This window comes from Haloarcula sp. H-hyl6 (genome assembly GCF_056934455.1).
Window position 1 is genome coordinate 399633 of record NZ_JBRIIK010000003.1, and the last position, 55897, is coordinate 455529.

Annotated in this window: 55 protein-coding genes (2 of these 55 only partly in view); 22 read left to right on the plus strand and 33 right to left on the minus strand. The window is 63.7% G+C overall.

Annotated features, from left to right (window positions below; translation table 11 throughout):
- From Hhyl6_RS20345 to Hhyl6_RS20365, 5 genes are all read right to left on the minus strand, one after another.
- Positions 1-614, minus strand: partial view of a carbohydrate ABC transporter permease gene (locus Hhyl6_RS20345; RefSeq protein ID WP_483741081.1) — the 5' portion only. 232 nt of this gene lie to the left of the window's left edge; the window shows 614 of its 846 coding nt (coding positions 1-614); it begins with the start codon at positions 612-614; the stop codon falls past the left edge of the window.
- A complete protein-coding gene (locus tag Hhyl6_RS20350; protein WP_483741082.1) occupies positions 611-1549 on the minus strand; it encodes a carbohydrate ABC transporter permease in 939 nt (312 codons plus the stop codon). Before Hhyl6_RS20350 ends, Hhyl6_RS20345 begins: the two co-directional genes overlap by 4 nt.
- Before the next feature lie 9 nt (positions 1550-1558).
- Positions 1559-2911 (minus strand): ABC transporter substrate-binding protein, encoded by a 1353-nt coding sequence (locus Hhyl6_RS20355; protein ID WP_483741083.1) that lies wholly within the window; start codon positions 2909-2911, stop codon positions 1559-1561.
- A 61-nt stretch (positions 2912-2972) separates the two neighbouring features.
- Positions 2973-3773 (minus strand): creatininase family protein, encoded by an 801-nt coding sequence (locus Hhyl6_RS20360; protein ID WP_483741084.1) that lies wholly within the window; start codon positions 3771-3773, stop codon positions 2973-2975.
- Entirely contained in the window at positions 3774-4871 is a 1098-nt protein-coding gene (locus Hhyl6_RS20365; RefSeq protein ID WP_483741085.1) for an ABC transporter ATP-binding protein, read from the minus strand.
- Positions 4872-5413: 542 nt separating this feature from the next.
- Between Hhyl6_RS20365 and Hhyl6_RS20370 the strand changes: the two genes are divergently transcribed.
- Entirely contained in the window at positions 5414-6196 is a 783-nt protein-coding gene (locus Hhyl6_RS20370; protein ID WP_483741086.1) for an IclR family transcriptional regulator, read from the plus strand.
- A gap of 574 nt (positions 6197-6770) precedes the next feature.
- Positions 6771-7373: a NosD domain-containing protein gene (locus tag Hhyl6_RS20375; RefSeq protein WP_483741087.1), complete on the plus strand. Its 603-nt coding sequence runs from the start codon at positions 6771-6773 to the stop codon at positions 7371-7373.
- On the opposite strand, the gene Hhyl6_RS20380 is transcribed toward Hhyl6_RS20375, so the two are convergent.
- The gene (locus Hhyl6_RS20380) at positions 7370-8575 is read right to left on the minus strand and encodes a glycoside hydrolase 5 family protein (protein ID WP_483741088.1); all 1206 of its coding nucleotides are present in this window, start codon (positions 8573-8575) and stop codon (positions 7370-7372) included. The genes Hhyl6_RS20375 and Hhyl6_RS20380 overlap by 4 nt on opposite strands.
- Positions 8576-8812: 237 nt before the next feature.
- Between Hhyl6_RS20380 and Hhyl6_RS20385 the strand changes: the two genes are divergently transcribed.
- The 4 genes from Hhyl6_RS20385 (at position 8813) to Hhyl6_RS20400 (ending at position 12704) form a co-directional block, all read left to right on the plus strand.
- Entirely contained in the window at positions 8813-9910 is a 1098-nt protein-coding gene (locus Hhyl6_RS20385) for an AI-2E family transporter (RefSeq protein WP_483741089.1), read from the plus strand.
- A gap of 241 nt (positions 9911-10151) precedes the next feature.
- On the plus strand, positions 10152-11543 hold the full coding sequence (locus tag Hhyl6_RS20390) for a selenium-binding protein SBP56-related protein (RefSeq protein WP_483741090.1): 1392 nt from the start codon (positions 10152-10154) through the stop codon (positions 11541-11543).
- Between the two features lie 15 nt (positions 11544-11558).
- Complete coding sequence (locus tag Hhyl6_RS20395) at positions 11559-11876, plus strand: 2Fe-2S iron-sulfur cluster-binding protein (protein WP_483741091.1); 318 nt, start codon at positions 11559-11561, stop codon at positions 11874-11876.
- A gap of 27 nt (positions 11877-11903) precedes the next feature.
- Positions 11904-12704, plus strand: a complete 801-nt coding sequence (locus tag Hhyl6_RS20400) for a copper chaperone (RefSeq protein ID WP_483741092.1) — start codon at positions 11904-11906, stop codon at positions 12702-12704.
- A gap of 55 nt (positions 12705-12759) precedes the next feature.
- Here Hhyl6_RS20400 and Hhyl6_RS20405 read toward each other — a convergent pair whose 3' ends face one another.
- Entirely contained in the window at positions 12760-13488 is a 729-nt protein-coding gene (locus Hhyl6_RS20405) for a S16 family serine protease (protein ID WP_483741093.1), read from the minus strand.
- Between the two features lie 84 nt (positions 13489-13572).
- Between Hhyl6_RS20405 and Hhyl6_RS20410 the strand changes: the two genes are divergently transcribed.
- On the plus strand, positions 13573-14109 hold the full coding sequence (locus tag Hhyl6_RS20410) for a hypothetical protein (protein ID WP_483741094.1): 537 nt from the start codon (positions 13573-13575) through the stop codon (positions 14107-14109).
- Between the two features lie 47 nt (positions 14110-14156).
- Here Hhyl6_RS20410 and Hhyl6_RS20415 read toward each other — a convergent pair whose 3' ends face one another.
- Complete coding sequence (locus tag Hhyl6_RS20415) at positions 14157-14837, minus strand: cupredoxin domain-containing protein (protein ID WP_483741095.1); 681 nt, start codon at positions 14835-14837, stop codon at positions 14157-14159.
- A 130-nt stretch (positions 14838-14967) separates the two neighbouring features.
- On the opposite strand from Hhyl6_RS20415, the gene Hhyl6_RS20420 reads away from it, so the two are divergent.
- Together Hhyl6_RS20420 and Hhyl6_RS20425 are read left to right on the plus strand one after the other, a co-directional pair.
- Complete coding sequence (locus Hhyl6_RS20420) at positions 14968-15318, plus strand: ArsR/SmtB family transcription factor (RefSeq protein ID WP_483741096.1); 351 nt, start codon at positions 14968-14970, stop codon at positions 15316-15318.
- A 3-nt stretch (positions 15319-15321) separates the two neighbouring features.
- Positions 15322-15612, plus strand: a complete 291-nt coding sequence (locus tag Hhyl6_RS20425; protein WP_483741097.1) for a DUF7521 family protein — start codon at positions 15322-15324, stop codon at positions 15610-15612.
- Positions 15613-15794: 182 nt separating this feature from the next.
- On the opposite strand, the gene Hhyl6_RS20430 is transcribed toward Hhyl6_RS20425, so the two are convergent.
- Positions 15795-16427, minus strand: coding sequence for a hypothetical protein (locus Hhyl6_RS20430; protein ID WP_483741098.1), 633 nt, complete (start codon positions 16425-16427; stop codon positions 15795-15797).
- A 122-nt stretch (positions 16428-16549) separates the two neighbouring features.
- Positions 16550-19156 (minus strand): heavy metal translocating P-type ATPase, encoded by a 2607-nt coding sequence (locus Hhyl6_RS20435; protein WP_483741099.1) that lies wholly within the window; start codon positions 19154-19156, stop codon positions 16550-16552.
- Positions 19157-19619: 463 nt separating this feature from the next.
- Between Hhyl6_RS20435 and Hhyl6_RS20440 the strand changes: the two genes are divergently transcribed.
- The 4 genes from Hhyl6_RS20440 to phaC all read left to right on the plus strand — a co-directional run bounded on the left by Hhyl6_RS20440 (position 19620) and on the right by phaC (position 24533).
- Entirely contained in the window at positions 19620-19817 is a 198-nt protein-coding gene (locus Hhyl6_RS20440; RefSeq protein ID WP_483741100.1) for a heavy-metal-associated domain-containing protein, read from the plus strand.
- A 490-nt stretch (positions 19818-20307) separates the two neighbouring features.
- Positions 20308-22257 (plus strand): heavy metal translocating P-type ATPase, encoded by a 1950-nt coding sequence (locus tag Hhyl6_RS20445; protein WP_483741159.1) that lies wholly within the window; start codon positions 20308-20310, stop codon positions 22255-22257.
- Positions 22258-22541: 284 nt separating this feature from the next.
- A complete protein-coding gene (locus tag Hhyl6_RS20450) occupies positions 22542-23180 on the plus strand; it encodes a MaoC/PaaZ C-terminal domain-containing protein (protein WP_483741101.1) in 639 nt (212 codons plus the stop codon).
- Positions 23181-23210: 30 nt separating this feature from the next.
- The gene (gene phaC / locus Hhyl6_RS20455) at positions 23211-24533 is read left to right on the plus strand and encodes a class III poly(R)-hydroxyalkanoic acid synthase subunit PhaC (protein WP_483741102.1); all 1323 of its coding nucleotides are present in this window, start codon (positions 23211-23213) and stop codon (positions 24531-24533) included.
- A 221-nt stretch (positions 24534-24754) separates the two neighbouring features.
- Here the strand turns inward: phaC and Hhyl6_RS20460 are convergent, their stop codons facing one another.
- The 5 genes from Hhyl6_RS20460 to Hhyl6_RS20480 form a co-directional block, all read right to left on the minus strand.
- Positions 24755-25507, minus strand: coding sequence for a plastocyanin/azurin family copper-binding protein (locus Hhyl6_RS20460; RefSeq protein WP_483741103.1), 753 nt, complete (start codon positions 25505-25507; stop codon positions 24755-24757).
- Positions 25494-25880, minus strand: coding sequence for a thioredoxin family protein (locus Hhyl6_RS20465; protein WP_483741104.1), 387 nt, complete (start codon positions 25878-25880; stop codon positions 25494-25496). The genes Hhyl6_RS20460 and Hhyl6_RS20465 overlap by 14 nt, the downstream gene beginning before the upstream one ends.
- A gap of 203 nt (positions 25881-26083) precedes the next feature.
- Positions 26084-26482 (minus strand): DUF302 domain-containing protein, encoded by a 399-nt coding sequence (locus Hhyl6_RS20470; RefSeq protein WP_483741105.1) that lies wholly within the window; start codon positions 26480-26482, stop codon positions 26084-26086.
- A gap of 92 nt (positions 26483-26574) precedes the next feature.
- Positions 26575-26925: an SHOCT domain-containing protein gene (locus Hhyl6_RS20475; RefSeq protein ID WP_483741106.1), complete on the minus strand. Its 351-nt coding sequence runs from the start codon at positions 26923-26925 to the stop codon at positions 26575-26577.
- Positions 26926-26987: 62 nt separating this feature from the next.
- The gene (locus Hhyl6_RS20480) at positions 26988-27284 is read right to left on the minus strand and encodes a hypothetical protein (protein WP_483741107.1); all 297 of its coding nucleotides are present in this window, start codon (positions 27282-27284) and stop codon (positions 26988-26990) included.
- Positions 27285-27673: 389 nt separating this feature from the next.
- On the opposite strand from Hhyl6_RS20480, the gene Hhyl6_RS20485 reads away from it, so the two are divergent.
- Complete coding sequence (locus Hhyl6_RS20485; protein WP_483741108.1) at positions 27674-28417, plus strand: DUF4396 domain-containing protein; 744 nt, start codon at positions 27674-27676, stop codon at positions 28415-28417.
- A gap of 326 nt (positions 28418-28743) precedes the next feature.
- Here the strand turns inward: Hhyl6_RS20485 and Hhyl6_RS20490 are convergent, their stop codons facing one another.
- A complete protein-coding gene (locus tag Hhyl6_RS20490) occupies positions 28744-29100 on the minus strand; it encodes a four-helix bundle copper-binding protein (protein ID WP_483741160.1) in 357 nt (118 codons plus the stop codon).
- Between the two features lie 200 nt (positions 29101-29300).
- On the minus strand, positions 29301-29894 hold the full coding sequence (locus tag Hhyl6_RS20495) for a helix-turn-helix transcriptional regulator (RefSeq protein ID WP_483741109.1): 594 nt from the start codon (positions 29892-29894) through the stop codon (positions 29301-29303).
- Positions 29895-30278: 384 nt separating this feature from the next.
- On the opposite strand from Hhyl6_RS20495, the gene Hhyl6_RS20500 reads away from it, so the two are divergent.
- Entirely contained in the window at positions 30279-30758 is a 480-nt protein-coding gene (locus Hhyl6_RS20500) for a hypothetical protein (protein ID WP_483741110.1), read from the plus strand.
- A 151-nt stretch (positions 30759-30909) separates the two neighbouring features.
- On the opposite strand, the gene Hhyl6_RS20505 is transcribed toward Hhyl6_RS20500, so the two are convergent.
- The 9 genes from Hhyl6_RS20505 to Hhyl6_RS20545 all read right to left on the minus strand — a co-directional run bounded on the left by Hhyl6_RS20505 (position 30910) and on the right by Hhyl6_RS20545 (position 39920).
- Positions 30910-32412: a molybdopterin-dependent oxidoreductase gene (locus Hhyl6_RS20505; RefSeq protein ID WP_483741111.1), complete on the minus strand. Its 1503-nt coding sequence runs from the start codon at positions 32410-32412 to the stop codon at positions 30910-30912.
- A complete protein-coding gene (locus Hhyl6_RS20510; protein WP_483741112.1) occupies positions 32409-33083 on the minus strand; it encodes a DUF7546 family protein in 675 nt (224 codons plus the stop codon). Before Hhyl6_RS20510 ends, Hhyl6_RS20505 begins: the two co-directional genes overlap by 4 nt.
- A complete protein-coding gene (locus tag Hhyl6_RS20515; RefSeq protein ID WP_483741113.1) occupies positions 33080-34537 on the minus strand; it encodes a heme o synthase in 1458 nt (485 codons plus the stop codon). The genes Hhyl6_RS20510 and Hhyl6_RS20515 overlap by 4 nt, the downstream gene beginning before the upstream one ends.
- 7 nt (positions 34538-34544) lie before the next feature.
- Entirely contained in the window at positions 34545-35351 is an 807-nt protein-coding gene (locus Hhyl6_RS20520; protein ID WP_483741114.1) for a cytochrome c oxidase subunit 3, read from the minus strand.
- A gap of 5 nt (positions 35352-35356) precedes the next feature.
- Positions 35357-36334, minus strand: a complete 978-nt coding sequence (locus Hhyl6_RS20525; RefSeq protein WP_483741115.1) for a cytochrome c oxidase subunit II — start codon at positions 36332-36334, stop codon at positions 35357-35359.
- Complete coding sequence (locus tag Hhyl6_RS20530; protein ID WP_483741116.1) at positions 36334-38049, minus strand: cytochrome c oxidase subunit I; 1716 nt, start codon at positions 38047-38049, stop codon at positions 36334-36336. The genes Hhyl6_RS20525 and Hhyl6_RS20530 overlap by 1 nt, the downstream gene beginning before the upstream one ends.
- Positions 38050-38091: 42 nt before the next feature.
- On the minus strand, positions 38092-38913 hold the full coding sequence (locus tag Hhyl6_RS20535) for a cupredoxin domain-containing protein (protein ID WP_483741117.1): 822 nt from the start codon (positions 38911-38913) through the stop codon (positions 38092-38094).
- 114 nt (positions 38914-39027) lie between these two features.
- Positions 39028-39609 (minus strand): ArsR family transcriptional regulator, encoded by a 582-nt coding sequence (locus Hhyl6_RS20540; RefSeq protein ID WP_483741118.1) that lies wholly within the window; start codon positions 39607-39609, stop codon positions 39028-39030.
- Positions 39606-39920 (minus strand): hypothetical protein, encoded by a 315-nt coding sequence (locus tag Hhyl6_RS20545; RefSeq protein WP_483741119.1) that lies wholly within the window; start codon positions 39918-39920, stop codon positions 39606-39608. Before Hhyl6_RS20545 ends, Hhyl6_RS20540 begins: the two co-directional genes overlap by 4 nt.
- Before the next feature lie 187 nt (positions 39921-40107).
- Here Hhyl6_RS20545 and Hhyl6_RS20550 point away from each other — a divergent pair, with 187 nt between their 5' ends.
- Positions 40108-40326, plus strand: coding sequence for a hypothetical protein (locus tag Hhyl6_RS20550; protein ID WP_483741120.1), 219 nt, complete (start codon positions 40108-40110; stop codon positions 40324-40326).
- A gap of 77 nt (positions 40327-40403) precedes the next feature.
- On the opposite strand, the gene Hhyl6_RS20555 is transcribed toward Hhyl6_RS20550, so the two are convergent.
- The gene (locus Hhyl6_RS20555) at positions 40404-40637 is read right to left on the minus strand and encodes a helix-turn-helix domain-containing protein (protein ID WP_483741121.1); all 234 of its coding nucleotides are present in this window, start codon (positions 40635-40637) and stop codon (positions 40404-40406) included.
- Between the two features lie 12 nt (positions 40638-40649).
- Between Hhyl6_RS20555 and Hhyl6_RS20560 the strand changes: the two genes are divergently transcribed.
- Entirely contained in the window at positions 40650-40931 is a 282-nt protein-coding gene (locus tag Hhyl6_RS20560; RefSeq protein ID WP_483741122.1) for a winged helix-turn-helix transcriptional regulator, read from the plus strand.
- A gap of 21 nt (positions 40932-40952) precedes the next feature.
- Here the strand turns inward: Hhyl6_RS20560 and Hhyl6_RS20565 are convergent, their stop codons facing one another.
- On the minus strand, positions 40953-41450 hold the full coding sequence (locus Hhyl6_RS20565) for a hypothetical protein (protein WP_483741123.1): 498 nt from the start codon (positions 41448-41450) through the stop codon (positions 40953-40955).
- A 245-nt stretch (positions 41451-41695) separates the two neighbouring features.
- Here Hhyl6_RS20565 and Hhyl6_RS20570 point away from each other — a divergent pair, with 245 nt between their 5' ends.
- The 3 genes from Hhyl6_RS20570 (at position 41696) to Hhyl6_RS20580 (ending at position 44315) form a co-directional block, all read left to right on the plus strand.
- Positions 41696-42910, plus strand: a complete 1215-nt coding sequence (locus Hhyl6_RS20570) for an aminotransferase class V-fold PLP-dependent enzyme (RefSeq protein ID WP_483741124.1) — start codon at positions 41696-41698, stop codon at positions 42908-42910.
- A gap of 127 nt (positions 42911-43037) precedes the next feature.
- Entirely contained in the window at positions 43038-43697 is a 660-nt protein-coding gene (locus tag Hhyl6_RS20575; protein WP_483741125.1) for a helix-turn-helix domain-containing protein, read from the plus strand.
- Positions 43698-43895: 198 nt separating this feature from the next.
- Positions 43896-44315, plus strand: coding sequence for a helix-turn-helix transcriptional regulator (locus Hhyl6_RS20580; RefSeq protein WP_483741126.1), 420 nt, complete (start codon positions 43896-43898; stop codon positions 44313-44315).
- Positions 44316-44438: 123 nt separating this feature from the next.
- Here Hhyl6_RS20580 and Hhyl6_RS20585 read toward each other — a convergent pair whose 3' ends face one another.
- Complete coding sequence (locus Hhyl6_RS20585) at positions 44439-46133, minus strand: PQQ-binding-like beta-propeller repeat protein (RefSeq protein WP_483741127.1); 1695 nt, start codon at positions 46131-46133, stop codon at positions 44439-44441.
- A gap of 381 nt (positions 46134-46514) precedes the next feature.
- Between Hhyl6_RS20585 and Hhyl6_RS20590 the strand changes: the two genes are divergently transcribed.
- Entirely contained in the window at positions 46515-47183 is a 669-nt protein-coding gene (locus tag Hhyl6_RS20590; protein ID WP_483741128.1) for an AIM24 family protein, read from the plus strand.
- A gap of 102 nt (positions 47184-47285) precedes the next feature.
- Here the strand turns inward: Hhyl6_RS20590 and Hhyl6_RS20595 are convergent, their stop codons facing one another.
- Both Hhyl6_RS20595 and Hhyl6_RS20600 read right to left on the minus strand, forming a co-directional pair.
- Positions 47286-50342, minus strand: a complete 3057-nt coding sequence (locus Hhyl6_RS20595; RefSeq protein ID WP_483741129.1) for a PAS domain-containing protein — start codon at positions 50340-50342, stop codon at positions 47286-47288.
- 175 nt (positions 50343-50517) lie between these two features.
- Entirely contained in the window at positions 50518-51915 is a 1398-nt protein-coding gene (locus tag Hhyl6_RS20600) for a response regulator (protein ID WP_483741130.1), read from the minus strand.
- A 300-nt stretch (positions 51916-52215) separates the two neighbouring features.
- Here Hhyl6_RS20600 and Hhyl6_RS20605 point away from each other — a divergent pair, with 300 nt between their 5' ends.
- Positions 52216-53547 carry a permease gene (locus Hhyl6_RS20605; RefSeq protein WP_483741131.1) on the plus strand — a complete coding sequence of 444 codons (1332 nt, stop codon included), beginning with the start codon at positions 52216-52218 and terminating at the stop codon, positions 53545-53547.
- Between the two features lie 40 nt (positions 53548-53587).
- Here Hhyl6_RS20605 and Hhyl6_RS20610 read toward each other — a convergent pair whose 3' ends face one another.
- Together Hhyl6_RS20610 and Hhyl6_RS20615 are read right to left on the minus strand one after the other, a co-directional pair.
- On the minus strand, positions 53588-54577 hold the full coding sequence (locus tag Hhyl6_RS20610; protein ID WP_483741132.1) for a ring-cleaving dioxygenase: 990 nt from the start codon (positions 54575-54577) through the stop codon (positions 53588-53590).
- A gap of 152 nt (positions 54578-54729) precedes the next feature.
- Positions 54730-55897, minus strand: partial view of a cytochrome P450 gene (locus Hhyl6_RS20615; protein ID WP_483741133.1) — the 3' portion only. Its footprint extends 140 nt past the window's final position; 1168 of the gene's 1308 nt are visible here — the last part of the coding sequence; its start codon lies beyond the right edge, outside the window; the stop codon is at positions 54730-54732.

A 55897-nucleotide genomic window follows, 5' to 3' on the forward strand; every position in this document is an offset into this window, starting at 1 on the left:
GTGATGCTGGCGACCAGTGCCGGTTTGGTCAGCGGCAACACTATCTTCGTGAGAATCTGGAGTTGGCTGGCGCCGTCGATACGCGCCGACTCTTCGAGCGCGACGGGTATCGTCTTGAAGTACCCGTACAGCATCCAGACGTTGAACGGCAGGGTGAACGCCGCCGCCGGGATGATGACGGCCAGATAGGTGTTGAACAGGCCGAGCTGGGTGATGACGTCGAACAGGCCGACGATGAGCACGACCGGTGCGAACATCTGGACGACCAACACCGAGAGGAGGAAGGTCCGCTTGCCGACGAAGTCGTTCCGGGCACACGAGTACGCGGCCGGAATCGCCAGCAGGAGCGTGAGGACGACCGTCCCGAGCGAGATGAGGAAGCTGTTCCCTATCCAGAGGAGCACGTCGGTCTGGGACCAGACGTCTATGTAGGCTTGGACGCTGGGGTCGCTCGGGACCAAGGTCGCGGGCGCGGAGAATATCTCGGACTCGGGCTTGAACGTGCTCGAGAACATAGCGTAGAACGGGAGCATCATGACCCCGAGCAACGCTATCAGCACGCCGTAGAGACGGACTTTCCGGAGGCCGCTTCGGTCGTGGCCCGCCATCGTCATAGCTCGTCACCTCCGCGCGTGTAGATGCGCAGGTAGATGATGGCGAAGACGAGCAGGAACAGGAACCCGATGACGCTGTAGGCCGCGCCCTGTCCCAGGTTCCCGTTCTGGAGCCCGACTTGGTAGATGTGGATGACGAGCGTCGCCGTCGAACTGATGGGACCGCCGCCGGTCATCGTCCAGATGACGTCGAAACTGACGAAGGTCCAGATGGTCGACAGCAGCGTGGCGATGAGGATGACGCTCTTGAGCTGGGGGAGCGTGATGTAGCGGAACTGGTGCCACTTCTCGGCACCGTCGATGGCAGCCGCCTCGTAGAGCTCCTGCGGAATCGACTGGAGACCGGCGAGGAAGATGATGGCCATGAACGGCGTCCCTATCCAGATGTCGGCGACGACTACACCGAGCCACGCTATCTTGGGGTTCCCGAGGATACCGATGCCCTGCTCGATGACGCCGAGTTTCAGCAGGATGGCGTTGAGGTAGCCGAACTGCGGGTGCTCTATCCAGCGGAACACGACCGCAGAGATGGCGTAGGGGATGCCCCACGGGATGAGGAACGCGGTGCGGAAGAACTTGCGGCCGCGGATGTCCCCTTTGAGGTGGACGGCGATGAGCAGTCCGAGAATCGTCTTTCCGGCGACGCCGGCGACGACCCAGCGACCCGTCTGCCAGAGCAGTCGGTAGAAGATGTCGCTGTTGAAGATTTCGACGTAGTGCTGGAGTCCCACGAACGTCTCGATAGTGGAGTCGGCCGGCGACCGGTACAGCGACAACCGGAACGTCTCCACGATGGGGTAGCCGACGACTGCCAGCAGGAACAGCGCCGCCGGTGCGATGAGGAGGTACGAACGGCTGTTGCGCTGGAGGTAAGCTAACCCTCGTTCGAGACGGGAGTCCTCCGCCGTCTCGGTGTATTCCTCGGCCAGACTCATTCCTGTCTGTCACCCCATCGCATCTTCGAGATCACTCTGTGCCGCGTCTAGTGCCTCCTGTGGCGTCTTTCGCTCTGCCAGTGCCTCCTGAATCGCCTGGACCATGCGGTCGTTGAACTGACTGAAGTTACTCAGCTTCGGCCGAGCGCGGGCGTACTGACCGGCCTCGACGAACGGCCCCCAGTTCTTCGACTCGGAGAAGTACGACCGCTCGCCGACGGCTTCGACGACCGGGAGGAACCCCTTCTGCTTTGAGTACTGGAACCGCCGCTCCTCGTCGAAGTAGAACCGAATCAGGTCACGGGCGATGTCCTTGTGCTCGCTCTGGCTCAGAATTGCGAGCGTGTCGATGGTAAAGAGGCTGTACCGCCCCTCGGGCCCGCTGGGCACCTGCACGATGCCGTACTCGAAGTCGACCTCGCCGTTCTCCTGCGCGGAGGTGATGTTGAGGCCCGTGTAGACGTGCCCGATGACCATCCCGAGGTCGCCGTTCTCGAACAGTTGGCGGATGTCCTGCCGGGTCGAGGAGAGCGGCGAGGACTGGGTGACGTCGTGTTCGAGGTGCAGGTCCGTGTAGAACGACAGGGCGTCGGCGGCGCCGCCCTCGTTCACGACCGGCATCCCCTCGTCGTTCACGAGGTCGGCACCGTGGGACCAGTGGTAGTGGTAGTACTGGGACCCCGTCTCGATGGCGTCGGCGCCGGCGAGGCCGAGGGCCGGGACGCTGGCGTCACTGTCGCGAATCTGCTTCGCGGCGTTGAGCATGTCCTGCCACGTGTCCAGCGACGGGTTCTCGGGGTCGAGACCGGCCGTCTCGAAGACGTCCTTGTTGTAGTAGAGACACTTGTTCGAGGCGGCCCACGGCACGCCGTAGTGCGACCCCTCGTACATCGTCCCCTCGGCGACGCCGTCGTAGAACTGTTCGCCGAAGTCGCCGTCCATCATGTCGTCGAGCGGTTCCAGCGCGTCCTTGCCGACGAGTTGGGGAATCCAGCGCGCGGGCCACCGACTGACGTCGGGTGCCTGTCCACCGTCGACGCGGTTGTTCACCGTCTGCCGGGCGTTGTCCCACGTCACGCTGGTGAACTCCACCTCGACGCCGTGCTCCTCCTCGAAGGCGGCGTTGTTCTCCTCGAAGAACTGCTTGATGTTGTCGCCGACGCCCATGGTGAGGAACTGGACGCTCTGGCTCCCGCCGTCACCGCCGTCGCTGCCACTCCCACCGTCGCCGCCGTCGCCGCCGCTACCACCGTCGCCGCTACACCCGGCGATAGCGATGGCACCGCCTGCGCCGAGTGCCTGGAGTAGCTGCCGCCGGTCCATACTGTCCTCGCTAGCTTCGGTGTTGCTATCGGGCTGCATCATTAGTGTCACTTACTTCCACATACATAATTGTTTGTGTTTGTCTCCGCTAATTCCCTGTTCAGGCATTGTTCTCGTGGATAGCGACCATGAGGGCCGCGAGTTCCTCGCCGATAATCGAGCGGATGCGCTCACCTGTCTCGGCGCTCGCCTCCTTCGGCGCACCGATGGCGCCCGACTCCGAGTACGCGTCGAACGGGCGGTAGACGGCGACGTTGCCGCCGTCGAGCAAGTCCTGCCCGCCCCACTCGTAGTGTTCGTCCATCAGTTCGCCCTCGCGGGCTTCGAAGTCGCCGACGAGGTCCGGCCGTAGCGCGAGCATCAGCGACGTCTCGAACTCGCCGCCGTGAGCCATCCCCCCGGTCTCGGTCGTCCGGAGGGACTCGATTCGGTCCGACGCCAACTGGAAGTACGTCGTTCCGAGCACCTCCGCGTCGGTGTCGACGCCGACGGTGCTGACCACGGCGTCGATGAGGGGGCCGTTCCCGCCGTGGCCGTTGACGAACAGGACCGCGTCGAACCCGTTCTGAATGCCCGTGTGCGCGATGTCTTCGAGGGTCGCTCGCAGGTGAGCGAATTCGAGTGAGAGGGTCCCGCCGAACGACAGGTGGTGGGGAGAGAACCCACTCCAGACCGGCGGCGTGACGACGAGGGGGACGTCGTCCAACTGCTCGATTGCGGCGTCGACCATCGCTTCGACGAGCAACGTGTCGGTGACGACTGGCAGGTGGTTTCCGTGTTGCTCGACGCTCCCGACAGGGATGACGAGAACTGAGCCCGGTCGTTCGCCGACGTCTCGGACTTGTCCTGCGGTCATCCCGGCCCACTCGCTCTCCTTTCGACCGATAGTGTCGTACAACATTTACGCAGATTCCGTCCGCTGAAGTTCGTTCAACTCGACCCGTTCGCCGTCGGTGTCGAACAGGTGCATGTCCTCGACGTCGAATCCCAGCGGAATCTGGTCGCCGCGTTCGGGGCGATACTCGCTGGACACTCGCGCTACGACCTCCTTGTCGCCGCCGGCGGTCTCCAGATAGAGGAAGTTGTCCGACCCCATCGGCTCGACCACGTCGACGACGGTGTCGATGTACTCCCCGGCGTCTTCGGCGACGAAATCCTCCGGTCGCACGCCGAGCGTGTACTCTCCCGGCGGGACGTCCACGTCGAGCGTGAACGCTACGTCGGGCGACTCGAACCGGACGCCGTCGTCGCTCTCTGTCGCAGTCACCTCGAAGAAGTTCATCGACGGCGACCCGATGAACCCGGCGACGAACTCGTTGTTTGGTTCGTCGTAACACTGCTCTGGTGGGTCGACCTGCTGGAGTTCGCCCTCGTTGAGAATCACGATTCGGTCGGCCATCGTCATCGCCTCCGTCTGGTCGTGGGTGACGTAAATCGTCGTGACGTCGAGTTCCTCTTGGATGCGCTGAATCTCGGTGCGCATCTGGGTTCGGAGCTTCGCGTCGAGGTTCGACAGGGGCTCGTCCATCAGGAACACGTCCGGGTCGCGAACGATGGCCCGGCCGAGCGCCACGCGCTGTTGCTGACCACCCGAGAGCTGTTTCGGGAGGTCGTCCATGAGGTCCGATATCTCCAGCAACTCCGCGGCATCCTCGACACGTCGTTCGATTTGGTCGTCGTACTCACCGGAGAGTCGTAGCCCGAAGGACATGTTCTCGCGCACGGTCATGTGTGGGTAGAGCGCGTAGCTCTGGAACACCATCGCGATGTTCCGGTCCTGCGGGCGGACGTCGTTGACCACCTCTCCACCGATGGCTATCTCGCCGTCGGTGACCGTTTCGAGCCCCGCAATCATCCGGAGGGTGGTCGATTTGCCACACCCCGACGGACCGACGACGACGACGAACTCCCCGTCCTCGACCGACAGGGACACGCCCTCGACTGCGAGGACGTTATCGTCGTATACCTTGCTGACGTTCGATAGTGTAACCTCGCTCATACCGAGTGGGAGAATGGTCGCAATCATGGGTAATAAATGTTGGCAGTTGTGGCGTCTCTCCGCAGGCCAAGCACGTCGGAACCCACTGCTCGTCTCTGGACCGGGCGAATCCGGACGTAAACACCCGACGGTGTGTTCTTGCAGGGACTGAGTTCCAAGGTTGCCCTTGATGACTGCCGAACGACAGAACGGCGCAATGTGCGGGTAGAAGCACTCTAGAGTAGATATACTGGGACCTACATCTTCGTTAATCGGGTTTTCAACAGCGTTGAAAATGACGGCGCTCCGTTCATCGAGGCTTCCACCCTCTCGAAGAAATCTCCATAGCGGTTCTGAAAGCGTCGAATTCGAACCTTGTGCGCTTCGTCGACTTTCCCATGTGGGTTGTTGTCATGCTTCGAGAGGCGATAGCCACTCGAAAATAACATGGGTACATTCGTTAGGACAGCTGGGTCGGACGGGTCGCACCGGCTTTCAACGATAGTGGAAAATTTTTGCGTCGTGGAGGAAGCCTTTTCACCCTACACAAAATAGGGAATACCATGCCCACCCAAGACAAAAAGACCATAGGCGCCGTCGAGACGACGCTGGATATCCTCTCGGCGCTTGGCAAACTCGAACCCGTGGGCCTCTCCGAACTCGCCGCCTACCTTGACGTTCCCACTAGCACCGTGTTCATCCACCTCAACACGCTCGTCGAACGGGATTACGTCGTCAAGGAGTCGGGGCAGTACCGTCGGTCGTTTCGGTTCCTCGAAGTCGGTGGCAGTGTCCGGCATCGTCTGGACGTCGGCCGTCTGCTCCGCAACAAGGTCGAAGAGCTCAGTCGCGAAACCGGCGAGATTGCCGGTGCAGGTATCGAGGAGAACGGACAGCGAGTCATCCTGTACCGGAGTTCGGGCGAGAAGGCCGCGGGGGACGAGATACCTATCGGGAACCACACCGAGATGCACTGGACTTCGCTGGGGAAGGTCATTCTCGCGAACTTACCAGTCGACCGACGGAGGGAAATCGTCCACCAGCACGGGCTTCCGGAGGGGACTGACGAGACACTGACCTCCCGGAGCGACCTCGAAGCGGCCCTCGAACGAATCCGTGAGCAGGGGTACGCGATAGACGACGAGGAGCACCTCCGAGGCGTCCGTGGCATCGCCGTGCCGATATTCGACGAGGAGCAGGAGGTCATGGTCTCGCTGGGCATCACCGGACCGAGAGACAGGTTCACGTCCAAATATATGGCAAATATCCTCGAAGTACTGCGATATACTAAAAACGAAATCGAAGTCAGGAATCAATACTACGAATACAGTACTATCGATGGATAAATGGGGATACTATCGGCATAATATCTTCAAACAATCCTATATTTCTACTGTATGAATACTTTTCAGTGTAGCTTCACAACAGATAGCTGTGGGCGCGGAAATGGTGTCGATAGGGCTACACCTCAACCATTGTCTCGGGCCACGATACAGTCGTCTCCGGCACTCACCCCGGTCGGGAAGCCAGTAGCAGTCGGAACTCCGCCAGTCTCGGCCGGGTCTGTGACGAGCAGTCGTGCGGCGACCCACACCGAGCGAGTAACCACGTCTTACGCGAGTCGGGTGGCCGTCTCGCCCGTTTACACGTGTTGCGTGTGTCGCCATCGGACGTCCGTATCCACGCCGCCGACGCAGAGACCGAGAGCAGTACCGAGACGCAGTCCAACACCGGCCGAGTCACAGACCGAATCCGCCAGTCTGCCGGGTCAGGGAGCGCGGCATATGTGACGAATAACCAATATCCGGCGACCTGTCTGGGGAGGCGAATAGCACGTTCGACGCCGTACCGTCGGACGGCGCTGAGTGTCTCGACACGATGTTCGACTTCGACCGGGCCCCTGTCCCAGTTGCTTTCGTCTTGGTAGTCCTATCCGCGACGCTCGCCGGGGCGACAGTCGCCCCACAGAGCGCCATTGCCACCGACTCCACACCTCCGACGCCTGCCAACTCGGAGGACACGACGACCGTCCGGGATTGTCGAGTCATCACCGAGCCGGGGACGTACGTCCTGACGAGCGACATCCAGAACGGCGGCGGAGAGAACTTCACGTACATCTCGGAGTCCTGTATCCGCATCGAGTCCAGCGACGTCATTTTCGACGGCGCCGGTCACACTATCGACGGGATGGGCGTGAGCGATACGACGGCGGTACAGGTCGGCGGCGACGATTCCGTCTCGAACGTCACCGTGCGGAACGTGCGAATCACGGAGTGGAACAGGGCGATATATCTCGCGAACGTCACGGACGGCGTCGTGCGCCGAGCGAACGTCACCGGGAACAGTTTCGGCGTCTTCGTCGAGGACTCGTCGGCCGTCGCCGTTCGTGGCGTCACGGCTCGCCAGTACTTCGTCGGCGTCTACCTCGGCGACGCAGACGCGACGCTCTCGAACAACTCGTTTACGGCTGACGCCGGTACTGCCGTCGTCCGCGACCGGCCGTCCGCGTCGCAGCGGGATTAGTCTCTGATGGCCGCCGCCCACTCGGGCCACTCCTGTCGTTCGCGGCCGTCGAACGTCGGGTCGCCCGACATGGACTTGATAGCGCGGGCGTCCTCTAGACTCCAGACCGCGCCGTCCTCGTGGAACAGGCCGTTGAGGACGCCGTACTCGCGCTGTGAGGTGACCACGGCGGGCTTGACCATCAGCGACCAGAAGAAGTTCCCGAACTCGAACTCCTCGATGGTGGGTGCCATCGAGGCGTAGTTCGGGTCTCGTTCGTCGAGCGCCGGAGCGGAGTGGAAGCCGCGGCCCGACCTGACGCGTTGCCACTCGGTGAGCCAGACCGGTTTGTCGGTCCGCTCTCTGACGATGCCGACCTGTCGGAGGGCGTCTCGAAAGACGTCCTCGCTGGTCGGGAAGTTGTAGTGGAACTGCAAGATGTCGCTGCCCCAGTCGGCGTAGTCGAGGTCGTTCACCACGCTCGTCGACCCGACGGTGAGGGGCACGGACTCGCGGTGGCGGCGGAGGGTACGAAACATCGCCCGGGCGAACCGCTTACGCGGCGCACGCCACCCGGGTTCGTTCATGATTTCCAGTCCCAGTAGTCTATCGTCGTCGCCCCAGTTGTCTACCACCCAACGAACGTACTGACGGGGTTGCTCCCATCGCGTGGGGTTCTTCACGACCGCCAGCGACGGCGACGCGACTACCGTCGCCGTAAGTGGGTTTTCGTCGGTCAGGTTCGCCTCGGTGGGCGAAGCACCGATACCCTCGAACAGGGTGACGAGGACGCGGAGACCGTTCTTCTCGGCGGCCGTCAGCAAGTGGCGGAAGCGCCGTCGACACGCGGCGGGGTCCTCCCGCCAGAACTCGAAGTTCAACCACGTGCGGATTGCGTTGAGGTCGAGTCTCGCGGCGTACCCGAAATCGCGTTCGACGACGCGCCGGTCGTACTCGGCCCACATCTGGTACGTGTTCCACGCTCGGGCCGGGAGGTACAGCGCCCCACGCACGTCGACCGGAGCGGTCGTCTGCCCCTCCAGCGGAACGGTGACCGTCCCGGTCCCGTGTGTTCCGTCAGTTACCGTCTCGCGACGCGTCGTGGACTCGTCGGTGTCGGTTCGCCGTTGCTCGGACCCGAAAAGACTCCGACACCCGGCTACTGACGCCGCGCCCGCCCCGAGGCCGAGTCGAAGGAACTGCCGACGAGTGCGGTGCCTCATCGATGCGCGGTACGCGGGCCCCCCTGAAGTGTATACACCGCATATCGGCCGGGCCACGACGACGGCGGTGTTCTAGTCGCGTCCGGGCGAGGCGCGAAGGACGGCTAGTCCGTGGTTAGGACGGCCGAGTACCACAGGGGGAGACACACCCCCGGTAGCCCCGCTCTGCCGCCGACCGACTGACGGACGTCTGACTCCTGTCCGTAGGTTTATGAGTCGTACGTGACGAGTGGGGGTATGGACGCGAACCGATTCGTCGTCGCCCTGTTCGGCCTCGTCGTCGCCGTCGTCCTCGGTGCGCTCGCGTACCAGTTCATCGCCCCGCTTACGCTGTCGGTATTCCTCTACTACTCGACCCGACGGTTCTACAAATCGCTCCGACGGCTCCGGTTGCCGGCCCGAGTTCGCGCCGTCGTCGTCATGGGGTCGGTCGCAGTCCCGCTCCTTCTGCTCGTGAGTTACGCCGTCGTCCTCCTCGTCCTCGAAGCGCGGACCTTCGTCGAGCAGTACGCGTTGGTCGACGTGGCCGCCACGCACGTCGATTGGCTCGGCGAAATCGAGACGATGCCGGACCTCACCGTCCAGGGCCTCTACGAGGCGTACCAGTCGGGGCAGCTATCCCCGGTCGTCCAGTTCCTCGGCGACCACGCCGCGCTCCTGACTTCAGTCGTCTCGAACTTCTTCCTCAACCTCTTCGTGACCGTCATCGTCACGTACTACCTGTTGCTGGACGGCCGCCGCATCCGCGAGTGGCTCGTGCGGTTCGACGACGGGGCGATAATCCGGGAGTACCTCGAAGCCGTCGACCGGGAACTCGAAGCGGTGCTGTTCGGCAACCTGCTGAACGTCCTCGCCATCTCGCTCATCGCCATCGCCGCGTTCTCCGGGTACAACGCGCTGGTCCCGGCACCCGCGGAGGTTCCGTATCCGGCGCTCGCGGGAGCGCTGACCGGCGTCGCGAGTCTGATTCCGGTCGTCGGGATGAAAATCGTCTACCTTCCGCTGACTGGCATCGCCGCTCTGCCTGTCGTCCTCGGTGGTGACTCTTCACTGCTCCTCTACGTGCTGGGCTTTCTCGTCGTCGCGGTGGTCGTCGTCGACACGATTCCGGACCTCATCCTGCGACCGCTCCTCAGCGGTGAGGACACCCACGTCGGCCTGTTGATGCTGGCCTACACGCTCGGGCCCGTCGTGCTTGGTTTCTACGGCCTCTTTTTCGCGCCGATTCTGCTGGTCGTCGGGCTCACCTTCGCCAACACGGCGTTACCGCGACTGTTGGGGGCTGACGAACCAGAGGGACTGCACCCGAACCAGTTACGGCTCGACGACTTCTAGAGAATGCCCCGTGAGCGACGACAGACGGGTGGGCGGCAGGTTACCGAGAGACACTGGATGGACCCGTTGGGTGGTGCTGAGGTACCTGGCCGCCGCTGTGTGGATAGCACCGAATTACCCGGCTGACGTCCGGTCCCCGAAACCCGCCCGGACGAACTCTCGCACGCGCCGTGACGGTAATTCTCTCGTTCGCAGTCTTGCTAGCGGATAACAATCTATCTGATTCGTGTACGTTCGCGTGATGTCTAGCGAGCACCAACAGAGCCACGAACACGCAGAGCACGACCACCACGAACACGCAGGGCCGGGGTATCTGACGCCGCAGGCGGCCATCGAGGTGTCCGAACCGGAGCGACTCGCCTACGTGATGGGGATTCACACGGGCACCGACGTCGACGCTCCGGACTTCGTCGCCGTCGTCGACGTCGCGCCGGACTCCGACAGCTACGGGGAAATCGTCAACCGAATCGACCTGCCGAACAAGGGGGACGAACTCCACCACTTCGGCTGGAACGCCTGCTCGTCGTCCTGCCACATCGGCGGACTGGAGCGGCGCTACCTCGTCGTGCCGGGGAATCGCTCGTCCCGAATCCACATCGTCGACGCGAAAGACCGGGAGAACCCGGAGCTAGTCGACGTCATCGAACCGGAGGAGGTCCACGAGCAGGACCTCTCAGCCCCACACACCGTCCACTGCATCGGCGGCGGGACCGTCGTCATCTCGATGCTGGGGAACGCGGACGGCGACCTGCCGGGCGGATTCCTCGAACTCGACGAGGACCTGAACGTGAAGGGGCGCTGGGACGCTCCCGGCGAGATAGACTTCAACTACGACTTCTGGTACCAGCCACGGCACAACGTGATGGTCTCCTCGGAGTGGGCCGCCCCGAAGACCTATCAGCCGGGATTCGACATGGAAGACGTGGAGGCGGGCAACTACGGCCACGAACTCCAGTTCTGGAACTGGGAGGACCGGACCGTAGAGCAGACGGTAGACCTCGGCGAGGAGGGGTTGGTCCCGCTCGAAGTCCGATTCCTCCACACGCCGGACCACGCCCACGGGTACGTCGACGCGGCGCTGTCCTCGAATATCTTCCACTTCTGGAAGGAGGACGACGAGTGGACCGCCGAGAAGGTCATCGACTTCGAGGGCCGCGAGATGGAGGGATGGGACATGCCGGTCCCGGCGCTGCCGACGGACATCCTCGTCTCGATGGACGACCGCTACCTCTTCGGGTCGAACTGGCTCCACGGTGAGGTGTGGATGTACGACGTCTCCGACCCGACGAACCCGCGCCATGCCGACTCCATCTCCGTCGGCGGCTACTTCGGCGACGTGCAGGAACTGCAGGGCCGCGAACTCGTCGCGGGCCCGCAGATGCTCCAGCTCTCGCTGGACGGCGAGCGACTCTACTGGACCACGTCGCTGTACTCGACGTGGGACAACCAGTTCTTCCCGGAGGAGGCCGAGAAGGGGTCGGTGATGCTGAAGGCGGACGTGAATCCGCGTCGAGGTACCATGACGCTCGACGAGGAGTTCATGGTGGACTTCGGCGAGGTGCCGGAGGGACCCGCCCGCGCCCACGAGATTCGCTGGCCCGACGGCGACTGCACGAGCGACGTCTGGGAGTGAGCTTGCGACCCGACGATGGTCACGGCGAGGCTAGTGTGGCGCGACGGGCGGGAGGCGGCGGTCAGCGCCGACGGCGAGACGGTCCTCGACGCGGCCGAGGCCGCCGGCCTGAGCCTGCCGTTCGGCTGTCGGACCGGCGTCTGCGGGACCTGTACCGCGCGGTTGCTGGACGGTGAGCTAGAACACGACCGAGAGGCGCGAGCACTCAAGCCACGGCATCTCGACGACGGCTACGTGTTGCCCTGCATAGCGGTGGCGACGACCGACTGCACGCTCGAAGTCGGTCCCGAGGTTCACCGGGACTTGCTGACGATTCCGTGGAGAGGGGAGTGACTGGCTGACGGGCACACCACACGACCAATGAACGAACCAGAGCTGCGAAGGCGGGTCACACGGCGCGGCCGCCTCCCTGTCGCGCTGACGACGTACGCGGTCGCGTTGGTCGCGTGGGCGGGGTTGTTGGCCCACGACTCCCTCGAACACCTGCTGTTCGGAGGGGCGCATCTGCGCTTCGCGGGGGCGACGGGTCCGGGAGCGGTGGAGGCGGCCGCCGCGGCGGACGGTGCGGTCGGCGTCGTCCACTACCTCGGCATGTGGGGGCTGATGATGGTCGCCATGATGTACCCCTCCACTGCGAGAGTCTTCCAGTGGTACGCCGACCGTTCCGGTCAGCGGTCGACAACCCCTATCGTCGACGCTGTCTCTTTCGTCGGCGGCTACACGCTCCTGTGGGTCGTCCTCGGTCTCGTCCCACTCGGGGTGAACGCCGTCGTCTCCATCACCGAACTGGCGCGGACGTGGGGGTTGCTGTACTTCGGCGTCGCCTTTCTGCTCGCCGGCGTCTTCCAGGTGTCGCCGGTGAAGCGCCGCTATCTGGGTCGCTGTCGCTCGCCGACCGATTCAGTCGGTCGCTATCCGCCGGTCGGCATCCGGAGGGCGTCTCGTTCTGGGGTGGCGTTCGCCGTACAGGACGTCGGGGCCTGCGGCGTCCTGATGGGGGTCATGGTCGTCGTCGGGTCGATGAACGTCGGGTGGATGGCGGTCATCACGGCGGTCCTTTCGATGGAGCGCCTGACCGCGCAGGGCTGGCAGTGGGCGCGAGTGTTCGGGGTAATCAGCGTGGTCAGTGGCCTTGGACTCTTTGTGGTGGGAATGGGGTAACTGATAGCCAAGCGTGAAGCACGGTGGAAACTGCCCGCCGGAATACGGCGTCGCCTCATCCGAGGACCTGGCGCACGACGGCGGAGATATCGGGCACTGCCTTCACCGTTATCTCGGGAACTGAAACCGACTGGCCCGGCGGGACGAGCAACAGTTCGACACTAGCACTCCGAGCAGCGACGGCTTTCGGTTCGACGCCGCCGACAGGGAGCAGTTGCCCGTCTCGTCCGACCACACCGGTCACGAGCTTCCGTGGTGACGGCCGGTTCCCGGTGAGTAATCCGACGAGTGCGACCGTGAGCCCCGCTTCCCAGCTCTTTCCCCGGAGCGTGAATACTCCAGAGCCCGGCGGGTCGAACGAGACGAACAGGTCTCGGCCGGCGAGCGATGCATCGGCTATCTCCTCGGCCGTGGCAGTAGCCTCCCGAAGGGCTAGCTGGATGTCGTGTCGTACCTCCACCCTGTCGAGGTTCACGTAGAGTTCGCCGCTCCCCGCTTCGAGCGACATCTCGACGTCCACGACGAGGCCCTCTCCGGTCGCGTCGACGGCCGGCAAGTGATAGCTCGTGTGCGGCGCGACTGCGCTCTCGCTCGCCAGCGTCGCCAGTCCTTCGGGACGCGCACCGTCCACGAGACTTCCCACGCCGAGTGCGCCACCGACTCCGATGCCGCCGAGAGCCGCACCCAGAAGGAACTCACGTCGGTCGACGACAGACGCCTCCATACGGTCGACGGCGTCGTCTCCGTCTGCGGGTCGGTCCTGTATCGGTCCACCGGAAGTCATCGGTCAGTGGTCTCTCTCGGGACGTGTTACTCGTTTACAGTTAGCACGCTTAGATGTATATATTTGCCTCTCCAGTACCGTCTCGTGGACGCGCATCGATTCGCATCCCTCGCCGGCGTCTCCGCACTGAGCGCCCTGACGACGGCCGTGGGCGTCGGCGTGGCCTACTGGCTCGAACTCCAGTTACTCGTCGGGACATCGTCACTGACGGTCGTAGTGGTCGCCGGTCTGGTCGAAGAGGGGTTCAGTAGGTTGCTCCCGCTCATCGTGACGTTTTATCTCTGGAGTTACCGCCGTGGGCACCTTCTCACGAAGACGGAGGGTGTATCGTCGACTGTCGTCTCGGGTGTGACTGTCGGCGCTCTCGAAGTCGTCCTCAAACTCCGGTACCTCACACAGCTCGAGCGAGCCGTCCACTTCGACGCACTCGTGTTACCGTTCGTCTTCGTCCACTTTCCCCTCGCGCTCGTCGCCGGTCGGTTCGCTTACGCACTCGGTGAACGCATCCACCGCAGTTCGGACATCGGAGTGCCTCGACTCTCGTGGCGAATAGTCGCCTACCTGGTCGGTGGCTATCTGGTTCTCGTCGCCGCCCACGTCACGTACAACGTGAGACTGTAAACTACTGCAACACTCCCGCTGTCCCGAAAACTCGTGCCGTAGTCGGGTTAGTGTTCGTGACCGAGCGCTTCGTTACACATCGCGTTGAGTTCCGAAATCTTCTCGCGGACGCGCTCGGGTTTGTCCTGTGGCGGGTCCTCGAGCGCCGGTTGGCCGTGAGCGTCCGGTTCACCGACGATGACGCTACCGATCATCCCGAGAGATTCGTGGGGCGTACAGTAGTAGTGGTAGACACCCTCAGTTTCGAAGGTGTGTTCGAACGTCGCTCCACCCTCCGAGAGGATGCCGCTGTCCCACGACGCGGCACCGTCGGGGACGAGTTGTGGTTGGTCGTTGTCCGGGTGGTAGGCCGTCGCGGAGTGGCTCCCGCTTTCGTTGTGGAAGGTCACCGTACCGCCGACCTTGACTCGGACCACGTGAGGGTCGAAGTGGTAGCTCCCGTCCTGCGTGAGCATCTTCACCTCTGCCGTGTCCGTCGGCTCACCGATTGCCTCCTGATGCCCGTGGCTGTCACCGCCGTGACCGCTCTCTTCGTCGCTGTGTCCGCCCTCGGTGTCGTCGTGGCCCTCCGTCTGGCTGTGCGCATCCGTTTCAGAGTGTTCCTCCGTCGCTTCCGCCCCGCTTTCGGGGTCCGTCTGGGTGCCCGAACAGCCAGCGAGGCTAACGGCCGCCGCGCCACCAGTTAGTTGGAGTAGCCGTCGCCGCGTGTACAGTGATTCGTTGGTCATGGCATCGGTCACCTTACACTAGTCGATACGCTCGGTGGGGTAATAGGGGAGAGAGCTGTTTTGCACGCGACGCAAAAACGCTCGTTAATTAAGTGTCCGTACGTCAATAACCGCTATTACGAGGGACAGTGTGGATAGAGACGACACCGCTTCGGAACTCCTCGAACTATTGGGTAAGGAGCGTGTCCGGCAGATTCTCGCGGCGACCAGTCGCGAACCGTTGTCGGCCAAGGAGTTGAGCGAGGAGTGTGACGTCGCCCTCTCTACGATTTACCGCCGGGTGGAAGAGATGACCGAACAGGACTTACTCATCGAACAGACGCGGGTCGAGTCGGACGGGAGTCACCACAGCGCCTATCGGGCGAACGTCGACCACCTCGACGTCGACATCGGCGACGGAACTATCGACGTCGACGTACACGTCCGCGAGGACGCGGCACAGCGTTTCTCGCGCATCTGGAACGACCTCCGGGAGAGTTAAACCATGCACATCGAACTCGTCATCGCGAAGCTCATCACAGTCGGACTCGGGTTGTTGATAACCTATCAAGCGTTCAAAGGCTACAGAGTGTACGGGAGCGAACCGATGCTGTACGTGGCCATCGGCTTCCTGTTCATCAGCGTCGGGTCGGTCATCGAGGGCGTCCTGTTCGACGTCGTCGGTCTGTCGATTTTCGTCGCGGGAACCATCCAGACGACCGTCGTCGCAATCGGGATGCTCGTCATCCTGTACTCGCTGTACGGGCAGATGGCCCACTCGCCGAACGGAAATTGACTGGAGTGGGAAACAGTTGGAGATGCGTTTTCGGCGCCCGAAATACGCACATCGCGAGCAAACTGCCCCTGTAGAAGTAGACCGTTCGTGACCGGTGACTGGAGACAACGCAGGTGGGGAGCCGTCTTCACCGCGCTGTGTTCGGACACTGTCTGCATGTGGGACGTCCGCGAAACGGTACGTTACGTTCTGTGCCGTCGGTAAGCGTCGAAGAGGGCAGGAAGGCCCAGCGGAAACGCGAGGAGGCCGAACGTTCCCAGCACGTGCTTCGCGTACGCGGAATCTCGATAGGCGAGGTAGGTCGCACCCACACCGAGGATAGCGACAGCGTAGGCGAGCGAACTCCAGACGGGGTCGTACGTGGAGCAGTACCCCCAGCAGACCAGCGTGTAAGAGGGCGCGTTCCACGTCGACGGGTGCAGTTTCGGCCAAAAGAACCGACAGTACGTGGTGAACGCGAGCATCAGCGTCACGGGGACACCGACGAGCCACGTACTCGGCCGGACGGATAGCGTCGACCCGTACCGGTCGTAGAGGGCCAGCAAGGCCAGCGGAAGGCTGAAGACGACCAGCCAGAGGCCGACCGTGTAGGTGACTGGCCAGTGCTCGATTCGCGGTTGCGTGTAGGCGACTCTGAGCGCGTCGGGAAGCGTCGCCCACGGGAACGACGGGTCGGGGACGGGGTTGGTCAGGAACGAGACACCCATCAGGGCCACTCCGGTCAGGAGCACGTAGGTTCCCGCCGTCGCCGTCCGACCGAGCGACGAGGGAACGGCCCTCGATGGCAGGGTGCGGTCGTCTTCGTCGTCTGTCATAGCAGATTGGGGTGCATCCGGTAGCACGTCTCGCTGTGCAGCAGCGTGTTGATTAAGGTCGTTCTTTCAAGTCAAATCACGGTCTGTTCCGTGGTTTTCGGTGTCCGGACCAGTGGCGACGGTCAGCGGAGACGCCCGAGTAGCTTGTAGTCGTGGTCAGGGGTGTACCGGCGGAACAGCAGGCTGTTCGACAGCACCGAGACGCTGGAGAACGCCATCGCACCCGCGGCGAGCACCGGTTGGAGCAGGCCAAGCGAGGCAAGCGGAATCATCGCGGTGTTGTAGCCCAGCGCCCAGACGAGGTTCTGCTTGATTTTCTCGAGCGTCGCATCCGAGATGCGGATGGCTTTCACCACGTCCAGCGGGTCGTCGCGCATCAGCGTCACGTCCGCCGCTTCGATGGCGACGTCGGTGCCCGACCCGATGGCGGTGCCGACGTACGCGACGGCCAGCGCCGGCGCGTCGTTGACGCCGTCGCCGACCATCATCGCCTTCCGGCCTTCGTCCTGTATGCTCTCGACGGCGTCGGACTTGTCTTCGGGGAGGACCCCTGCGCGGACGTTCTCCGGGTCGATGCCGACCTGTTCGGCGACCGCGCGGGCGGTGCGCTCGTTGTCACCGGTAATCATCATCACGTCGACGCCGCGTTCTTGGAGCGCGCTTACTGCGTCTTTGGCGCTCTCTTTGATGGTGTCGGCATCAGCCACCACGCCGACGAGCTCACCCTCGCGGGCAACGAGCATCGCCGTCTTCCCCTCGTTCTCGAGGCGCTCCATCGTCTCCTCTGCGGGCGAGGGGTCGATTCCGTTGTCCCGGAGCAGTTTCCGGTTGCCGACCAGCACCTCACTTCCGTCGACGGTCGCTTCGATACCGTGTCCGGGGACGTTCTCGAAGTCGTCGGGGTCGGTCACGTCGAGACCACGGTCTTCGGCCCCCTCGACGATGGCGCGGGCGAGCGGGTGTTCGCTCCCGCTCTCGGCGCTAGCCGCGAACCGCAGGACGTCGTCCTCGCTGAGTCGGTCACGGTCGGCTAGTTGACCACCATCGGCGGCGGTCTCACCGCCGTCTGTGAGGGGGTGTCCGTCGCTGTCGAAGACGACGACGTCGGTCAGTTCCATCTCACCTTTCGTGAGCGTCCCCGTCTTGTCGAAGACGACCGTGTCGACGTCCTTCGCCCGTTCGAGGATGTCACCGCCCTTGAACAGGACGCCGTTCTGTGCGCCGATAGTCGTCCCGACCATCGTCGCCGCGGGGGTCGCCAGCCCGAGCGCACAGGGACAGGCAATCAACACGGCCGACGCGAAGACGATGACCGCGAACTCGAAGACCGAGACGCCACCGGCGGCGACGGGACCGCCCGCGACGAGCCCCCACAGCGGGAGCGCGTTCACGAATCCCGCGAGGACTTCGGGGAACAGGTACCAGACGACGCCCCAGAGGACGGCGTTCGCGATGACCGCGGGCACGAAGTACGCGGAGATGCGGTCGGCGAGGTTCTGGATGTCCGGCTGCCGAGATTGGGCTTCCTTGACCGTCTGCACGATTTGCTGGAGGGCGGTGTCCTTCCCGACCTTCGTCGCCTCGACGACGAGGACGCCGTTCTCGTTTATGGTCGAGCCGACGACTTCGTCGCCCTCGCTCTTTTCGACTGGGACGGACTCGCCGGTGACCATCGACTCGTCGACGGCGCTCTGGCCGTCGACGACGACGCCGTCCGTCGGAATCTGCTCTCCCGGGCGGACTTTCATCCGGTCGCCGACTTCGACGTCTTCGAGCGGGATTTCCTCCTCGTTCCCTGCGTCGTCGACGACGGTGGCCGTCTCGGCTTCCATCTCCAGCAGTTTACGGAGTGCCTCACCGGCCTGGCCCTTCGAGCGGGCCTCGAGGTAGTTGCCGAGCGTGATGAACACGAGGATGAGCGCCGCCGTGTCGAAGTACAGCCCGCCGGCTATCACTTCGAGCAGGACCGCGACGGAGTAGACGTACGCGGTGGTCGAACCGAGCGCGATCAGCACGTCCATGTTGGCGCGACCGTTCTTGACGAGCGCCTTGTAGGAGTTCTTGTAGAACGGCCAGCCGAGCACCAGCTGGACGGGCGTCGCCAGCAGGAACTCGACCCAGCCGAACTCGACGCCGAAAACCGTCTCCGGAAGGACGCCGCCACCGAGGACGAGTTTCTCGACGAGGAAGAACAGCAGCGGGGCCGCCAGCGCCGCGCCGAACAGCGTCAGCCGCAACTGGCGACGTATCTCCTCTTGCCGGGCGGCCTCACGTGCGTCACCGCTCGACCCGTCTTCCGTCTCGCCACCTTCGCGAACTGGTGAGTAGCCAGCGTCCTCGATGGCGTCGTAGAAGTCGTCGAGACTCGCCTCGGCAGGGTTGTACGTGACCTGTGCCTCGTCGGTCGCGAAGTTGACGTCGGCCTCGACGACGCCGGCCGTGCGCTCGAGCGCGTCCTGCACCGTCTCCGAGCAGTTCGCACACGACATGTCGGTGATGCCTATCGTTACCGAATCCGTGACCGGTGTGTACCCGGCGTCCTCGATGGCGTCGTAGATTCTACCGAGTGAGATTTCCTCCGGGTCGTACTCGACGCTCCCCTCGTCGGTCGCGAAATTGATGTTCGCGTCCGAGACGCCATCGAGGGATTCTACGGCGTCGGCGATGGTTTGCGAGCAGTTCGCACAGCTCATCCCCTGAATGTCGATTTGGCTTCGGCGCTGACTCATTACATAATCCTACGGACCCCTTATTCAACCGGTTTCCCCTTTCGTATATTCGGTGAGATGTCCGCTATAACTTCGAATCCAAAGTGAGCGGCAGTCGCCACCCCGAATCAGTCGACGTCCAGTCGACGCCACTCGTTTCTCTCTTCGAACCCCCGTCGATGCGGGTCGGCTCCTTTAGTGCCCACCGTAGTACTGACCGATGTACAGGTGATAGGGGCTCTGTTCCGCCGGAATCGAACGACGGGCGGCCTACGCGAAGTCACTGTCCGGTCGTCGAATGCTCGAAATCAGTAGTGGGTGGATATCGAGGGTGGTTTGGTCGAGGTTCTGTGAGGTGGCCGAACACCGACGGAAAACTGAAACAACACGACGAACTCAGATTCGATTCCAAGGCAGAGAAGCGTCCTCACCAACTATTCAAAACGACAATCCGCATAAAATAGGGGAGCGTAGGTCTTCCTGTATGTCGACGACCATCACTGTAGAGGGAATGAGTTGCGGCCACTGTGAGCAGACAGTCGAAGACGCCCTTAGAGACGTGAACGGCGTGACTGACGCGAACGCCGACCGGGCGGCCGACCAGGCGCGCGTCGATGGCGACGCCGACGTTACTGCGCTCGTTCAGGCCGTCGAGGACGCTGGATACACCGCCCACGCCTGAGAAGCGCCGCCCTTCTCGTTCGATTCTCCCGAGACTCCTCGCAGTGTCGAGCCCGGACAAGATAATGTCATTCGGTGCCAATGTACAGGGTATGAGCAACCACACAGAGCACAAGCATACCGGGGAGGCGGCCTCGGAACCCCTCCCGCCGTCTCACTCCGGAGCACCCGTCTACTGCTGCCGTATTTGCCAGTTAGAGACAGACGAAGAGACGCGAGTACCGGGCCACTCGTCACCCGAGCGGCGTTCCCGCGCACCGGAGAAGGGAGGTCACGATGCGGCGAGCAGTGCCGCTACGGAGCCCGGGCGGACAGACGAACGCGCACGACACGGCCGCGTAACCGACCACGGAGACCGCCAAGCCGAACCCGAACACACAGACCCCGGTGAGGCGGAACACGCACACGATGCCCACGGCCACGGTGCACACGGCCACGAGGAGGAACACGAGCGAGGTGGTGCACACACGGACCACACGGGCCACGAAAAGATGTTTCGGCGGCGGTTCTGGGTGTCGCTCGTGCTCTCGGTGCCGGTCCTCTTCTTCAGCGAATTCGTTCAGGACGTGTTCGGCTACACAGCGCCGTCGTTCCCCGGGAGCGTCCTGATAACGCCCCTCCTCTCGGTGGTCATATTCGCGTACGGTGGCGTGCCGTTCCTCTCGATGGCCCGGACGGAACTGCGAAACCGCGAGCCGGGGATGATGATGCTCATCTCGCTGGCCATCACCGTCGCGTTCGCCTACTCCGTTGCCAGTCTGTTCCTCGAGGGAACGACGCCGTTCTTCTGGGAACTGGTCACGCTGATAGACATCATGCTGCTGGGCCACTGGATGGAGATGCGCTCGGTACGGCAGGCATCAGGGGCGCTCGACGAACTGGCGAAACTCATGCCCGACACCGCAGAGCGCGTCACCGAGAGCGGCGATACGGAGGACGTGCCCGTAGCCGAACTCTCCGAAGACGACGTCGTGCTGGTCCGTCCGGGAGCGTCGGTTCCCGCGGACGGCGAGGTCGTCGACGGGGGGTCGTCGGTCGACGAGTCGATGATTACCGGTGAGTCCCGACCGGTGGAGAAAGACCCCGGGTCCGAGGTCGTCGCGGGGACGGTCAATCAGGACGGGAGCCTCCGCGTCAGAGTCACGAAGACGGGCGACGAGACGGCGCTGGCGGGCATCATGCGTCTGGTCGAGGAGGCCCAACAGTCGAAGTCACGCACGCAACTACTAGCGGACCGGGCGGCGGGATGGCTGTTCTACGTCGCCCTCGCCGTCGCGGGTCTTACGGCCGTCGCGTGGGCCGTCGCCACGGGATTCAACGTCGGCGTGCTCGAACGCGTCGTCACCGTTCTCGTCATCGCGTGTCCGCACGCCCTCGGTCTGGCCGTTCCGCTCGTCGTCGCCATCAACACGTCGACCGCCGCCCAGAACGGGATGCTCGTCCGCGACCGCATCGCCATGGAGGAGGCCCGGAACCTCGATACGGTGATGTTCGACAAGACGGGGACGCTCACGAAAGGCGAGCAGGGAGTCGTCGGCGTCCATACGGGAGATAGCTGGAGTGAGAGACGGGCGTTCGCGGTGGCCGCCGGTGTCGAGGCCGACTCCGAGCACATGATTGCTCGCGCCATCCGGAACGCGGCCGAAGAGCGTGGTGTCGAGCGAACTAGCGTCTCGAACTTCGAGAACCTCCGCGGCCTCGGCGTCGAGGCGACCGTCGATGGGGAATCCGTCCACCTCGGCGGCCCCAACCTCGTCGACGAACTCGGCATCGAACGACCCGACGACGTGGTCTCGTTCGCCGACGAAGCCGGGTCGAACGCCCGGACAGTCGTCTACCTGATTCGGAACGAATCCGAGGTCGTCGCGGCCTTCGCCCTCGCGGACGTCGTCCGTGAGGAGAGCCGACAGGCCATCGAGGCGTTACACGGGATGGGTATCGAGGTGGCGATGCTGACGGGCGACTCCGAGGACGTCGCGAGGGCCGTCGCAGACGAACTCGGCATCGACCAATACTTCGCCGAGGTGCGCCCCGAGGAGAAGGACACGACGGTCGAACAACTGCAGTCGGAGGGGAAACTCGTCGCGATGGTCGGCGACGGCGTCAACGACGCGCCGGCGCTCGCCAGAGCCGACGTCGGTATCGCCATCGGGTCCGGCACCGACGTCGCTATCGAGTCCGGCGACATAATCCTCGTCGACAACGACCCGCTGGACGTGGTGCGACTCATCAGACTCTCGAAGGCGAGCTATCGGAAGATGCAGGAGAACCTCGTCTGGGCGACCGGCTACAACGTGTTCGCGCTCCCGCTGGCCGCCGGGGTTCTCGCGCCCATCGGCGTCGTCCTCTCGCCGGCAATCGGTGCGGTGTTCATGTCCGCGAGCACGATTATCGTCGCCATCAACGCTCGCCGACTCAAGGGCGTCGACCTCTCTACGTGACGACGCCGGTCGTCGGGAACAACCGGCCGGTCGGTCACGCGAGAGCTCTAGCCCCAACGAGTAGGACGAGGGAGTTCGCGGCAATTCTGTCACGAGCGGGTTGCGTCACGGACACACGCACCGCCCCTCTATCGAGGGAGGGGTTCCGCTCCCCGCGGCTTGCCAACGCTCTAGGTCTCGGACGCGTCGCTGGAGACGCCACGAACGTTGATAGTGACGCACCACGTCAGTCTCTAGCAGACAGTCGAAGAAGTGCGCCGTTCAGTCACCCAGTCACCGTACCAATGCCAGTCGACCCCGTATGTGGGATGGAGATACCGGCGGAGGCCACCGAAGGGTCTAGCGAGTACGACGGGGAGCTGTTCTACTTCTGCTCGACGGACTGCAGCGACCTGTTCGAAAGTGCGCCCGAGAAGTACGTCGAGACGCCGCACCCGCATCTCGTCGAATCGGGGGGCGTCGTACTACCTCGCCTCCCCTACGGCCGCGCGAAAGGAGAATTCGACCTCTCTATCGACGACCCCACAGCACTCGCGGAAGGCGACAGCGTCAGTTTCTCGAAAGTGATTACCGACGCCGACGTCCGGACGTTCGCCGAAGCGACGAGCGACACGAACGCACTCCACCTCAACGACGCATTCGCCGAGCACACCCGGTTCGGTCACCGAATCGTTCACGGGACGCTCGTCTCGGGACTGATTAGCGCCGCCCTCGCGTGTTTCCCGGGGCTCACGATTTACCTCTCACAGAATCTCGAATTCCGCCGCCCAGTCGACGTCGGCGAGTCACTGACGGCTCGGTGTAAAATCGTCGACGAACTCGAAGACGACCGCTATCGGCTCACGACACGCATCGAAGATGGGGCGGACGAAATCGTGCTGGACGGGACGGCAACGGTTCTGCTCGACCCCATGCCGGTATGATGCACACGTGTTCCACATGCCAGGACGACCATGAATCCGATAACGGCGGCCCTACAGGTCCAGCATCGAACGCTCACGCGCGGCGCAGACGTCGCCGAGACGATGCGTCTCCTCCCGAAACGACTCGACGATATCGCCGCTGTCGAGATTGAGCAAACGCCGAGCGAGACCATCTATTCGGAGAACAAAGTCGAACTACGACACTACGAGCCGTTGACGGACGACCGGCACGACACGCCGCTCCTCGTGGTCTACGCGCTCATCAACCGACCCTACATTCTCGACCTCCAACCTGACAAGAGTGTGGTGCGACGGTTCCTCGAGAGCGGCTTCGACGTCTATCTCGTCGACTGGGGCGAACCGTCACGACTGGACGCGTCACTAACCCTCGGGGACTACGTGAAGCGATATCTCGACAACTGCGTCGACGTCGTCCGCGACCGGACTGGAACTGACGCGGTCAGCGTGCTCGGTTACTGCATGGGTGGGACACTGAGCGCGATGTACGCGGCTATCCACCCGGAGAAGGTCGACACTCTGGGACTCATGGCGACGGGCCTGTGTTTTGACGACACAGGTGGCGTCCTCGAACAGTGGGGGAGCGAGGAGTACTTCGACCCCGATACGGTACTCGAGACGTACGGGAACGTCCCGTCTGCGTTTCTCGCTTCGGGGTTCGCCCAACTGAATCCAGTCGATACGTGCGTGGGCAAATACACGCTGCTACTCGACAACCTCGAGGACCAGAGCGCCGTCGAGAACTTCGTCCGGATGGAACGGTGGGTGCGTGACGGGGTGGACGTTCCGGGAGAAGCCTACCGACAGTTCATCGAGGACGTCTATCAGGAGAACGCTCTCTACCGGAACAAGTTCGTGCTGGACGGCGAGCACGTCGACATCGAGAATCTCACGATGCCGGTGATGCAAATCGTCGGGTCGTTCGACCACCTCATTCCCCCGGCGGCGAGCAAGCCCTTCTCAGACAGAATCCCCAGTGAGGACACCGCCATCTACGAATTCCCCACCGGCCACGTCGGGATGGCAGTCTCGGAGAAGGCCCACGCGGAGCTATGGCCCCGCGTTGCGACGTGGTTCCGTGAGCAATCTGCGCCACAGAGCGAGGCCTCGGCTACGTTCGACCGCGGAGAAACCGCGACTGGGGCCGCCCAGCGACAGTCTCTGCGGACGGTCGACGGTATCGGTACGACTTACGAGCAGCGCCTTCACGAGGTCGGAATCACGTCGCTGAATCAGCTCGCAGCCGAGGAGCCTGACTCGCTCGCTGGCAGACTCGGCATCAGTGTGTCACGGGTGACGTCGTGGGTCGAGCGAGCGCAGCGACGCACCAGCTAGAATTCGACAGCTCCGATCATCGGCTCACCGACGCACTTCGGACAGACGTCGGTGTCGTAGTCCGCCATGCAGTGACTGTGGCAAGTGGTTCCACAGTGTTCGCAGACGAACACCACATCGTCGCTAGTACACTGTGTCGCACAGATGTAGCACCGAGCCATAGGTGCTCGAACGTACGGTGGCTATCGAGATAAATCGAGTGTCCACAGTCTTCGACAGACTCACTCGTCCCTCCTCTCGGCTAACCGCTCACGACGTCGCTGGAACTCCGCCTCGTCGATATCGCCCCGCTCATATCTCCGTTGGAGCGTCTCCATCGCTGCGTCGGCACGTTTGTCGTGCGCGTCACTGCTCCCCAGTGCCCAGTACAGGAGGCCGCCGACCACCCCCAGCATTCCGAGTGCCCCACCAACGAACGGCAGTCCACCGACCCAACCACCAGTTCGACCGTTCATCATGCCCGGGCCAGACCCCATCCCCGGCCCCATCATACCGTCACGAGACCGTTCGGGGCCCTCGATACTCGACCCATACGGAACACTGCCCCGTTCGACGATTTCTTCGCTGTCGGGCACGTCGCCGTCCGGGATAGACCCGTCCTCGGCCGGTCCGCCGGGACTGCCGACGACGATGCGACCGACCATTCCGACCGCCTTGTGGGGGATGCAGTAGTAGTCGTACGTGCCCGGCTCCTCGAACGTGTACTCGAACCCGCCCGACGAGATAACGCCGCTATCGAACCCAGCGTCCTCGGTCGGGACTCGATTCTCGTACGACGTCGCCGAATGTGCCCCGGCCGCTATCTCGAAACGAACGGTCGTACCGGGGTCGACGTAGAGGCCTATCGGGTCGAAGTAGTTGTTCCCCATCTCGACGACGGGTACCTCCTGTGCAGATGCTCGCTGGCTGACTCCCACGCTGGCGACTGCGCTGGCTCCCAGCACTCCCAGGAACTGGCGTCTATCGTAGTTCATTCTGATGTATTCGTGTGCGTCGTCTCCGTGCGATGCTGACCAGACGGTGCGCGAGGCCGGCCGACTGGTGGTCTCCGGTCTCGATCGCAGCCCGCAAGTCGTCTCGATTCACGTGGCCGACGAACTCAGCCGTCCGTTCCCCGTCCTCGGACACCAGCGTCGTAGGCGTCTTCCGGACGCCGTACTCGTCGGTCTTCTCCAGGTCACTCTGGACGTCGCCATCGCGAAACTCGACGGCGGGGAATTCGGTCTCGATGTCCTCATGTACCGCTCGCTGGGCCGAGCAGGCTCCGCACGTTTCCTGTGTGAAGAGAGCTACCTCGGTCACGTTTTGAGGTATGGTATTGCGTTTGTTGTGAATTTCTATTGGCATTCGAAAGTTGTGATGGGTCTCGACTTCAGATTCGAAGGGTGCCTCGAGCGGAGCTAAGCGGACCGGACATCCGGGGTCGTTTCCACCGAGGTCTCGGCGACACGCAGTCACCGAACTCGTCGAGCCGACCGCCCCTGCGTGACTGGGCGACTTTCGACCGCTTCAATCCAAGACGGCACCGTCATCCACTCCATCGACTGAGACTAGAACTCCTCGGCGACGCTGGCGAGAACACGCTCAAACCGGGTCAGAACTTCCGTCGCAATCGAGTCGAGCGCTTCGTTGTCGGCGATGCCAACCAGTCGCTGCGGGTCGACGGCACTCACCACGACGTCGCCATCGTCGGTTTCGTAGACGATGACGTTACAGGGGAGAAGCGCACCGAGTTCGATCTCCTCGTTCAGACCCTCGTGTGCCAGCCCGGGGTTACACGCGCCGAGGATGCGGTACTGTCGAAATGATTCACCGAGTTTCTCCTCGAAAGTGGCCTCTACGTCGATGTCACAGAGGACGCCGAAGCCTTCGTCTTTGAGTGCGTCAATCGTCGTCCCGACGACTTGGTCGAACTCGCCGGAAATCGATTCTTGTATTGTGTAAGTCACACAATACAGTACTCTATTGAGTGTCTTAACGTTGGTGTTTCGGGACGTCGTCTCGAACAGACGTACCTACACCGGAACGCGTATCGGCTACGTCACCCGGTACGCTCCAACTCCTCTCGTCGTCGCTCGAATTCGTCGCCCGACAGCTCTCCACGAGCGTAGCGCTCTCGGAGGACCGCCAGCGGCCGTCCGTCGGGACCGTCTCGACCACGCTTCGTGAGCGCGAGGACGAAGACGAGTGGAATCACGAGTAGCAATCCCATCCAGAGGAGTCCCCAGCCCCCCATCGCTCCACCGAAGACCCCCACGTCGCCCATCATGCTACCGCCGTAGCCCCCGCTTCCGTGGGCAGCAGCCGTCCCGGTCGTAACGACGAGGAGGGAACCAGCGAGTATCGTGAGTCGACGAGCGGTACGCCCGAGGTGAGTGATGAGTTGCGTCATAATCGTGAATTGGTAGGTGAGTTCCGCTGTTCGTCCGATTCAATCGGTACGGTCAGGGACCCTCAGCAGTGGCCCTGCCCGTACCTCCCGCCGTCGTAGTCGTCGTCGGCCATGTCTTGGGCCATCTCGTCGACGGTCACACCCATGTGCGACTCCATCCATTCGACGCTACCCGGGCCCATGTGGTCGGTCATGTGGCCCTCCATCCAGGTCGCCCAGTCGTCGGCGGTCCCGTTGTACGGGGGCGCGTCGTCAGCGGTCGTTTCGGTGCCGTGTGCGCTGACCAGGCCCGGGGCGAACGCGAGTCCGACGATCGCGAGCACCACGAGCAGCCAGCCGCCGAGTTTGAAGGTGGTCATTGTGCTTCTCCTCGGTTACTCGTAGGACCGCTCGGAGGTTGTGCCGATGGGTGTGAATCCGGGAAGGAGAACGTTCGAGAGCGTGTATAGACCGTTCTAACCGTTTTTCAGAACCAGAACCGTTCATACCCGTCGAATTCGGCGGGATGTGGTTAGTCCGTCGTAGTCTCTCCCGACGGTCGAGAGCCGAGTGCCGAAACGTAGCGAGCGGAAGCGGACGCTTCGGGGGCCGGTGTGAGCGCAAAGATGGCTCTCCATCGCGCGCGTCGAGCTTTGGAATCTTAACCACAACCCCGGAAAGTATCCCTCCCCAACTAGGTGCCGTAAGGATTCGTCGGCCCGCGGACGATAGCGCACAGCTTCGAACTGTTGCAGATACTCCGTCGACAATGCTACTCCAAGGACTCCTCAAACAAATCGAACACGCACTCGCACCGGTTCGCCACGTCATGAAACCAATCCTCTCCGACCCGTTCGTGATGGGTGTCTGGGCGCTGTTGGTCGTCGGAGCCGTCGCCACACTCTGGTGGGACATCAGAGAACGGAATCAGGCGTTGCCGTCGATGATGAAAGGCGTCTGGACGCTCGTGGTCCTCTACTCTGGTCCGTTCGGGTTGGCCGTCTACTGGTACTCGGGGCGAACCCAGATTAGCAACGACTCCCTGTGGCGACGGGGATTCCGGTCGACCGCCCACTGCTATTCGGGGTGTGGTGCCGGTGAAGTCCTCGGGTTCGTGCTCCTCGCGGGCCTGCTCGCACTAGAGAGCACGCTAGTCGTCACTGCAGGGACGTTCGCGCTCGCGTACCTGTTCGGGTACGCCCTGACGGTCGGCCCGCTGATGCAGGAGGGCGTCGGGTTCGGCGAGGCGATGCTGGACGCTCTGTACAGCGAGACGCCGAGCATCACCGTCATGGAGATTGCGGCCATCGGAACGGACCTGCTGATTGCCAGTCAGGCCCACATCAGCGACCTCCTGTTCTGGGGGGCGCTGGTGTTCTCGCTGTCGGTCGGGTTCGTCTTCGCCTTCCCCATCAACGCCACACTGGTTCGCTTCGGTGTCAAGGAGGGAATGGAGAACCCCGCCAAGATGGGGCAGAGCCAGACCAACAGACAGGCCCAGGCGGCGGACTAGAGAGTATCGGGGCACGCGCCGAACACCACAACACGCAGTCAGCCGAAATCGCGAATCGCTCGCTGGGACTCGTCGGCCGTGACTGGATTCAGGTTCCGGTAGCTCTTCTCAGCGACGCGCTCACGTTGTCCGTGGCCGTAGCTATCGCAGTGTTGGTTCGCCGATGGCCATCGAATCGGATGTGTTCCCTCCGCAGTGGGTTCTCGGTGGGAATCTCTCGCTCGTCACGTTCGTCCTCTCGCCCGAATAGCCTGGGCTCTCAGAAAAACCCGCCGCCGGGTGAAGGGAGGCAGGTGTGGCGGTTCGTCTCGCTTCTTCTCACCGAGTTACGTGTTCGTCGTGTTCCGACAGCTCTCCGCGCACTCGCGGAGGACCTCGGCGCAGAGCTGACAGTGGTCGTCGTCGTGACCTTCGCACTCCTCTGCACACGCTTCACACACGTCAGCGCAGACGTCCCCGAGCTGGCTGCTGTAGTTCGAGTTCCGTGCCATGAACCGAGCGTGTAGCGAGGCGATATCGGCGACGTCTCGGCAGAGACGGGCACACTCTTCCATCTCTTCGTCGCCGAGACACTCGTCGGCACACCACTCACACACCTCGGCGGCTTCGTTGCAGGTCTCGATGCACGATTGCTCTTCGTCGGACAGGCGGTCGAACTTGGAGACTGTTTCGGCAAGGGACATTGCACCCCATCGTATGGAGGGCTCGTAGTTCATCGACGTGCTTGCCCTTGCGGGGATGTCATCCCACGTCGAGGGTCGATAGACTCGAGGAGTTGCTTAGCGGACGCAGGGCTCGGGAAGGGACCCTGACAAGTGTGGTCCGCCTCGATTCAGCACCTGCGACCACAGTGCCATCCCTTCTGGACCGACGGTTTCGACAGCTAGCGCGCCTGGTTCTGACGCAGGTCGTCGCTCGGATAGACACGATACGTTCGCCCCTGCCGTTCTCGATACAACAGACCACGCTTCTCGAGGGCGCTAACTGTCTGGCTCACCTTGCTCTTCGAGAAGTCCGACCTGTCTCGCAGTTCGATTTGCGTGATGCCGGGCGAGGAGAGCACCGGTTCGAGGATGCGTCGTTCGTCCTCCGGCAAGAGGTCCAACACGCGGGCTCGGGGCTGGGCCTCTGGATTGATCTCTGTATCCGGTCCGGCGGGGCTATCTGGTGAGGGTGACTGCTCTCGGTCAGTCGGGCTCGACTGCTCGCTCTCTGGACCGGACGGGTGGTCGGTACTGGTGAGTTCGTCACGAATTGCGAGATACCCACCGCCGATGACGGCCGAGACGAGGAGCGTCCCGACGACGTACCACAGGGGGTTCGTTCCGTGAACTGCTCCCATCGACGTGCCCATCATCGACCCCATCTGCTCGAAGGCCCGCTGTTGCTGGTACGCTTGCCAACTGAGCGCGCCGCCGAAGACGACGACAGCGGCGACGACGAGGCCGGCCACTGCGTCGGCACGCCGTCGGTTCATGCATCATACCTCGCTCGGACGTGGTACTCGGTCATGATTGAGAGTTGGCGATACTGCGCTGTACCAGTTTTGATTGGCCGGGGCAATACTGGCCAGTAGCCAGTCCCGATACCGGTATCGAGACGCGGCGTTCAGCGATGCTCGTGTCCCGGGCGAGTTCTATCCCCAGAAACTTGCGGATGCCACTGTGGACGCTCGGTGGGGGTTTCGTCTCGAACGAACTGATGGCACCGGGAACTGATGGGCTTCGTCTTCGTGTACGCCTGCGCGTGGCTGTACAACGCATTCGCGCGATAGCTGACGACGGCGGAGTATCGACGAGATGGGCCAGCAGACGGACGACCGTCGAAAAGCAATTGCGAGTGGACGACGAAATCGGAAGTGATGTGCCCAGTTGCCCGCGCGGCACGGACGTTCCTTTTCGGCCGTTACTGGGACGTAACGTGGCGATTCTTCGCGGGAGCCGTCGGACTTTGCGTCCTGACGGCGGGAGTCGCCGCCGTCGGGAACTTGTTGCTCCGGTACTGGCCAGAGCTGTATGCACACCTCGCAATCGAATCGGTCGCGGTGGTCCTGTTCGTCGGCACGGTCGGACTGGCGATAGCCAACGCGTACGTCAACGGCGGCGTTCTCACGACCGCGCTGGTGACCGGTGCTCCGCTGGTGGGACTGTTCGGCTATCTGTACGCCGTCTCTACGCTGTTCGGTGGAACTGCGCTCGGTTCCCTCACGCTCGACAGCCTGACGTCGCTCGGGGCCGGTATCGGAGCCATCAGTCTCGGCAGCTATCTGTTCGGGTCGCTGCTGTATCTACGGCGCACACCGCGTCTCGGACCCGTCGATGGCCACCGAGGCCGGTTTTGAGTGGGGTAACCACGGCCGAGGACGGCTCGTGTCGGCGACCGTCTTTCCCTGTGAGTAGGTGGCCGGTCGCTCGCGCTATCTCTGCCGGCGTGAGGGCCGCTAATCGGGTGGGCAAGACTAGAACCTCCGGTGACGGTTGGTCGAGGCTGTCTCAGGGACGGACGATGCGCGAGACCCACCCACTGGCACCGCGGGGATACGGTGAGGCCTCTTTACGGGGTTGGACCGACCCCTCGCCGTCGACGGCCCGCACGATTACGTGATGTCGCTCGACAGTCGGTTCCCATTCGTACGCCCACTGGCGCCACGTGTCACTGTCGGGCAACGGTTCCGAGAGTCGCGCCCGGTGCCACGTCTCCCCGCCGTCGACCGATACCTCGACTCGCTGGATGCCCCTGACACCGGCGTAGGCGTGGCCAGCGACTTGTATCCGGCCGTCTGCGAGACGATTCACGACGTGGAGCTTTGCGACCGTGGTGACTGGTCCGGTGCCGTGCCACCCTCGTTTCTCCCAGTACCCGACGGCGTCGTGCTCTAAGAACTCGATAGCTGTGAGCCACTTCACGTTGATCTCTCCCCAGTGTCCCGGAATAAGGGCGCGTACCGGGAACCCGTGTTTTCGTGGGAGGGGCTGTCCGTTCATGCCGTAGGCGAGGAACCCGTGTCGTAACGCGTCGATTGGGAATTCCTCGTAATAGTCGTCTGCTGCTCGCAACATCACGTGCGTAGCGGCGTCGGAGACCCCGGCTGGCTCGATGATTCTCGTCACCGGGACACCTGTCCAGAGAGCGGTGTCCATCAACTGCCCGTTGAGCGGTTCCCCGACACAGCGGAGCGTGAGAAATCGGTGCGACGGCTCCATCGACGTGACGTCGGCGTACGTGACAGTGCGTTCTGTCTCGACCGCGCCGGTGACGTGAAGCCGCCAGTCAGCCTCGTCGACAGCCGGGTTGACTGCGTCGATATCGACCTCGTAGAATTCTCCGACCGGCGTGACGAGTCCGTCGAGGTCAGCGACGTCGAGCGACTGGTCGCGCGCCTTCGACAGGCGCCTATCGATGTGCTCACGCTCTTCCGGTGAGATGGCAGTCACCGACGATGAGGCTGGGCTGACGACGCGGAGACCCACCAGCGTAGAGATACCGACGAACCCGGCGAGGCCGGCGACAGCAGTGAGGACGCGGCGGCGTCCGACGGGGTGGGTCGGTACGAGTGGCCTTCGCCCACAGAGGCCGACGACCACGGCCATCGGAAGCGCCGCACCGAGCGCGAAGAACGGTGCTCGAACGAGCACCGCAGCCGTGCCCCATCCAGCGAAGTACGTCCCTATCACGGCACCGACGGTTCCCTCGACGCGGTTGCCCAATGCCGCACCGACGAGCGCCGCGGCCGCGAGCAACAGTATCGTGAGGCCGAGAGCGACTGCGAACGCGAGGGGCTCGCCGAGTTTGCCGAGCCACACGATTGCCGCAGTGACGACTATCCCCGGTGTGTTCCCGACGACCCAGGAGTGCACCGGCGCGACGACGAAGTTGACGGTGAGCCCTGCAACGGCGAAGGAGCCAGCGACACCGACGATACCCGCGAGAACCGCGGGGAGGGCCCACTGACGAACGCTTGCCCGCACCCGACTGGCACTTGGACGGGACGTCATCGAAACGGGGACCATCCTCGATGGCTCGCGTACAACAGCCCGATAGTCAGGAGAAACACCAGCGTCCCGACGTCGTACGACCAGCGGTAGGCAGTCGTCGCGAGTCCTGTCGCGGGGCCACCGAGGAGCCCGACTGCCGGGGCGAGTATCGGAACGGTGCAACCGACGCAGGTCACGAGGCCGAAGACGCCCGAAATCGCGCCGCGAGTCAGAGCGAGCGTGTTGGCGTACATCAGGTACGCGAGCGAGCCGTACCCGACGACCTCGAACGGCACGAGATACAGGCGGACCAGCGAACTCTCGACAGCGACGAGTGGCCCCCATCCCGGTGCGTACCAGCCGATTCGACCGTCGAACAGGAGCCCTGGAACGCCGAACCCGACCTTACCCGCGACGGCCATGACGAGGAGGAAGTAGCCGCTCGCAACGAGTACCGCGACCAGCCGATGTCGCCGGTTCCCAGCGTCCGGACGTGTTCGCCAGACGGCCCAGAGCCCGGCGTCGATCCAGACGAACGGATACACCAGATACCGGACTCGGTCGACAGTCGCGTTCGTGAGCGCGAAGTAGCCGACTAACGCGGCCGCTTCGAGCGCAACCACGCCGACCCAGAGTACGGCGACCGGTACGTCTTTCATCTGCCGCCCAGCCACTGCGGTGGTTCGGGTCATACGAGGAGGGTGTCGACCAGTATCGCTACCAGCAGGCTACCGAGGTACGCGTTCGACGCGTGGAACGCGCGGAGCGCTGCCCGGCGGTCCCGTTCTCGAAACACTACCAGTACCGCCGCGATGAACACGCCGCCGGCCGTCGCAGCCGTCACTGCGTACACCACATCGAGTGCGGGAGTCACCCCCAGCGCGATGGCCGCGAGCATCGTCGCACCCAGATAGCAGAGGACGCGTCGTCGCGTGAGCGACTCCCCCCGAACTACCGGTAACATCGGAATCCCCGCTCGCGCGTACTCGTCCCGATACGCCATCGCGAGGTTGTAGAAGTGCGCAGGCGTCCACAGGACGATGACTGCTCCGAGCACGAGAGCAGGGACACCAATCGTGTCAGTGACAGCGACCCACCCAATCAGCGCCGGGAACGCGCCGACCGCCCCGCCCGACACGACGTTCTGTGTGGTGTTCGGCTTCAGAACGAGCGTGTACCCGACGCTGTAGAAGAGGATGGCGACTAGTCCGAGCGCCGCCGCCAGTACGTTCACCAAGGTGACGAAGACGACGACCGAGGCTACGCTCAGGACGACGCCGAAGGTCAGGGCACCCCGTACGGAGATGCGGCCCTCGACCAGTGGTCGGTCGTTCGTCCGGGACATCTGCCGGTCCACGTCTCGTTCGAGGACGTTGTTGAACGTCCCGCTGGCCCCTATCGCAAGAACCCCTCCGGCGAGCGTCGCCACGACAGTTCCCGCCTCCAACGCAGGGCCACCGGCAAGCCCCATCGCGGCCAGCGCGACCAGACAGAGGAGCCACCAGAGCTTCGGCTTCGTCAGTTCGAGGTACGCGTGGGCACGCTCGACGGTGGTGACGGGACGTGTAGCATCGCGTGAGTCGGTGGTCGAGACAGTCCCCGACCGGTCCCTCGGGGCCGGCCGAGACGGGGCAGGCGAGCCCTCGGATTTGGCAGGCGAACCGGCCGCCGCGTCGACGGGCGTCTCGGCTTCGAGTTGCCAGAGCAGGGCCACGAGGAGCGTCGAAAAGATGCCCATGGCGAAGACGAGGTGTGCCGCAGACGACGTGGTGGAGGCGCCCTGCATCGCCGTAATCGCACCGATACCGACCTGAATCGGGTAGAGTACCGCGGCGACGACGAGCGCGTAGCGGACTCGCCGCGGGGCAGCGGAACGCCACCACGCCGCGCCAGTGGTGAGTACGAGCACCACACCGACGGCCAGTGCCACGACCCGGTGGAGCCAAGCGGCGAGATGCGAGAGTGGCGTATCAGTGGAGACCAGCCACTCTCCGTCGCAGGCCGGCCACGTCGAACAGGTGACAGCTCCCTCGAGCAGAGCCGTGGAGACTCCGACCGCTAGCAACAGGTAGACACCCACTGTCGTCACCGCAAGCAGGTCGGCCAGTCCGAACCCGGGACGGTTGGTCAGGTGAGGTGGACGCATCGGTCGGTCACATCCCGAAGTAGACGAACGTCAAGATGGCAATCGAGACCGCCGTCAGGAAGTGCCAGTAAACCTCGACGGTCCGAACCATCAGGTTGCGGTTCGCGCTGAAGTGCCCGCGAACCTTCGCACGGTACACCACGATGCCGACCATCACCAACCCTGCGACGAGATGTCCCGCGTGGAGTCCCGTCAGCGCGTAGTAGGCGGCGCCGTAGGGGCCGGTACTCCAGTCGAGTCCGTTCGACAGGAGTCTGGAGTACTCGACGCCGAGGAGTCCGAGGAACACCACACCGAGGCCGAAGGCCGCCGCGTATCCGCGGACGAGGCCCGGTCGATTGTCCGCCGGAATCTGTCGCCGCCCGTAGCGGACGGTGATGCTCCCGAGGAGCATCGCGCCAGTCATCGCGGCCCCTAGCCAGAGCGTCAGTCCGGGATACCCCGGTGGTGGGAACGGCCCGCGCGTCGCGTCGAGGTAGAACCACGCGACGAAGAACCCCATGAAGACGAGAATCTCGCTGACGACGAGGACGTACATCCCGAGTAGCCCCGTCTCGATGCCGAGCAACTGGCGCTTCTGCTCCGGGACGACGCCGGCCTCGTACTCCTCGACGGCGTACTCGCGTGTCCACCCCCAGAGGCCGTACGCCATCACGGGGACACCCGCGATGAGTACCGGCGGCCACAGGAGTCCCCAGCCGAGAAGGAGGAACCCCATTCCGACGAAGAGGGGGTACTTACTGCCGTGCGGGAACCCTTCGGCGCCCTCGCCCCGTCGAACCGGTTCGCCGACCTGTGAGTCTGGTTCAGTCACGAATCTCACCTCGAATTGTCGACCCGGCGAGCGATTGCGTGCCCCCCGTCGGCCGTACCACTCTCGTCGTGTCCGTCGGATTCACCCTCGCCACGTCCGTCCGATTCGCCCTCGTCGTGTCCATCGCCGCCGACTCCGGTCGGTTCGAAGGCGGCGTCGCCACCGGTCGCGTTGGCCCACGTCTCGTAATCTGCCTGCGAGACGATGTACACCGTCGCGACCATCTTCGAGTGTCCCTTCCCACAGAGTTCGGCACACGTCACGTCGTAGGCGTCGGCCGCGACGGTCCCGTTGCCGGCCGCGAGGGACGTTTCACCGTGGACCTCGCCCACGTAGAACCACGCCTGGTTCGACTGCGCCGGAATCGCGTCCTTGGTGATGCCGAGGTCCTTGATGGCGAAACTGTGGATGACGTCCGCCGACGTCGTCTCGAAGACGACGAGCGTGTTCGCCGGGAGCACGACTTGGTCACCCTGTGAGTACGGTATCCCCTCGACGTCGAACCGCCAGAACCACTGGCTCGCAGTCACTGTCATGTGTATCTGCTGGCTCGCGCCGGTCTGTTCCGCCGCGTGGGCCGGCGTCGCCTCGTCGGTCTGTGCGAGGGTGGAGGCCCCCACGAATATCGTGGTCGACATGACGACGAGGACGGCGAGCACGAACACGGAGAGTCTGACGCGTCCCTGTCCGGGAATCATCGGTGCCGCTCGGTCTCGAACGCCAGTCGAGTGTTGCGTGACCGACCAGACGATGGCCCCGACGAAGAGGCCGCCACCGACGAGAGCCGCGAGGAACATGGTCTGCTTGAAATCGATGATGGTAGCGACCGGCAGGAGCCCTTCTTCTTCGGGTTCGAGGAGACCGTTGCCGAACTCGTAGACGAACAGCGCGAACGTGAACAAGAATACGGACCCCCAGAGGAGTGCCTCCAAGCGGTCGCCACGCTCGTCGACGACGACCCCGATGTCGTCACCGGCGGCCATCAGTCGTCACCCCCCGTCTCCGTGGGCGGCCCGCCGTCCGCTGCGACCGAGTCACTGTCGGACACTGACTTGGTGATGGCGCCCGGCGTCGGTGGCCAATACGGGAAGCCGTCCCACTCCGGGGACGGCATCTGCTGCCCCGAGAGGAGGTCCTCCCACGGACTCGTGGTCGCGTCGCCCGCACGGAGGCTCCAGAGGAGGTTGGCGAAGAACGCGAGTTGACCGACGGCCGCGGTGAGCGCGAATCCCGTCGCGAGGATGTGCCCGAGTTGGAGCTGTGGGGCGTACGTGTACGTCGCGTACCGACGCATCATCATCACGCCGTCGGAGCCCGGTGCCGTTCCGTCACCGAGCAGTCCCATCATGAAGAACAGGCCGAACATCCCCACGATGGTCGTGAAGGCGTGGAACTTCGCGAGCGACGTGTTGTACATCCGCCCCGTCATGCGGGGGTACCAGTAGTAGACGCCGGCCAAGAGACCGAACAGACCGACGGTGACGATGGTGAAGTGGAAGTGGCCGACGACGAAGTACGTCGAGTGGAACTGCAGGTCTGTGGCCGGTTGGCCGAAGAAGGCTCCGTCCATCCCGGAGTACAGCAGGCCGACGACGACCGCGATGGAGAACAGCATCGGCGTCGTGAGGTGAAGCCGGCCTTTCCACATCGTCGCGACCATCGAGTAGATGTAGACCCCGAACCCGAGGAAGATAGCCATCGAGAAGACCATGAACGCGTAGCGACTGGCCCCGAGCCCCGTCGCGTACATGTGATGTGCCCAGACGCCGACCGAGGCGACGGTGATGACCGACATCGCCGCGATGAGTGGCTTGTAGCCGTATATCGGTCGCTCCGAGAACCGAGAGATGACTTCCGCGGCGATGCCCATGCCCGGCAGGACGAGTACGTACACCTCGGGGTGCCCGAACGTCCAGAACAACCACTGATACAACAGCGGGTCCCCGCCGGCCCGCGCGTTGAAGAAGCTCATCGCGAGGTTGCGCTCCAGCCACACCATCCCCCACGCGGTGAGGATCCACGGGATGGAGTACAGCGCGAGGACGTTCGCGAACACCGTGAACCAGCAGAAGGGTGGCATGTCGAACAGGCCCATCTCCGGGTCGCGCTCGTTCAGGATGGTCACGAAGAAGTTGGCAGCACTCCCCGTCGAAGCGATGGCGAAGACGCCGACACCGACGAGCCCTGCATCCTGCCCGATGGAGTTCATCATGGTGTTCAGCGGCGGATACTGGAACCAACCAGCGGCCGTCGGGACACCGGTCAGCCCCAGAAGGTTGGTGACGAACGGCGTATACAGGATGACGAGCCCGGCAGAGATACCCCACGCCCCGAGAGCGTTCATCCTCGGCCACGCCATCTCTTCGACGCCGAGGAACAGTGGCAACATGTAATTGAAGAACGCGCCCTGAAGCGGGAGGATGACGAAGAATATCATCGTGAGCGCGTGGACGCTCACGAGCGAGTTGTACCCGAGCAGACTGAGATACACCGTGTCGGGTGCTACTGCGAGGTCCATCCGGAAGACGAGGGCCGCCAGCCCGCCGAGCGCGAACGCGACCAAGGCGTGCCACAGGTAGATGATTCCGATGACCTTGTGGTCTGTCGTGTAGAGCCAGTATCGCCAGCCGGTCGGTCCGTGCTCTTCTCCGGAGTGTTCAGCCGTTGTATCGTGTCCCGATGTGGTGTCGACGCTCATTGATTCGCTCCGCTTACTGTCTCGGTCTGTGGTCGATTCCGCTCACTCATCGTGACCACCGCCCGCTCCCCCGGCGTGGACGAACCCGCGGAGTTCCGCTACCTGATGTAGCAACGTCTCTCCGTGCATCGGGTCCAACTCCGGGATGCGTTCGATGTCGGCCGTCATCGCCGGCGCCCACCCCACCGGGTCTTCGCCCATGCCGCCGTCCTCGCCCCATATCTCGCCGACGACGACAGCACCGGCCATCTTGAACATGTGGTGATTTTGGCAGTAGTACAGATAGACACCTTTCTGCTGGAACTCGACGCCGAATCCCCCTTCCTGACCGACGAGGCGGACCATCTTTCGGTTGAAGCGCTCGTCTATCGTCGGGTCTCCACTGCCGTGTGTCCCGGCACGGAACCCCGAGTCGAAGTGGGACGCTCCGTCCGGGATGAGTCGCATGAACAGACCGCTCGCGCCGAACGACGTCACCGTGTGCGTCCGTCGCTCCGAGAACCCCGCCTCGTGAAAGTGCTCCCAGAAAACCCGCTGTCCGGGTTCGACCCAGACGACGTGCGGCATGAAGTGGTAGTTGTTCGAGTCGTCCGTCGGCGCGATTGTGCTGACGGTCACCGCTTCCATCTCCATGTGTTCGCCGCCGGGCATCTCCATCTCTATCTGGCTCGGACTCGCCGGATACGCATCGTCCGCTGGCGCACCTTTGGTCATCGCCAGTTCCTCGCGTCCCATCACGTACGACATCGACGCGTCGGTGCTTCCGGCGGTCATCGAACAACCCGCGAGTGACGCTACTGCGAGCGCGCTCGACGTCCCGCACAGTTCGAGGAACCGACGGCGTCCGCACGCATCGCCGGTCATCTGTGCACCCCGTTCATGTGTAGTGGTACCTAACTACACGACTTAAATCGGCATTATCTTCCAATACTCTGATAATTAGTGAGGAGATGGCATTGCATGTCAGGCCCGTCCTCACTACTGCGTGAGGTGGGATTCTGAGTCGTCGGCGATGGGCGCCCCCGAGAACTCGACGCCTTGGAGATACCGTTCACCGAACTCAGTTATACGATACTTGCCCCGCGCCTCTCGTTCGACGAGGCCGTGATTCGCGAGTTCGGTAAGCCGACGGTTAACTTCCTCTCGGCTGTAGTCGATGTTGTACGCGATGAGCGACGGAGTCAGGACGAGGTGCGTGGAGTGGAATAGTTCGAGGATTTCGTCGTCCATCGGTACCATCCAGTCGCTCGGATTGCGGAGTTCGCTCGGCTCACGCAACAGTAGCTTCGTCCACTCGTCTGCGGGGAGGTCCGCGTGGACCAGCGAATAGAGGCCCACAGTGACCAAGAGCACGGCGATGCCGTGGACGAGATGTGACAGGACCGGGTAATACATGTCGACTAGTGGGCCGCCGATGGCGAACACGAGCAGACCCGACACGACGAGATAGAGGAATCGGCGATAGCCGATGACGAACCGCTGAGAGTACAGCAGGTAGAGCAGTCCGACAGCGGAGAGAGCACCCATCGCGATGTCGTAGAGACGGAAGAGGTCGCTCATTGCGTGTTTCCGGCGTCTGCTGGGCTGTTGCGCGCACGGTGCTGACTCCAAATCATCGTCCAGATGAACGCGGCGATACCGGTGAATAGGACGCTCTTAACCGACCGAACCACCAGTGACGGGGCAGCGAAGACGAGGACGAAGACGTGAAACAGCGAGAAGACGACCAGAACGATGGTGAGGACGAAGATAGCCCACCCAAACGGGGACCGCTGGAGTCGTTCCCACACGAGAAGTGACAACAAAGTGGCGGCCATGCCAGTCGCGAGGGAGAAGGCGACGGTTAGTGTATAGGCAATGTCACCTTCCATATCGGTTGTTGGCGGCGAGAGAGTATATATGTTAGATATTATCTTACGCACGACGGGGATATATTTCCGAGAAGACTTTAGAAGAGAGCCTGCTCCCAGTTTGGAGCACGAAACGACCGTCCGTCGTCACCAGAAATTCGCAAACGGCCTCCATAACTATCTCTGTGGTTCCTGTTAATTATCCACGATGCTAGGGGTACAGACCGACTCGTCGAAACTCGGCCTCGTAATCGTTGTCGTGGGTGTCGTCTTGCTTCTCACGTTACGGGTCTGGGCGAGTCCAATCGTCAGTAGCATCGTCGGCCGTGACCGTGTGGACGTCGTCGCGTTTCTGGCCATCCCGGTCGTCCTGTTGCTCATCGGGGCGGGTATCGTCCTGTTCGTCTGGGGTTCGGAACTCGGGTGACTCTCGAACACTCGTAGACGGCCGACGGGGGATACCACGTCGACCCATCGTCTAGACGGTGCGCGACCAGCCTGCAATCACCGGTCGAACATCGACGCGATGGCCTTCGATTCCGCCTTCCGCAGGTGTTCGGCCGCGGTACTGGGCGCACAGCCCATCACTTCCGCCACGTCCTCGTGAGTCGCCTCCCGCGGGATTTCGTAGTACCCGAGCGCGAGGACCGTCTCGATTGCTTCGCGCTGGCGGTCGCTGAGGTGTGTCTCGACGGCGGCCGCCGTCGCTTCCAGACCGCTGACCTCCTCGATGGTCACGTCTACCGGCCCGTGAACGTCGTCTACGCACTCAGCGACGGAGAAAAGCGGTTCAACGACGTCAAACGGGCGACCGGCGCACGCTCGAAGACGCTCTCGGACGCCCTCGACGAACTCGTCGGCGCCGGCGTCGTCGAGCGACAGATGGAAGAGGCGGCACCTGTGGCCGTCTACTACAGTCTCACGCAGAAAGGGGAGGAACTCGCCGACGTCCTGTCCGACCTCGGGGCGTGGGCGGAGCGTTGGGGCGAAGAAGTCCCGGACGGCATCGACGCTCGCCTCAGAGAGGATTGAGCGAAGTGCCGTAAGAGAAACTCACTCGGTCGTCGCGTCCACGGCGGACGCTATTCTCGTCCGTTCGCGGGTCATCACGACGCCGAAGACGGCGCCGAGGAGGACGCCGTAGACGACGTGCGTGAGGAACCCCATCGGGACCAAGAACGGGACCGGTAGCGTCGCCGCACCGACCGCGTTCGCCCAGACGGGGAGGACGATACCGGCGGCGAAGAGTTCGAGTACGATACCGTAGAGGATACCGAGACCGACGACGCCGCGGAGGCCGTACTCGCGGAAGGAGGGCCGCGTGAGTATCGCGGCGAACACCAACGCGAAGACCACGCTGTGGAACAGGTGGGCGACCCACCCGGCCGCGACGGTCGGCTGACCGTACAGCGCTCCCACGAGAGGCATCGCTCCCATCACGAAGTGCATTAGCAGTCCCATACCGACGCCCGCGACGAGGCCGCTCGCGGCCGCGTTGCTCCACGTCCGGGTCGACCGCATCCCGGGGAAGCCGTAGCTCTGTGCGCTCATTTTCTGTCACCGAACATATGTTGGTCGTGCTGTAGGATAGCTCCGTATTGCCGGATACTCGCCCCATTCGACCCGCTGACACCCGCGATAGTAGCGCTGTCCGGGTGAGACGGGCCTGAATGGCGAGCAGAGCGTAGTCGGCACGGCAGGCGGAACGGTCCGAAATGGCACACTCCGTCTCTCCAGATTTAAGTTTCGGCTCCTCCTCGACGCTCGTGTCCACTGCGACGACGGAGACTCTCGATATGGCTGACACTCCATCCAACGACGATTCGGTGTACCGGGAACTCGACGTCCCGCCCGTGGTCAACGCCGCCGGGACGAAGACGCGCATCGGTGGGAGCCTGATTCGACAGGACGCCCGGAACGACATGAGCCGCGCCGCCGGGGAGTTCGTCGAGTTGGGCGACCTCCAGGCGCGGGCCTCGGAGCGCATCGCCTCGGTCACCGGTGCAGAGGCGGGGTACGTTACGTCCGGTGCCGGCGCAGGACTGTTGCTCTGTGCGGCCGCCGCAATCGCCGACCACGACGTGGGCGTCATGCATCGTCTGCCCGACACGACAGGCGTCGCCGACGAAATCGTGATGCCGCGCACGCACAGGACCGGCTACGACCACGCGCTGCGGACGGCGGGCGCGTCTATCGTCGACGTGGGGACGAACGACTACCGCCTCGGAACGGGGTCGACCAACGTCGAACCGTGGGAGATAGCCGACGCCATTACCGACCGAACCGCCGCAGTCGCGTACGTCCAGAAGTCCTACACGCAACCCGACCTCGGCGTCGTCTGCGAGATTGCACACGAACACGGCGTCCCGGTCATCGTCGACGCGGCGGCGGAGGTGCCGCCCGTCGAGAACCTCTCGGCGTTCGTCGAGGCCGGTGCGGACATGGTCGTCGTCAGCGGCGGGAAAGGGATTCGGGGTCCGCAGACGACCGGCATCGTCGCCGGGAAACAGCGCTACGTCGAGTCCATCGCGGTCCAGAACCTCGACATGCACGCCGCCGCCGACGTCTGGGACCCGCCGGCCGGACTCGTCGACCCCGAGAACTTCGACGGCGTCCCGCGGCAGGGCATCGGCCGGCCGATGAAGGTCGGCAAGGAGGAACTCGTCGGCCTCCTCAGTGCGCTCGACGCCTTCGTGAGCGAGGACCACGCCGCCGTCCAGTCCGAGTGGCGGGACGCCGCCGACTCGATGGCGACACGCCTCGAAGCGAACGGATTGGACGTTCACACGACGGCGGCGGAGGGGACCAGCGTCGCCCCGGAAGTCGTCGTCTCACTCGCTGGCACGGAGACGGACGCTTCGTCGGTCGTCGCCGCGCTACGTGCAGAGGACCCGCGGGTGTACGTCGGTGCCGACCGCCTCGACGCCGACGAAATCGTTCTCAACCCGATGTGTCTCTCCGGGGACGAACCCGAGTACGTCGTCGCGCGACTCCTCGGACACCTCCCATAGTCGAACAGTTGATTCGTCCCTCGTGGTACTAACATCACTTTTCTGTCATCTACCGCGTGGGGACGGTGTAGGAAATCCGACAACTGACATACGTAAGTTGATAAGTGATGGTGACAATCGGCTACGCATGAGCGTGATTCTCGAATTCACGTTACCGAGTGGGGAGTTCCGCCTCGGGGAAGCGCTGAGAGGGGACGACGACATGCACCTCGAACTCGAACGCATCGTGCCCACCGGTACGCAGATGATGCCGTTCATCTGGGCCACCGGGGAGGGGCACGAGGCGTTCGAGGTCCACGTCCGCGACAGCGATAGCGTCAAAGAACTCGTGGCACTCGACAGAGTGGACGACAGCACACTGTACAGAGTCGATTGGCAGGAGCCGCCGACGGACCTCCTCGCAGGTATCGCGGAGACGAGGGCCACCGTCCTCGAAGCCGAGGGGAACGACTCGTGGGTGTTCCGACTGCGGTTTACCGACCACGACCAGCTATCTCAGTTTCACAACTACTGCACGGAGAACGGCATCCCGATACACGTCGAGCGAACCTACACGTTTCGGGAGGACCACGACAACCGCCGCCAGTTCGGCCTCTCTCCGGAACAGCGTGAGGCACTCATCCTAGCGCTCCGACGTGGCTACTTCGAGACGCCGAGTGAGGTGACCTTGGAGGCGCTGGCGGACGAACTCGGCATCACTCGGCAGGCGCTCTCGAAACGGATTCGGCGGGGGAACCGGGAGGTGCTGGAAAAGGTGTTGTTGTCGTCCGTGACAGACTTCGAATAACCGACAGTTTCCGGGTCCGACTACGGTACTCATTTAAAAATCCTTGACTAGTCAACGGTAAAAAACACCCAAGTCCCATCAGAAAGCAAATCAAATGGATAACCGAAAAATCTTCGCCAGTCACAATTCGTCTGACGCTCGAACGCCTCCATGGCCGCACGGCGTGGTGCCCGGACCGCCCTCGGTGCAGCTAGGGCCATGAGGAAGGTATGGGCGTTCGTCCTCGGTGTGGCAGACCGGTTCGGCGGACTGATACGCGGCGACCGGCAGAACGAGTCACCAACCGAAGACGAAGCCAACGAAGAGCACGCTCAACCGACGCTCTCTCCAGAGAGTCTGGCCGCGATGGACGAACTCGACACGTCGCCGGAGACGTACGTCTTGGAACTCGTCGAGGCCGAAAGCGGTCGGATACGACAGCAGCACCTCGTCGAGGAGACGGGGTGGTCGACATCGAGCGTCTCCGGGCTGCTCGGGGAGATGGAAGAGAGGGGCCAGATTACGCGGTTCCACAAGGGTCGAGAGAAGGTCGTGTGCCTCCCCGAAGACGTGCCCGACCAGCAGTCCGTGTTAGGTCGGGGGAGCGACGAAGCGGACGATACGGAGGCCGCCGGCTGACTGCCCCCTCGTCAGCGGTCCTCCCCTACGAGGGTTCATTCTCGAAATGGTGGTTCCCGCGGCCGAACGGCGGCATCCTGGGCCGCGACGACGGCACGAGAATGCGCTGTGACCGAGACGTGCTCAGTCCGTGGAGAGGACCACCGAGTCGCTCGCCGTTCGCCCGCTGTCGTCGGTCACGCGGACGGTGACTTCGAGGTCACCACAGTAGTCAAGCGGTATCGTCACTGACTCGCCTGTCCTCTCGAACTCGCCGTCGGCATCCACGTCCCAGCGAACCCGTTCGACGGTCCCGTCTGGGTCCGACGCGTTCGCCGTCAGCGTCACGTTCGTTCCAGCGTCGAGGTCCGTCGACCCGGCGTTCGGCGGGTCGGTGCTGATGCTCACCGTGGGGTCGCGCTCTTCGGGTATCGTGACGGTGTCGTTGGCGAAGCGGTGCGCCGGACCGACCGCGTCCGTGGTCGAATCGAGCGCAGTGATTGTACCCGCATCGGCGTACACGCCGTGACTCGCGGTCCTGAGGAACAGCGACCCCTCTGCGGGGACCGTCGAAATCAGGTAGCCGGTGGGGCTTCCGTCCAAGAGATAGCCCCACCGCTCGTCGCCGGACGTGGCGTTCAGCGCGTAGACGCCCGCCTGCGGCGGACTGCCGGTCTGTGCACCCTCGACGCTCTGGTGGAACGCGCCGGCGTACACCGTCCCGTTGGCGACGCTCGGGGTCGCCACCCGCGCGTCGGTCTGGAACCGCCAGTCGGTCGACCCGTTGGCGGCGTCGATGGCGTGGACCGTCCCGACGACGCCGTCCGTCTCGGTATCCGTGTCCAGCGTGCTCACGTACACCGTCCCGTGGTGGAGCGCCGGCGCGGAAATCCACTCCGAGGCGTTGCCGCCGAACGACGAGACCGGGGACTCGCTCCAACGGACCTCGCCACTGTCGGCGTCGAGTGCGTACAGGCCCGACGGCGGCACCGTGAGGTACGCCGCATCCTCGGTGACGACGATTCGCCGCTGGTTCTCCGTCAGCGGACCGGTGTAGGATGCCTCCGAGGACGAAACCGTCGTGTTCCACCGTTGCTCGCCGCTGTCCGCGTCGAACGCCCGGACGGTCGTGTTCGCGCCGTCACGCTGTCGGAGCACGAGCGTTCCGTCACTGTAAGCGACGTCCTCGACGGTGCCGCGGTAGACCGGTTCGGGCGTGACCGAGGTGTTCCACACCGTCTCGCCTGTGGTCGCGTTCAGCGCGTACAGTTGGTCGGGGTCCTCACCGGTCTCGACGTACACCCGACCGTCGGCGGCCACGTAGGCCCTCGAATCCCGCATCTTCGAGTCGTTTCGCGCCCACGCGACGTCGCCGGTCGAGGCGTTCAGCGCGTAGACGCCGCCGATTTGGTCCGGCGGGTCGTCGTCGACGACGCCGCTACTGTCGCCCATACTGGTCAGGAAGACCAGTCCGTTCGAGACGGTGGCTCCCCTGACCGGCCCCGGAACCGCGCTCTGGTTCCACTGTACCGCGCCGGTCGCCGCGTCGTAGGCGACGACGTGGCCCTCGCTCTCGTACGTCGGCGAGGTGCCGGTGTCGTCGTAGGCGACGTAGGCCGTCCCGTTGACGACGACCGGTGCGAACGGTTCCCCCGGCCCGCCGTCGTACTCTGTCTCCTGTTGCCAGACCGCCGTGGCGTTCGGACCCGTCGGTGCCGCGCCCGCGTTGGACCCGGTGTGGGCAGTGTCGCCCCGAGCACTCGGCCAGTCGTCGGCCGCCGGCCCGGACGGATGTGCAATCGCGACGGACGTCATCGTCACCGCGACGAGCAGCGTCACTACCAGTGTTCGTCGTACCGACATACCCGGACGTGTCGGTACAAAACCATTCCTACTAGTCCGATAAGGTGTCCGAACTCTGGGTTAACGCGATATACAATCCCGGTACGCTACCGCTCTACCCGCGGCGACCGTCGTTCGACCGAATCGAAGATATTCGTCGCGAGAGGGTACCTCTCGCTTTCCTAACCTCCGGTGCTGTGCAGAGAGATGACAGAGCGTCCGCTCAGAACCAACGTCGCGGCAGGGGTTCAATCGACCGTAGTAACGCATCGGCGCCTTTCTTCGGGGTGGCTGTCTTGGGTGAATTACGATACTGAGAACGTTTATTGCAAGAGTCGGCAAACACTGCCACAGGGTCCCCGCGGCCCTGATTCACCCATGGAACTCGACGAATTCGTCTCACAGAACGCGCCCGACGAGAGTCGGGACCGGTTCGAACTGGAGAACAGCAAACTGCTCGACATCGACGTCGACGGCACCGTCATGACCAAAGCAGGGTCGATGATAGCGTATCAGGGCGAGTTGACCTTCACCGGGAAGTCCTCCGCCGAGGGCGGATTGACCGGCTTCATCAAGAGCCAGGTGTCCAGCGAGGGCACGCCGGTCATGGAAGTCGAAGGACAGGGCCACGTCTACGTCGCGGAACAGGGCAAGCGGATTCAGATTCTCGCCCTCGACGAGGGCGAGTCGATCACGGTCAACGGCAACGACGTCCTCGCCTTCGAGGACAGCGTCGACTACGAAATCGGCACCATCGGGAGCGTCAGCGGCGCGTCCGCCGCCGGCCTCACGAACGTCTTCCTCTCCGGACCGGGAATGATTGCCATCACGACACACGGCGACCCGCTGGTGCTGGAACCGCCAGTCCGCACAGACCCCGACGCGACTGTGGCGTGGTCCACCGACCTCTCGCCGAGCATCAAGACCGACCGCAGTCTGAGCGACTCGATAGGCCAGTCCTCCGGCGAGACGTACCAGATGGACTTCGACGGCGACAGCGGGTTCGTCGTCGTCCAGCCCTTCGAGGAGACTGTCAGCCGGACGTAGCAAAAGGTAGGCTCCCTTCGAGCGGCCACGTCACCCGGTCGTCCGGGGCAATCCCGCCTCGCCGTGGCTGCCGTGTCACCGTGAGCGGTCGATACCGCTGCGCTATTCGCCGCGACCGGTCGGGAGGGAAACCCGGCAGACTGTTCCGCGTTCGGGGTCGACGGTGAGAGAGAGCGTCCCGTCGGCCGACTCGACGAACCAGCGTGCGAGCCAGATTCCGATGCCCCCAGAGTGTGACAGCGGCCCCTCGACGTCGGCGTCCAGCACACGGAGTTCCTCCTCGGAGATACCGGGGCCGTGGTCGGCTATCTCGACGACCACTCGGTCGGGGTCGTCCTCGTCGACGCCGGCGAGGAGGACGACTGGATACGTCTCACCACCGTACAGCACCGCGTTTTCCAGCAACTCGACGAGTGCCAACTGCAGGCCGCTCGTGACCTCGACCGTCGTGTCGCATTCGCCACCGCACCGAGTCACGAGTGTCGGAGTCACGCGCTGTGTCAGCCACGCCCGGCACTCCGCGAACAGTTCCCGCACGGACATCGATGCGGCGGTGTCTTCGTCCAGATATTCGATGGCCCGGCGCGTCTTCTCGGCCGTCGAGAGCAGGCCGGTTATGCGCCTCTGGATGGTGCTCCCGGCCTGCTCGACGGAGAGGGTCCCCTGTTCGAGCATCTCTACGTTGGCCTGCACGACGTGCGCGTGCGTTCGCAGGTCGTGGCGGAGGATTCTGTTGATGACCGAGAGTTGGGAGTGTTGCCGTCGCAGTCGGCGCTTCCGGTCCCGTTCGGCCGTGATGTCCTGTATCGCCGCGATGACGTACTCGATACGCCCGTCGTCGCCGAACAGCGGCGAGGCGTTCACCCGAACCCAGATGGAGTGCTCCTCGCCGGTGACCACGCCGTGTTCCTGTCCGAACACGTGCTCTTGGGTCCGTAAGACTCGCCCCACGGGGAGTTTGGATTCGGGAATCGGGTTCCCGTTTTCGTCCACTATCTCCCAGTCCCCGTCGTAGTAGGTCCGGTCGAGCATCTCTGTCACAGAGAGGTCCAGGGTGTCGATTGCGCGTTCGTTGACTCGGACGATGTCGCCGTCGGTGTCGATGACGGCGATGCCGACCGGACTGGTGTCGAACAGTCGCTGCTGGAACTCTCGCTCGCGTTCGAGTTGCTGCATGGTACGTTGCCGTTCCAAGACCGTCCCGAGTTCGGCCGCGATTGTCGTCACGAGGTCCAGCAGCCGGTCGTCGTCCTCGCGGACGTGTCGCGTGAAGAACGTGAGGACGGCCACGACGTCGTCGTCGCCGGCTATCGGCACGCCGATGGCGGACCGGAGGTCCGTCTCTTCGACGACGTCGTGCCGGACGAACGTACCGCCGGTGGCGTCTTGCACGTCCGGGAGCCACTCGGGTTCGCCTGTGTCCCACACCCGACCTGGAAGGCCCGACCCGCGCGCGAAGGAGAGTTCGGTCGTCGCCCGGGTGAACGAGGGCGTCAACTGGTCGCCACCGCTCGCGTACGTCGTGTGGACATGCACCGACTCGTCCGCGGGAACCCACGCTTCGCCGTACGCGAGTTCGGTCCGGGCACAGACCGCTTCGACGACCGACTCGAGTGCCGCCTCGAACGAGTCTGCTCCGGTCGCGATGCGAATCACGTCGCTCAGGAGTTCGCTCTCCTCAACGCTGCGGCGTCGTTCGGTGACGTCCTGGTAGTACACGGAGAGGCCGCTCTCGGAGGGGTAGACTGTCACCGCCGTCCACATGTCGAGCGGCGGATAGTACTCCTCGAAGGTGCGTGTTTCCTGTTCCCGCATGGCGCCACGGTAGTGCCGTTCGTACTCCGTGCCGACCGCATCCGGAAACGCCTCCCAGAACACCTCCCCGAGGAGTTCGTCTTCGCTCCGGTTCATCAACTCGAGTGCTCTGTCGTTCACGTAGGTGAACTCCCAGTCCCTGTCGAGGGCGAACAGCGCGTCGCTGATGCGTTCGAGCGTCTCGTCCAGTTCCGCCCGGAGCGATTCGCGCTCGGTCACGTCGATAGACTCCGCGAGCAACGTCACCAACTTGCCGTCGTCGTCCGTGACTGGCCGAACGACGCAATCGAACGTGCGGACGGCACCGTCGTGGCGGACGTGCTCTACATCCAACCGCACGAACTCGCCGTCACGGGCCCGCCGGACCGCGTCTCGAATGGCCTCCTTGCTCTCCGTGGAGTGGGTCCACCACGGCGTCTCCCAGAACGGTTCGTTCACCACGTCTTCGTCGGTAGCGTCGACGAAAGCCAGCGCCGCCTCGTTGGCTTTCAGCAGGTTGCCGTCGGTGTCGAGCAAGCCTGCGAACGTCAGTGGGTCGTTGAAGATGGCCTGCGTCTGGAGCTCCATCGATTCCAGTTGTCGCTCGCGCTCTACGCGTTCCGAGATGTCGCGGCCGACGCCACAGACGTACGACTCCGACCAGTTCGGATGGTCGAGTCGCACGCCGGTCAGTTCGAACCGCGTCTGCTGTCCCGACTTCCCGACCATATCCGCCTCCACTTTCACCCGGTCGCCGTCCGCGGCGTTCGCGAACGCGTCGGCGATGAGTAACCGGTCGTCGCCCGCGAAGAACTCCATTGGGCCCATCCCGTCGAGTTCGTCGTCCGTGTACCCCGTCACCTCTTTGAGGCTCTGATTCCACCAGGCGAGGTTACCGTCGAGGTCGAAGAAGTAGACGATGTCCTCGACGTTGTGCAGGCCCGCGATTCCGATGCCGGCGGGAACGTCGGCCCGCGACGTCTTCGGCGAGGACATCATCTCGAGGAGACGGTTGGCGACGAGCGGAAGCCGCTGGTCTTCGAGTCGCTGGACGAGGTCGGTCGCACCGCACTCGAACGCCGTCCTCGGGGAGACAACTTCGGCCGGGTCCAGCACCACGACCGGAACGTCGGTGTCGCGTAACCACTCGGTGAACGCGCGCCACTCTCCGTCCTGACTCTCGGCAGTGACCAGTACAGCGGCCGGCAACGACGTTCGGACAGAGCGGCGGGCCGCGTCTACCGACTCGACGGTGCGAACGCCCACCGTCGACTGCCGACACGCAACCTCATCGACGAGGGTTTCGACGGGCCCGGAGGGTGCCACGGCGAGGACTTCGTGTTGGAGGAACGCAGACGGGGACATCTGTATTAGTACGCAGAATTGTACATCCTAATACAAAACCATGTCCACTGTAAGTGGCAACGATGTCGAGGGTCTAGAGAGCGGTTACCGCGGACACTCTCGCTTCGCGATTGACCGGTTGGCGGCGGACCGTTCGGAGACCACTCGATTGACGTCGCTGAGGAAATGAAGACGGCTACGCGTCGGTAGACTGGGTTCCACGAATCTCGAACCGGGCGCCGCCCTCGTCGCTTTCTGCGACAGCGATCTCCCAACCGTGGAGTTCGACGACCCGCTGTACGATGTGGAGTCCGTAGCCCGGGCCGTCTTCGGTGGTCGAATATCCCGACTCGAACACTCGTTTTCGCTCCCGCCGCGGGATGCCGGACCCGTCGTCCTCGACGTAAAATCCGGTTTCTCCGAGGGCGCCGACGCGGACGACGTCCGCCCCGCCGTGTTCCAAGGCGTTCCAGAACAGGTTCTCGAATAGTTGCCGGAGTTGCGTCTCGTGTGCCTCGAACCGACAGTCGCCCCGAGTGTCTAACGCCATCTCCTCCGAAGAGACGGTCTTCCACGCGTCTTCGGCGCTGGCCTCGAGAGTCACCTCCGACAGTTCCAGTTCCTCCCCCCGACCGACGCGAAGCAGTTCGTCGATGAGGTTCCGCATTCGGTTGTGTGCCTTCGCGACTTCGTCGAGGTGTTCGAAGTCCCCGGTCTGCTGTGCTAGCTCCAACTGTCCTTCGGCGACGGTCAACGGGTTCCGAATGTCGTGTGAGACGGTGTTGGCGAAGGACTCCAAGATTCTGTTCCGGCGTGCGATTTCGCGTTCGCGCTCCTTCTCCTCGGTGATGTCCCGCGAGTGGACGAACAGTCCCTCGTCCACCGGATACACCCGCACTTCGGCCCAGTAATCGGCCGGTGGGAACTCCACCTCGAAGTGTTTCGGTTCCCGCGTGGCCATCGCCTCTCGAAACACGTCTTGCGTCTTCAGTTCGCGTGCTTCCGGGAACACGTCCCAGTACGACCGGCCGAGAACCTCGTCGGGTGGGTTGCCGGTCCGGTTCGCGATACGCTGATTCCAGTAGGTGATGTGCCAGTCGGTGTCGAGCATGTAGAACCCGTCTGCGTGCTCGTAGAGTCCGAACAACCGGTCTCTGGTGACCTGCGCTAACCGCTCGGAACGCTGCTGTTCGACGGCGTTCCGGACTTGTTTCGTCAGGAGTTCGAACGTCTCCGGGCCGCTCTTCTGGAGGTACGTGGTCACCCCGGCGTTGATGGCTTCGGTCGCGACTTCCTCACTGCCCCTGCCGGTGAAAAGGATGAACGGGAGGTTCGGGTACTCCTCTCTGACGGCGTTCAGGAAATCGATGCCGTCCATGTGGGGCATCTGGTAGTCGCTGACGACGCAGTCGACCACCTCTGTCGAGAGCAGTTCGAGACCGCTCTGTGGGTCTGTCTCCCTGACGACCGTAATCTCCTCGCCGATTTTTTCGAGGTACACCTCGACGAGTTCGCCGAACTCCGGTTCGTCGTCGACGTGGAGGACGCGGGTCTCGTGGGCGCCCAGTGGCGAATCTTGGAGCGAGTCTGTCATCCCCGAATAATTTTCAGCCACGTTAAAATATCTCGAGCCACCATATATAAAATATCGGCTCCAGTTATTATCAGTAAGATTCGGGAACAGACGTTCAGCTATCTGCTCACATCGACGACGTATCGCCGTGAGCTCCGTATTCCGAAGCGCCGTGGGAGACCTCGTGCCCCGAATCGACGGACTACCGTTTGGAAGGCAAAGTTCACCTCCAGGTTTCGTTTGGGAGCGACAGTTCTGGACCTGCTTCAGACACGTTCGATAGCCACAATCCCGTTAGGTCCTTCGCCCCATGGTCTAGCCATGGACCGAACGGAGTACGCAATCTTGACAGTCGTCGCCCTCGCGACGGTCGGCATCGGCGTATTCACGACGACGAAGCCATTGGGGACGTTCTTCGTCGAAAGCACGCGCCAGTTTCTGACGACGACGGCGGCGATGGCGTGGATCACGTGGTGGGCGCTGGTCATCGGGTTCGCTATCGCCGGCGGCGTCGAGGCGTGGACCTCCAAAGAAGCGATTTCGGACCTCTTGGAGGGCCACGGCCTGCGGGAACTCGGTTACGGGTCGCTGTTCGGGTTCGTCTCCTCCTCGTGTTCCTACAGCGCCATCGCCACGGCGAAGAACCTCTTCAAGAAGGGCGGGTCGGCGGCGGCGACCATCGGTGCGTTCATGTTCGCCTCCACCAACCTCGTCATCGAAATCGGGGCGGTCATCTGGATACTGCTCGGCTGGCAGTTCCTCCTCGCGGACGTCGTCGGCGGGTTCGTGCTCATAGGCATGATGGCGTTCGGGTTCATCTTCGTCGTCCCGGACGAAGTGGTCGAACAGGCCCGTCAGAACGTCCGTGACGAGGAGGACGAGACGGTACAGGACCCGGTCTGCGGGATGGAAGTGAACCCTGACGAGACGGAGTACTCGACGGAGCACGACGGGACGACCTACTACTTCTGCTCGCAGTCCTGCAAGGAGAGTTTCGACCCCGAGGCGGCCAACACCACCATCCCGGAGAAGGCCACCTCGCTCGCGGGGTGGCAGGAACTCGCCGACAAGCAGTGGAAGGAGTGGGGGATGCTCTGGGACGAAATCGCTATCGGGTTCGTCTTCGCCGGCCTCATCGCGGGGTTCATCCCCGAGCAAGTGTGGACGTCGGTGTTCTCGGGGCCGACGTTCGGCGTCCCGGTGTACGTCTTCTGGACGGCGGTCCTCGGCGCGGTCATCGGCGTCGCCACGTTCGTCTGCTCCGTCGGGAACGTGCCGTTCGGGGCCGTCCTGTTCAGCAACGGCCTGCCGTTCGGGAGCGTCCTGAGTTACATCTACGCCGACCTCATCGTACCCCCCATCATGGACGCCTACCGGGAGTACTACGGGACCAAATTCGCGGCCATACTCTCCGGGATGATTTTCGTCTCGGCGGTCGTCACCGGGTTCGTCATCCACTTCGTGTTCCTCGGACTCGGACTCGTCCCCGACCCCGGGAGCGTCCAGATTGCGGAAGTGAAGATAGAGATGAACTACAAGATGGTGCTGAACGTCTTCGCCACCGCGTTCTTCCTGTTCCTCTACTGGCTCCACCGCACGGACTCCGTGGGTGAGAGCGGCGGACACGGCGAGCACCCCCACACCGCGGACTGACGTCGTTCGGCGACGTGGTGGCGAAACCACCGCCACCCGCTCAGTCGTCTGCCTCGGCCGCCTCCGCCCGCGGAACCGTCACGTCGGTCAGTTGGGCCTCGATTTCCTCGCGGCGCTCCTCGAACTCCCCAGGGAGGACGAGACGCCCGCCGAGTTCGGCGAGCGGTTCGTCGCTGGTGTAGCCCGGACCGCTCGTGGCGAGTTCGAACAGCACGCCGCCGAACTCGCGGAAGTACACAGAGCGGAACCAGTGGCGGTCTATCTGCTGAGTCGGGCGGAGGCCGGCCGATTGGACGGCCTCGCGCATCGCCTGTTGGTCCTCGTCGGTCGGCGTCTGGAAGGCGACGTGGTGGACCGTCCCGTGGCCCTGCCGCCCGCCCCGGATGGTCGGGAGGACGTCGACGTACTTCCCGACCGGGCCGGCGGCGGCGAAGCGGGTCCGTCGGTCGTCGGGGGTGTCCCCCGCTCCCTGTTCGGTCCCGACCTCATCGAACCCCATCGTCCGGAGCAAGTCCTCGGTGGGTTCGGGGTCGGCCAGCCAGAGTGTCACCGAGTGGAACCCCCGGATGGCGTGCTCCTCGGGGACGAACTCGGTCCACGGCACCGTCGGGTCGTCCTCGGGAATCTCGACTTCGACGAGTTCGACCGGGAGGCCGTCCGGGTCCCGGAACGGGAGGACTGTCTCCCCGAACCGCTCGATGCGGTCGTCGTACTCGACGTCGTACTCCTCGAACCGCTCCTCCCAGTAGTCGAGACTCCCCTGTGGGACGCGGAAGGCTGTCCGGGAGACCTGTCCGGACCCGACCGTTCCCTGCGTGAGGTCTTCCCACGGGAAGAACGTCATGCTCGTCCCGGGCGTCCCCTCGGCGTCCGCGAAGAAGAAGTGGTACGTGCCGGGGTCGTCCTGATTGATGGAGCGTTTGACGAGTCTGAGTCCCAGCGTTTCGACCCAGAAATCCATGTTCCGCTGTGGGTCGCCCGCGATGCACGTCACGTGGTGGATGCCCGGCGTCGGTGTCGGATTCGTCATTGCCGGAGGGTAGGTCTCGAACCCACTTCAATACGCGCTGACGCGAGTGTTACCGGGTTGCATCGGTACAATCGGCCGTCGTCACTCCCTCGGCGACGTCCCCAGCCACTACGGTACCTTGGTTGCCCCGGTGACCGCCCGGTGAAGTGGACTTACCGCCGGTCGGTGAAGCGGACGGTGACCGGGCCGGCCGGTTGAGAGGTCATCTGGGGAGCGACTTCGACGTCGGCCGTCGCGTCGAGGTCGTAGCGCCTGCCGATTGCCGCGAGGACCGCCTTCATCTCGAGGCGTGCGAAGTGCCGACCGATGCAGATTCGCGGGCCGCCCCCGAACGGGACGAACGCGTAGCCCCGGTCGTCCGACGACTCCTTGTCCCACCGTCCCGGGTCGAACGTCAGCGGGCACTCGTAGAAGCGAGAATCGCGGTGTATCGACCAGATGCTGAACAACACCTGCTCGCCGCTCGGAATCGTGTGGCCGCCCACCTCGACCGACTCGGTGGTGAGGCGAGGGAGCGCGTGGACCGGGGGGTAGAGCCTGAGCGCCTCGTCGAGTATCCGGTCCAGTACGTCCAGTTCGCCGAGGTCCGAGAGGGTCGGTCGACCGTCGAGTACGTCGTCGAGTTCGGCGTGGAACCGCTCCGTGACGTCGGGGTGTGTCCCGAGCAGGTGGAGCGCGTAGGTCATCGCGAGGGCCGTCGTCTCGTGGCCTGCGAACACCATGCTGACGACGTGGTCGAGCACTTCCTCCCGGTCGAACCCCGCGTCAGGGTCCGCTTGCAGCGACGCCAACGTCGCGAGCAAACTGTCTTCGGCGGGACTGTCCCCCGTCTCGGCGAGGAGAGCGCGCGCCCGGTCGCGGAGTGCCGCAGAGCCACGGCGGAACCGGTACCGCGCTGGGGTGGGCACCCAGTTGGGGAGCGCCCACGACGTGGGCTTGAACCAGAGGTTGAGCGCGTGCGCTACTTCGGAGAGGTCCGCCAGTTCCGCCGCGGAGAGCGACTGGCCGAGGACGACTTCGAAGAGGTTCTCCAAGGCGATGGCACGCATCGCCTCGTCGACGCGGACCTCGCCCTCAGCCGCCCACCCGTCGATTCGCGCCTCTGCCACGTCCGTCATCGTCTCGGCGTGGGCACGGATGCGCGCCGGGCTAAAGAACTCGGACATCGCGTGCCGCTGTCGCCGCCACTGTTCGCCGGTCGTCGAGAGGAGCGTCTCGCCGAACGCCACCTCGAAGTCGTGCGGCTTGGTGAACGTCTCCCGGTTCAGCAGGCCCGTCTCGACGTGGTCCGGATGCGCGAGGACGTAGACGTCGCGCCCG

Excerpts from the sequence above, each read along its gene's own strand:
- Hhyl6_RS20350 (WP_483741082.1), bottom strand. The coding sequence starts at position 1,549 with ATGAGTCTGGCCGAGGAATACACCGAGACGGCGGAGGACTCCCGTCTC.
- Hhyl6_RS20355 (WP_483741083.1), bottom strand. The coding sequence starts at position 2,911 with ATGCAGCCCGATAGCAACACCGAAGCTAGCGAGGACAGTATGGACCGG.
- Hhyl6_RS20360 (WP_483741084.1), bottom strand. The coding sequence starts at position 3,773 with ATGTTGTACGACACTATCGGTCGAAAGGAGAGCGAGTGGGCCGGGATG.
- Hhyl6_RS20365 (WP_483741085.1), bottom strand. The coding sequence starts at position 4,871 with ATGAGCGAGGTTACACTATCGAACGTCAGCAAGGTATACGACGATAAC.
- Hhyl6_RS20370 (WP_483741086.1), top strand. The coding sequence starts at position 5,414 with ATGCCCACCCAAGACAAAAAGACCATAGGCGCCGTCGAGACGACGCTG.
- Hhyl6_RS20380 (WP_483741088.1), bottom strand. The coding sequence starts at position 8,575 with ATGAGGCACCGCACTCGTCGGCAGTTCCTTCGACTCGGCCTCGGGGCG.
- Hhyl6_RS20385 (WP_483741089.1), top strand. The coding sequence starts at position 8,813 with ATGGACGCGAACCGATTCGTCGTCGCCCTGTTCGGCCTCGTCGTCGCC.
- Hhyl6_RS20390 (WP_483741090.1), top strand. The coding sequence starts at position 10,152 with ATGTCTAGCGAGCACCAACAGAGCCACGAACACGCAGAGCACGACCAC.
- Hhyl6_RS20395 (WP_483741091.1), top strand. The coding sequence starts at position 11,559 with ATGGTCACGGCGAGGCTAGTGTGGCGCGACGGGCGGGAGGCGGCGGTC.
- Hhyl6_RS20400 (WP_483741092.1), top strand. The coding sequence starts at position 11,904 with ATGAACGAACCAGAGCTGCGAAGGCGGGTCACACGGCGCGGCCGCCTC.
- Hhyl6_RS20405 (WP_483741093.1), bottom strand. The coding sequence starts at position 13,488 with ATGACTTCCGGTGGACCGATACAGGACCGACCCGCAGACGGAGACGAC.
- Hhyl6_RS20415 (WP_483741095.1), bottom strand. The coding sequence starts at position 14,837 with ATGACCAACGAATCACTGTACACGCGGCGACGGCTACTCCAACTAACT.
- Hhyl6_RS20425 (WP_483741097.1), top strand. The coding sequence starts at position 15,322 with ATGCACATCGAACTCGTCATCGCGAAGCTCATCACAGTCGGACTCGGG.
- Hhyl6_RS20430 (WP_483741098.1), bottom strand. The coding sequence starts at position 16,427 with ATGACAGACGACGAAGACGACCGCACCCTGCCATCGAGGGCCGTTCCC.
- Hhyl6_RS20435 (WP_483741099.1), bottom strand. The coding sequence starts at position 19,156 with ATGAGTCAGCGCCGAAGCCAAATCGACATTCAGGGGATGAGCTGTGCG.
- Hhyl6_RS20440 (WP_483741100.1), top strand. The coding sequence starts at position 19,620 with ATGTCGACGACCATCACTGTAGAGGGAATGAGTTGCGGCCACTGTGAG.
- Hhyl6_RS20445 (WP_483741159.1), top strand. The coding sequence starts at position 20,308 with ATGTTTCGGCGGCGGTTCTGGGTGTCGCTCGTGCTCTCGGTGCCGGTC.
- Hhyl6_RS20450 (WP_483741101.1), top strand. The coding sequence starts at position 22,542 with ATGCCAGTCGACCCCGTATGTGGGATGGAGATACCGGCGGAGGCCACC.
- phaC (WP_483741102.1), top strand. The coding sequence starts at position 23,211 with ATGAATCCGATAACGGCGGCCCTACAGGTCCAGCATCGAACGCTCACG.
- Hhyl6_RS20460 (WP_483741103.1), bottom strand. The coding sequence starts at position 25,507 with ATGAACTACGATAGACGCCAGTTCCTGGGAGTGCTGGGAGCCAGCGCA.
- Hhyl6_RS20465 (WP_483741104.1), bottom strand. The coding sequence starts at position 25,880 with ATGCCAATAGAAATTCACAACAAACGCAATACCATACCTCAAAACGTG.
- Hhyl6_RS20475 (WP_483741106.1), bottom strand. The coding sequence starts at position 26,925 with ATGACGCAACTCATCACTCACCTCGGGCGTACCGCTCGTCGACTCACG.
- Hhyl6_RS20480 (WP_483741107.1), bottom strand. The coding sequence starts at position 27,284 with ATGACCACCTTCAAACTCGGCGGCTGGCTGCTCGTGGTGCTCGCGATC.
- Hhyl6_RS20485 (WP_483741108.1), top strand. The coding sequence starts at position 27,674 with ATGCTACTCCAAGGACTCCTCAAACAAATCGAACACGCACTCGCACCG.
- Hhyl6_RS20490 (WP_483741160.1), bottom strand. The coding sequence starts at position 29,100 with ATGTCCCTTGCCGAAACAGTCTCCAAGTTCGACCGCCTGTCCGACGAA.
- Hhyl6_RS20495 (WP_483741109.1), bottom strand. The coding sequence starts at position 29,894 with ATGAACCGACGGCGTGCCGACGCAGTGGCCGGCCTCGTCGTCGCCGCT.
- Hhyl6_RS20500 (WP_483741110.1), top strand. The coding sequence starts at position 30,279 with ATGTGCCCAGTTGCCCGCGCGGCACGGACGTTCCTTTTCGGCCGTTAC.
- Hhyl6_RS20505 (WP_483741111.1), bottom strand. The coding sequence starts at position 32,412 with ATGACGTCCCGTCCAAGTGCCAGTCGGGTGCGGGCAAGCGTTCGTCAG.
- Hhyl6_RS20510 (WP_483741112.1), bottom strand. The coding sequence starts at position 33,083 with ATGACCCGAACCACCGCAGTGGCTGGGCGGCAGATGAAAGACGTACCG.
- Hhyl6_RS20515 (WP_483741113.1), bottom strand. The coding sequence starts at position 34,537 with ATGCGTCCACCTCACCTGACCAACCGTCCCGGGTTCGGACTGGCCGAC.
- Hhyl6_RS20525 (WP_483741115.1), bottom strand. The coding sequence starts at position 36,334 with ATGGCCGCCGGTGACGACATCGGGGTCGTCGTCGACGAGCGTGGCGAC.
- Hhyl6_RS20530 (WP_483741116.1), bottom strand. The coding sequence starts at position 38,049 with ATGAGCGTCGACACCACATCGGGACACGATACAACGGCTGAACACTCC.
- Hhyl6_RS20535 (WP_483741117.1), bottom strand. The coding sequence starts at position 38,913 with ATGACCGGCGATGCGTGCGGACGCCGTCGGTTCCTCGAACTGTGCGGG.
- Hhyl6_RS20540 (WP_483741118.1), bottom strand. The coding sequence starts at position 39,609 with ATGAGCGACCTCTTCCGTCTCTACGACATCGCGATGGGTGCTCTCTCC.
- Hhyl6_RS20545 (WP_483741119.1), bottom strand. The coding sequence starts at position 39,920 with ATGGAAGGTGACATTGCCTATACACTAACCGTCGCCTTCTCCCTCGCG.
- Hhyl6_RS20550 (WP_483741120.1), top strand. The coding sequence starts at position 40,108 with ATGCTAGGGGTACAGACCGACTCGTCGAAACTCGGCCTCGTAATCGTT.
- Hhyl6_RS20565 (WP_483741123.1), bottom strand. The coding sequence starts at position 41,450 with ATGAGCGCACAGAGCTACGGCTTCCCCGGGATGCGGTCGACCCGGACG.
- Hhyl6_RS20570 (WP_483741124.1), top strand. The coding sequence starts at position 41,696 with ATGGCTGACACTCCATCCAACGACGATTCGGTGTACCGGGAACTCGAC.
- Hhyl6_RS20575 (WP_483741125.1), top strand. The coding sequence starts at position 43,038 with ATGAGCGTGATTCTCGAATTCACGTTACCGAGTGGGGAGTTCCGCCTC.
- Hhyl6_RS20580 (WP_483741126.1), top strand. The coding sequence starts at position 43,896 with ATGAGGAAGGTATGGGCGTTCGTCCTCGGTGTGGCAGACCGGTTCGGC.
- Hhyl6_RS20590 (WP_483741128.1), top strand. The coding sequence starts at position 46,515 with ATGGAACTCGACGAATTCGTCTCACAGAACGCGCCCGACGAGAGTCGG.
- Hhyl6_RS20595 (WP_483741129.1), bottom strand. The coding sequence starts at position 50,342 with ATGTCCCCGTCTGCGTTCCTCCAACACGAAGTCCTCGCCGTGGCACCC.
- Hhyl6_RS20600 (WP_483741130.1), bottom strand. The coding sequence starts at position 51,915 with ATGACAGACTCGCTCCAAGATTCGCCACTGGGCGCCCACGAGACCCGC.
- Hhyl6_RS20605 (WP_483741131.1), top strand. The coding sequence starts at position 52,216 with ATGGACCGAACGGAGTACGCAATCTTGACAGTCGTCGCCCTCGCGACG.
- Hhyl6_RS20610 (WP_483741132.1), bottom strand. The coding sequence starts at position 54,577 with ATGACGAATCCGACACCGACGCCGGGCATCCACCACGTGACGTGCATC.